Source organism: Afifella pfennigii DSM 17143 (assembly GCF_000688515.1).
GTDB lineage: Bacteria > Pseudomonadota > Alphaproteobacteria > Rhizobiales > Afifellaceae > Afifella > Afifella pfennigii.
The window spans coordinates 1-53479 of the sequence record NZ_JHZK01000017.1 but is presented as its reverse complement, the minus strand read 5'-3'; the positions used below and the strand labels follow the sequence as shown (position 1 = coordinate 53479).

Annotated in this window: 61 protein-coding genes (1 of these 61 cut by a window edge); 37 read left to right on the top strand and 24 right to left on the bottom strand. The window is 66.8% G+C overall.

Features of this window, described 5'->3' with window-relative positions; translation table 11 throughout:
• The 4 genes from uvrC to Q331_RS0112570 form a co-directional block, all read left to right on the top strand.
• Positions 1-928 carry the 3' portion of an excinuclease ABC subunit UvrC gene (gene uvrC / locus Q331_RS21450; protein ID WP_034492029.1) on the top strand. It extends 1073 nt beyond the left edge of the window, so only the last 928 of its 2001 coding nucleotides appear in the window; its start codon lies beyond the left edge, outside the window; the stop codon is at positions 926-928.
• A 117-nt stretch (positions 929-1045) separates the two neighbouring features.
• Entirely contained in the window at positions 1046-1651 is a 606-nt protein-coding gene (pgsA, locus tag Q331_RS0112580; protein ID WP_245615640.1) for a CDP-diacylglycerol--glycerol-3-phosphate 3-phosphatidyltransferase, read from the top strand.
• A gap of 10 nt (positions 1652-1661) precedes the next feature.
• Complete coding sequence (moaD, locus tag Q331_RS0112575) at positions 1662-1919, top strand: molybdopterin converting factor subunit 1 (RefSeq protein WP_026380973.1); 258 nt, start codon at positions 1662-1664, stop codon at positions 1917-1919.
• Between the two features lie 146 nt (positions 1920-2065).
• On the top strand, positions 2066-2542 hold the full coding sequence (locus tag Q331_RS0112570; RefSeq protein ID WP_026380972.1) for a molybdenum cofactor biosynthesis protein MoaE: 477 nt from the start codon (positions 2066-2068) through the stop codon (positions 2540-2542).
• 48 nt (positions 2543-2590) lie between these two features.
• On the opposite strand, the gene Q331_RS0112565 is transcribed toward Q331_RS0112570, so the two are convergent.
• A complete protein-coding gene (locus Q331_RS0112565; RefSeq protein ID WP_026380971.1) occupies positions 2591-3499 on the bottom strand; it encodes a branched-chain amino acid aminotransferase in 909 nt (302 codons plus the stop codon).
• 156 nt (positions 3500-3655) lie between these two features.
• Here Q331_RS0112565 and Q331_RS0112560 point away from each other — a divergent pair, with 156 nt between their 5' ends.
• The 3 genes from Q331_RS0112560 to Q331_RS0112550 all read left to right on the top strand — a co-directional run bounded on the left by Q331_RS0112560 (position 3656) and on the right by Q331_RS0112550 (position 6382).
• A complete protein-coding gene (locus Q331_RS0112560) occupies positions 3656-4198 on the top strand; it encodes a MarR family winged helix-turn-helix transcriptional regulator (RefSeq protein WP_026380970.1) in 543 nt (180 codons plus the stop codon).
• The gene (locus Q331_RS0112555) at positions 4195-4911 is read left to right on the top strand and encodes a response regulator (protein ID WP_051631118.1); all 717 of its coding nucleotides are present in this window, start codon (positions 4195-4197) and stop codon (positions 4909-4911) included. The genes Q331_RS0112560 and Q331_RS0112555 overlap by 4 nt, the downstream gene beginning before the upstream one ends.
• Before the next feature lie 169 nt (positions 4912-5080).
• Positions 5081-6382 (top strand): ATP-binding protein, encoded by a 1302-nt coding sequence (locus tag Q331_RS0112550; RefSeq protein WP_051631124.1) that lies wholly within the window; start codon positions 5081-5083, stop codon positions 6380-6382.
• A 14-nt stretch (positions 6383-6396) separates the two neighbouring features.
• On the opposite strand, the gene Q331_RS0112545 is transcribed toward Q331_RS0112550, so the two are convergent.
• From Q331_RS0112545 to Q331_RS0112525, 5 genes are all read right to left on the bottom strand, one after another.
• On the bottom strand, positions 6397-6750 hold the full coding sequence (locus Q331_RS0112545; protein ID WP_026380967.1) for a tRNA-binding protein: 354 nt from the start codon (positions 6748-6750) through the stop codon (positions 6397-6399).
• On the bottom strand, positions 6743-7435 hold the full coding sequence (locus Q331_RS21445) for a TetR family transcriptional regulator (protein ID WP_051631117.1): 693 nt from the start codon (positions 7433-7435) through the stop codon (positions 6743-6745). The genes Q331_RS0112545 and Q331_RS21445 overlap by 8 nt, the downstream gene beginning before the upstream one ends.
• An 84-nt stretch (positions 7436-7519) precedes the next feature.
• Entirely contained in the window at positions 7520-8338 is an 819-nt protein-coding gene (proC, locus tag Q331_RS0112535; protein ID WP_026380966.1) for a pyrroline-5-carboxylate reductase, read from the bottom strand.
• 1 nt (position 8339) lies between these two features.
• Positions 8340-8840, bottom strand: a complete 501-nt coding sequence (locus Q331_RS0112530) for a type III secretion system chaperone family protein (RefSeq protein ID WP_026380965.1) — start codon at positions 8838-8840, stop codon at positions 8340-8342.
• Positions 8841-9159: 319 nt separating this feature from the next.
• Positions 9160-9438, bottom strand: coding sequence for an accessory factor UbiK family protein (locus Q331_RS0112525; RefSeq protein WP_026380964.1), 279 nt, complete (start codon positions 9436-9438; stop codon positions 9160-9162).
• A 235-nt stretch (positions 9439-9673) separates the two neighbouring features.
• Here Q331_RS0112525 and lgt point away from each other — a divergent pair, with 235 nt between their 5' ends.
• From lgt to Q331_RS0112500, 5 genes are all read left to right on the top strand, one after another.
• Positions 9674-10513 (top strand): prolipoprotein diacylglyceryl transferase, encoded by an 840-nt coding sequence (lgt, locus tag Q331_RS0112520; protein ID WP_026380963.1) that lies wholly within the window; start codon positions 9674-9676, stop codon positions 10511-10513.
• A complete protein-coding gene (locus Q331_RS0112515) occupies positions 10510-11595 on the top strand; it encodes a class I SAM-dependent methyltransferase (protein WP_026380962.1) in 1086 nt (361 codons plus the stop codon). The genes lgt and Q331_RS0112515 overlap by 4 nt, the downstream gene beginning before the upstream one ends.
• Before the next feature lie 60 nt (positions 11596-11655).
• Positions 11656-12429, top strand: a complete 774-nt coding sequence (pgeF, locus tag Q331_RS0112510; RefSeq protein WP_026380961.1) for a peptidoglycan editing factor PgeF — start codon at positions 11656-11658, stop codon at positions 12427-12429.
• 167 nt (positions 12430-12596) lie between these two features.
• On the top strand, positions 12597-13019 hold the full coding sequence (locus Q331_RS0112505) for a hypothetical protein (RefSeq protein WP_026380960.1): 423 nt from the start codon (positions 12597-12599) through the stop codon (positions 13017-13019).
• 114 nt (positions 13020-13133) lie between these two features.
• Positions 13134-14066: a ribose-phosphate pyrophosphokinase gene (locus tag Q331_RS0112500; protein WP_026380959.1), complete on the top strand. Its 933-nt coding sequence runs from the start codon at positions 13134-13136 to the stop codon at positions 14064-14066.
• A gap of 22 nt (positions 14067-14088) precedes the next feature.
• On the opposite strand, the gene Q331_RS0112495 is transcribed toward Q331_RS0112500, so the two are convergent.
• Positions 14089-14592 carry a cupredoxin domain-containing protein gene (locus Q331_RS0112495; protein ID WP_026380958.1) on the bottom strand — a complete coding sequence of 168 codons (504 nt, stop codon included), beginning with the start codon at positions 14590-14592 and terminating at the stop codon, positions 14089-14091.
• 250 nt (positions 14593-14842) lie between these two features.
• Here Q331_RS0112495 and chrA point away from each other — a divergent pair, with 250 nt between their 5' ends.
• The 7 genes from chrA (at position 14843) to Q331_RS0112460 (ending at position 20571) form a co-directional block, all read left to right on the top strand.
• The gene (gene chrA / locus Q331_RS0112490) at positions 14843-16045 is read left to right on the top strand and encodes a chromate efflux transporter (protein WP_026380957.1); all 1203 of its coding nucleotides are present in this window, start codon (positions 14843-14845) and stop codon (positions 16043-16045) included.
• Positions 16046-16174: 129 nt separating this feature from the next.
• Positions 16175-16837 (top strand): 50S ribosomal protein L25/general stress protein Ctc, encoded by a 663-nt coding sequence (locus Q331_RS0112485; protein ID WP_026380956.1) that lies wholly within the window; start codon positions 16175-16177, stop codon positions 16835-16837.
• A 41-nt stretch (positions 16838-16878) separates the two neighbouring features.
• Positions 16879-17559: an aminoacyl-tRNA hydrolase gene (gene pth, locus Q331_RS0112480; protein ID WP_026380955.1), complete on the top strand. Its 681-nt coding sequence runs from the start codon at positions 16879-16881 to the stop codon at positions 17557-17559.
• A 44-nt stretch (positions 17560-17603) separates the two neighbouring features.
• Positions 17604-18707 (top strand): redox-regulated ATPase YchF, encoded by a 1104-nt coding sequence (gene ychF, locus Q331_RS0112475; RefSeq protein WP_026380954.1) that lies wholly within the window; start codon positions 17604-17606, stop codon positions 18705-18707.
• A 42-nt stretch (positions 18708-18749) separates the two neighbouring features.
• Positions 18750-19199, top strand: a complete 450-nt coding sequence (locus Q331_RS0112470; RefSeq protein WP_026380953.1) for a MaoC family dehydratase — start codon at positions 18750-18752, stop codon at positions 19197-19199.
• Positions 19196-19672: a MaoC family dehydratase gene (locus Q331_RS0112465; RefSeq protein WP_026380952.1), complete on the top strand. Its 477-nt coding sequence runs from the start codon at positions 19196-19198 to the stop codon at positions 19670-19672. The genes Q331_RS0112470 and Q331_RS0112465 overlap by 4 nt, the downstream gene beginning before the upstream one ends.
• Positions 19673-19680: 8 nt before the next feature.
• Positions 19681-20571: a sulfotransferase family protein gene (locus Q331_RS0112460; protein WP_026380951.1), complete on the top strand. Its 891-nt coding sequence runs from the start codon at positions 19681-19683 to the stop codon at positions 20569-20571.
• 33 nt (positions 20572-20604) lie between these two features.
• Here Q331_RS0112460 and Q331_RS0112455 read toward each other — a convergent pair whose 3' ends face one another.
• The 5 genes from Q331_RS0112455 to Q331_RS0112435 all read right to left on the bottom strand — a co-directional run bounded on the left by Q331_RS0112455 (position 20605) and on the right by Q331_RS0112435 (position 26368).
• Positions 20605-21147 (bottom strand): adenine phosphoribosyltransferase, encoded by a 543-nt coding sequence (locus tag Q331_RS0112455; RefSeq protein WP_026380950.1) that lies wholly within the window; start codon positions 21145-21147, stop codon positions 20605-20607.
• Positions 21148-21481: 334 nt separating this feature from the next.
• Positions 21482-22360: a cytochrome c1 gene (locus tag Q331_RS0112450; protein ID WP_026380949.1), complete on the bottom strand. Its 879-nt coding sequence runs from the start codon at positions 22358-22360 to the stop codon at positions 21482-21484.
• A gap of 32 nt (positions 22361-22392) precedes the next feature.
• The gene (locus tag Q331_RS0112445; protein WP_026380948.1) at positions 22393-23673 is read right to left on the bottom strand and encodes a cytochrome b; all 1281 of its coding nucleotides are present in this window, start codon (positions 23671-23673) and stop codon (positions 22393-22395) included.
• A gap of 16 nt (positions 23674-23689) precedes the next feature.
• The gene (gene petA / locus Q331_RS21440; RefSeq protein WP_084175030.1) at positions 23690-24298 is read right to left on the bottom strand and encodes a ubiquinol-cytochrome c reductase iron-sulfur subunit; all 609 of its coding nucleotides are present in this window, start codon (positions 24296-24298) and stop codon (positions 23690-23692) included.
• 213 nt (positions 24299-24511) lie between these two features.
• On the bottom strand, positions 24512-26368 hold the full coding sequence (locus tag Q331_RS0112435) for an ABC transporter ATP-binding protein (protein WP_026380947.1): 1857 nt from the start codon (positions 26366-26368) through the stop codon (positions 24512-24514).
• Positions 26369-26436: 68 nt separating this feature from the next.
• Between Q331_RS0112435 and Q331_RS0112430 the strand changes: the two genes are divergently transcribed.
• Positions 26437-26916, top strand: coding sequence for a tRNA (cytidine(34)-2'-O)-methyltransferase (locus Q331_RS0112430; protein ID WP_026380946.1), 480 nt, complete (start codon positions 26437-26439; stop codon positions 26914-26916).
• A gap of 9 nt (positions 26917-26925) precedes the next feature.
• Here Q331_RS0112430 and Q331_RS0112425 read toward each other — a convergent pair whose 3' ends face one another.
• Both Q331_RS0112425 and Q331_RS0112420 read right to left on the bottom strand, forming a co-directional pair.
• The gene (locus Q331_RS0112425; RefSeq protein ID WP_026380945.1) at positions 26926-27150 is read right to left on the bottom strand and encodes a hypothetical protein; all 225 of its coding nucleotides are present in this window, start codon (positions 27148-27150) and stop codon (positions 26926-26928) included.
• Positions 27151-27211: 61 nt separating this feature from the next.
• Positions 27212-27832 (bottom strand): HdeD family acid-resistance protein, encoded by a 621-nt coding sequence (locus Q331_RS0112420; protein ID WP_026380944.1) that lies wholly within the window; start codon positions 27830-27832, stop codon positions 27212-27214.
• A 135-nt stretch (positions 27833-27967) separates the two neighbouring features.
• Here Q331_RS0112420 and hemF point away from each other — a divergent pair, with 135 nt between their 5' ends.
• Positions 27968-28918, top strand: a complete 951-nt coding sequence (gene hemF / locus Q331_RS0112415; protein ID WP_245615639.1) for an oxygen-dependent coproporphyrinogen oxidase — start codon at positions 27968-27970, stop codon at positions 28916-28918.
• A 57-nt stretch (positions 28919-28975) separates the two neighbouring features.
• Here the strand turns inward: hemF and Q331_RS0112410 are convergent, their stop codons facing one another.
• On the bottom strand, positions 28976-30094 hold the full coding sequence (locus Q331_RS0112410) for a SufD family Fe-S cluster assembly protein (protein ID WP_026380942.1): 1119 nt from the start codon (positions 30092-30094) through the stop codon (positions 28976-28978).
• A 49-nt stretch (positions 30095-30143) separates the two neighbouring features.
• On the bottom strand, positions 30144-30863 hold the full coding sequence (locus tag Q331_RS0112405) for an ABC transporter ATP-binding protein (RefSeq protein WP_026380941.1): 720 nt from the start codon (positions 30861-30863) through the stop codon (positions 30144-30146).
• A gap of 235 nt (positions 30864-31098) precedes the next feature.
• Between Q331_RS0112405 and Q331_RS0112400 the strand changes: the two genes are divergently transcribed.
• Positions 31099-31293 (top strand): DUF1059 domain-containing protein, encoded by a 195-nt coding sequence (locus tag Q331_RS0112400; RefSeq protein ID WP_026380940.1) that lies wholly within the window; start codon positions 31099-31101, stop codon positions 31291-31293.
• A gap of 18 nt (positions 31294-31311) precedes the next feature.
• Here the strand turns inward: Q331_RS0112400 and Q331_RS0112395 are convergent, their stop codons facing one another.
• Genes Q331_RS0112395 through Q331_RS0112385 form a run of 3 tightly spaced genes read right to left on the bottom strand, consistent with a single transcriptional unit; the run spans position 31312 to position 33802 of the window.
• The gene (locus Q331_RS0112395; RefSeq protein WP_026380939.1) at positions 31312-32562 is read right to left on the bottom strand and encodes a CCA tRNA nucleotidyltransferase; all 1251 of its coding nucleotides are present in this window, start codon (positions 32560-32562) and stop codon (positions 31312-31314) included.
• Complete coding sequence (locus Q331_RS0112390; protein WP_026380938.1) at positions 32559-33194, bottom strand: NUDIX hydrolase; 636 nt, start codon at positions 33192-33194, stop codon at positions 32559-32561. Before Q331_RS0112390 ends, Q331_RS0112395 begins: the two co-directional genes overlap by 4 nt.
• A complete protein-coding gene (locus Q331_RS0112385) occupies positions 33191-33802 on the bottom strand; it encodes a DUF1285 domain-containing protein (protein WP_156953342.1) in 612 nt (203 codons plus the stop codon). Before Q331_RS0112385 ends, Q331_RS0112390 begins: the two co-directional genes overlap by 4 nt.
• A 182-nt stretch (positions 33803-33984) precedes the next feature.
• Here Q331_RS0112385 and Q331_RS0112380 point away from each other — a divergent pair, with 182 nt between their 5' ends.
• From Q331_RS0112380 to Q331_RS0112360, 5 genes are all read left to right on the top strand, one after another.
• Complete coding sequence (locus Q331_RS0112380) at positions 33985-34989, top strand: AAA family ATPase (protein WP_026380936.1); 1005 nt, start codon at positions 33985-33987, stop codon at positions 34987-34989.
• Between the two features lie 5 nt (positions 34990-34994).
• Positions 34995-35894, top strand: a complete 900-nt coding sequence (locus tag Q331_RS0112375; protein ID WP_026380935.1) for a DUF58 domain-containing protein — start codon at positions 34995-34997, stop codon at positions 35892-35894.
• A complete protein-coding gene (locus Q331_RS0112370; RefSeq protein ID WP_026380934.1) occupies positions 35891-38695 on the top strand; it encodes a DUF4159 domain-containing protein in 2805 nt (934 codons plus the stop codon). Before Q331_RS0112375 ends, Q331_RS0112370 begins: the two co-directional genes overlap by 4 nt.
• 18 nt (positions 38696-38713) lie before the next feature.
• Positions 38714-40780, top strand: a complete 2067-nt coding sequence (locus tag Q331_RS0112365) for a membrane protein (protein ID WP_026380933.1) — start codon at positions 38714-38716, stop codon at positions 40778-40780.
• Positions 40781-41141: 361 nt separating this feature from the next.
• On the top strand, positions 41142-41639 hold the full coding sequence (locus Q331_RS0112360) for a bacterioferritin (protein ID WP_026380932.1): 498 nt from the start codon (positions 41142-41144) through the stop codon (positions 41637-41639).
• A 93-nt stretch (positions 41640-41732) separates the two neighbouring features.
• Here Q331_RS0112360 and Q331_RS0112355 read toward each other — a convergent pair whose 3' ends face one another.
• Positions 41733-42236 (bottom strand): GNAT family N-acetyltransferase, encoded by a 504-nt coding sequence (locus Q331_RS0112355; RefSeq protein ID WP_026380931.1) that lies wholly within the window; start codon positions 42234-42236, stop codon positions 41733-41735.
• 280 nt (positions 42237-42516) lie between these two features.
• Between Q331_RS0112355 and Q331_RS0112350 the strand changes: the two genes are divergently transcribed.
• Together Q331_RS0112350 and Q331_RS0112345 are read left to right on the top strand one after the other, a co-directional pair.
• Positions 42517-43230 carry a pirin family protein gene (locus tag Q331_RS0112350; protein ID WP_026380930.1) on the top strand — a complete coding sequence of 238 codons (714 nt, stop codon included), beginning with the start codon at positions 42517-42519 and terminating at the stop codon, positions 43228-43230.
• A gap of 44 nt (positions 43231-43274) precedes the next feature.
• Positions 43275-44270, top strand: coding sequence for a glutathione S-transferase family protein (locus tag Q331_RS0112345; RefSeq protein WP_026380929.1), 996 nt, complete (start codon positions 43275-43277; stop codon positions 44268-44270).
• Positions 44271-44277: 7 nt separating this feature from the next.
• On the opposite strand, the gene Q331_RS0112340 is transcribed toward Q331_RS0112345, so the two are convergent.
• On the bottom strand, positions 44278-44760 hold the full coding sequence (locus tag Q331_RS0112340; RefSeq protein ID WP_026380928.1) for an NUDIX domain-containing protein: 483 nt from the start codon (positions 44758-44760) through the stop codon (positions 44278-44280).
• Between the two features lie 101 nt (positions 44761-44861).
• Here Q331_RS0112340 and Q331_RS21435 point away from each other — a divergent pair, with 101 nt between their 5' ends.
• The gene (locus tag Q331_RS21435; protein WP_051631116.1) at positions 44862-45788 is read left to right on the top strand and encodes a metallophosphoesterase family protein; all 927 of its coding nucleotides are present in this window, start codon (positions 44862-44864) and stop codon (positions 45786-45788) included.
• On the opposite strand, the gene Q331_RS0112330 is transcribed toward Q331_RS21435, so the two are convergent.
• Positions 45760-46335: a hypothetical protein gene (locus Q331_RS0112330; protein WP_026380927.1), complete on the bottom strand. Its 576-nt coding sequence runs from the start codon at positions 46333-46335 to the stop codon at positions 45760-45762. The genes Q331_RS21435 and Q331_RS0112330 overlap by 29 nt on opposite strands.
• 118 nt (positions 46336-46453) lie before the next feature.
• Between Q331_RS0112330 and Q331_RS0112325 the strand changes: the two genes are divergently transcribed.
• Together Q331_RS0112325 and Q331_RS0112320 are read left to right on the top strand one after the other, a co-directional pair.
• Entirely contained in the window at positions 46454-46930 is a 477-nt protein-coding gene (locus Q331_RS0112325; protein ID WP_084175033.1) for a YbaK/EbsC family protein, read from the top strand.
• A gap of 270 nt (positions 46931-47200) precedes the next feature.
• The gene (locus tag Q331_RS0112320; protein ID WP_026380925.1) at positions 47201-47407 is read left to right on the top strand and encodes a hypothetical protein; all 207 of its coding nucleotides are present in this window, start codon (positions 47201-47203) and stop codon (positions 47405-47407) included.
• 34 nt (positions 47408-47441) lie between these two features.
• On the opposite strand, the gene Q331_RS0112315 is transcribed toward Q331_RS0112320, so the two are convergent.
• The gene (locus tag Q331_RS0112315) at positions 47442-48209 is read right to left on the bottom strand and encodes an alpha/beta fold hydrolase (protein WP_026380924.1); all 768 of its coding nucleotides are present in this window, start codon (positions 48207-48209) and stop codon (positions 47442-47444) included.
• A 63-nt stretch (positions 48210-48272) separates the two neighbouring features.
• A complete protein-coding gene (locus Q331_RS0112310; protein ID WP_245615637.1) occupies positions 48273-48698 on the bottom strand; it encodes a L,D-transpeptidase in 426 nt (141 codons plus the stop codon).
• A gap of 255 nt (positions 48699-48953) precedes the next feature.
• Between Q331_RS0112310 and Q331_RS0112305 the strand changes: the two genes are divergently transcribed.
• From Q331_RS0112305 to Q331_RS23455, 5 genes are all read left to right on the top strand, one after another.
• Entirely contained in the window at positions 48954-50414 is a 1461-nt protein-coding gene (locus Q331_RS0112305) for a circularly permuted type 2 ATP-grasp protein (protein WP_407637780.1), read from the top strand.
• Between the two features lie 4 nt (positions 50415-50418).
• The gene (locus tag Q331_RS0112300) at positions 50419-51372 is read left to right on the top strand and encodes an alpha-E domain-containing protein (protein ID WP_026380921.1); all 954 of its coding nucleotides are present in this window, start codon (positions 50419-50421) and stop codon (positions 51370-51372) included.
• 12 nt (positions 51373-51384) lie between these two features.
• Positions 51385-52188: a transglutaminase family protein gene (locus tag Q331_RS0112295; protein ID WP_026380920.1), complete on the top strand. Its 804-nt coding sequence runs from the start codon at positions 51385-51387 to the stop codon at positions 52186-52188.
• 36 nt (positions 52189-52224) lie between these two features.
• Entirely contained in the window at positions 52225-53022 is a 798-nt protein-coding gene (locus Q331_RS21430) for a proteasome-type protease (RefSeq protein ID WP_245615635.1), read from the top strand.
• Positions 53023-53268: 246 nt separating this feature from the next.
• Positions 53269-53479, top strand: a 211-nt coding sequence (locus Q331_RS23455; RefSeq protein WP_156953337.1) for a DUF4372 domain-containing protein, incomplete at its 3' end; no start/stop codon positions are given.

The window sequence follows — 53479 nt, the reverse complement described above, 5'->3', positions numbered from 1 at the left end:
CTCGCACGAGTTGGAGGAGCGCGAGCTTCTCGCCGAGGCGCTGTCGGAGCGGGCCGGAAGGCGGGTCGCCGTCAACCTGCCGCGGCGGGGCGAGAAGCGCGAGCTTGTGGAGCACGCCCTCACCAATGCCCGCGAGGCGCTGGGGCGCAAGCTGGCGGAAACCTCCAGCCAGGCGCGGCTCCTGAAGGCGCTCGGCGAAACCTTCGGGCTGGAGCGAACGCCGGAGCGCATCGAGGTTTACGACAACAGCCACATCATGGGCGCCAACGCCGTCGGCGGGATGATCGTGGCGGGCCCCGAAGGCTTCTCCAAGCCGCATTACCGCAAGTTCAACATCCGCTCGGAGGAGCTGACGCCCGGCGACGATTTCGGCATGATGCGCGAGGTCTTGAGGCGTCGTTTCTCGCGCCTTCTGAAGGAAGCGGGACCGCGCCCTCAGGAAGGCCTTGAGGGCAACGGAGACGCCCTGCCCGCCTGGCCGGACCTCGTCCTCATCGACGGCGGCAAGGGCCAGCTCTCCGCCGCCAAGGCGGTTCTGGAAGAGCTCGGCATTAAGGGCCTGCCGCTCGTCTCCATCGCCAAGGGCCGCGACCGCGACGCCGGTCGCGAGACCTTCCACATTCACGGCCGACAGCCCTTCATGCTGCCGCGCCGCGATCCGGTGCTGTATTTCGTGGAGCGGCTGCGCGACGAGGCGCATCGTTTCGCCATCGGCTCGCATCGGGCGCGGCGCAAGAAGGCGATGGCCGCCAATCCGCTCGACGAGATCGCCGGCATCGGCCCGACGCGCAAGCGTGCCCTCCTACGCCATTTCGGCACGGCAAAAGCCGTCAGCCGTGCCGGCATGGAGGATCTGATGGAGGTCGACGGCATCTCCGAGCAGATGGCGGAGGCGATCTACGACCATTTCCACGAGCAATCCGGATGAGACGATACGTCGCTCGTCGCCAAGGCGCGGCGCCGCACCGCCAACCACCGAAGCGTCACAGGGCTTTGATAGCGACGCAGTTGACTTATCTTGCCCAGGAGAGAACAAGCTGAGGCCATGAGCATGGAAGCGCACGAGGCGGCGCGGAGCCCTCAGATTCAGGCGCTGACGATACCGAATATCCTGACCTACGGGCGGATCGCGGCGGCGCCGCTCGTCGGCGCGACCTTCTTCATCCCAGGCGATGCGGGCCCGTGGATCGCCTTCGTCATCTTCGTCGTCGCTTCCGTGACCGATTATTTCGACGGCTATCTCGCCCGCATCTGGGAGCAGCAATCGGCACTCGGGCGCATGCTCGATCCCATCGCCGACAAGCTCCTGGTGGCCGTTTCCATCCTCGTCCTCGTCGCCGACGGCATGCTCGCCGGATGGTCTATCTGGGCCGGCATCATCATCCTGATGCGCGAGATCCTGGTCTCCGGCCTGCGCGAGTTTCTGGCGGAGCTGCGCGTCAGCGTGCCGGTCACCAAGCTCGCCAAGTGGAAGACGACGCTGCAGCTCGTCGCCATCGCCGCGCTGCTCATCGCGCCCGCGCTGCAGGGCGCCAAGAGCGGCTTCATCATCAATACCGGGCTTGCCTTCTTCTGGGTCGCCGCGCTCGTCACCCTCTATACCGGCTACGATTATTTCCGCGCCGGGCTGAAGCATCTCGTCAAGGAATGAGCCAACGCGAATGAGCCTCGACCTTCGTTATTTCGCCTGGGTGCGCGAGCGCATCGGCCATGCCGAGGAGACCGTCGAGCCGCCGGCCGAGATCGCCACGGTCGGCGAGCTGATCGCCTGGCTGTCGGCCCGCGACGAAGGCTATGCCGCAGCCTTCGCCGTGCCGGAAGTCATCCGCGCCGCGCGCGATCAGGAGCATGTGGAACACGACGCGCCGATCGAAGGGGCGCGGGAAATCGCGTTCTTTCCCCCTATGACCGGCGGCTGAGCCGCTTGCGGCCCCCATGACCGGCGGCTGAGCCGCCTGCGGCCCCCCATGACCGGCGGCTGAGCCGCCGACTTCTCGAATAGGAGTCGGCCGGGTGTTTGCGCTACCATGGCGTCAGCTGCGTCGGAGCGCTAAGAAACCGATTCATGTCGTGCACAATCCGAATCCGCATCCAGCGCGAAGCCTTTGATACCGAATCGGAAACCGCCTTTCTGACCGGGGGGCGCAAGGATGTCGGCGCCACCGTCGCCTTTACCGGCCTGTGCCGCGACGAAGGCGGCACGCTGAAGGCGCTTCACCTGGAACATTATCCCGGCATGGCGGAGGCGGAGATCGGCCGCATCGCCGAGCAAGCGGCCGAGCGCTGGCAGCTCGCCGGCCTAACGGCCGTGCATCGCTACGGCCGGCTTGCGCCGGGCGAGCCCATCGTCCTCGTCGTCGCCGCCGCCACCCACCGAAAGGCCGCCTTTGAGGCCGCGTCCTTCCTCATGGACTACCTGAAGACCCGCGCGCCCTTCTGGAAGAAGGAAGAGCGCAGCGACGGATCTAAAGGCGAATGGGTGGAGGCAAAGGAAGCGGACGACGAGGCGGCGGCGAGGTGGAGGTCGACAAACGGCAAATGAAAAGGGCGCCGCGGCGCCCTTCCCTGTTGTCTCATCGAAAGCCGCGCCTCAGCCGGCGGCGACCAGCTTTTCAGGCACCTCGCTCGCCGGCATGACGGCAACGAGGTAATCCTTTAACATCGTCTCGCAGATCTCGCCCGGCGTGAAACGATAGGGGCCAATCTCGGAGACAGGCGTCACCTCGGCCGCCGTGCCGGTGATGAAGCATTCCGAAAAGCCTTCCAGCTCGTCCGGCATGATGCGCCGCTCCACCACTTCCCAGCCGCGGGCACGGGCCAATTCGATCGCCGTGCGCCGGGTGATGCCGTCCAGGAAACAATCGGCGATCGGCGTGTGGATGACGCCGTCCTTGACGAAGAAGATATTGGCGCCCGTGCATTCGGCCACCCGGCCCTGCCAGTCCAGCATCATCGCATCGGCATAGCCCTTGGCCTCGGCGGCGTGCTTGGAGATGGTGCAGATCATGTAAAGGCCGGCCGCCTTGGACTTCACCGGCGCCGTCGCCGGGTCCGGCCGGCGGTAGGCGGCGATGTCGAGGCGAATGCCCTTCAGCCGCTCCTCAGGATCGAAATAGGAGGGCCATTGCCAGGCGGCGACGGCGACGTTGATCTTGTTCTTCTGCGCCGAGACGCCCATCATCTCGCTGCCGCGCCAGGCGACCGGGCGGAGATAGGCGTCGGTGAAGCCGTTGATCTGAAGCACCTGGCGCTTGGCCTCCTCGATCTCGTCGACCGAATAGGGCAGCTTGAAATCCAGCACCCTGGCGGATTCGTGCAGGCGCTCGGTATGTTCGCGGCTTTTGAAGATGACGCCGCCATAGGCGCGCTCGCCCTCGAAGACCGAGCTGCCATAATGCAGGCCATGGGTCAGTACGTGCACCTTCGCATCGGCCCAGTCGACGAACTCGCCGTTGAACCAGATCTTGCCGGTCATCTGATCGAAGGGAACGCCTGCCATCTTATTCTCCTGCCCGTCGCGCTCCGATTGCTTTCGGCAGCGCATATTGTAAGGTCTGGCGGCAACGGAAAGCTCGTCGGAAGAGCTCTTGGCCGTGTGCATCGACCATACCCGAACTGAGCATCCTGCGTAACTACCGGCGAAAAATATGTCAATATGGCTGACATAATCTCCCATCCGCGCAGCCGCATTGCCGCAGGGCGAGAGCCCGCCGACGGGCCCGACCTGTCCCATGGCGCGGGGGACGATATCATCGAGCTTCTCTTCTTCGCCTATCGCGACTTCATCTCCGACCCGGATCAGATTCTGGCCGATTTCGGCTTCGGGCGCGCCCATCACCGCGTCTTGCATTTCGTCGACCGCCATCCGGGCATGCGCGTCGCCGATCTCCTCGACATCCTGAAGATCACCAAGCAAAGCCTTGGGCGCGTCTTGAAGCAGCTCATCGATGGCGGCTTCATCGTCCAGAAGCCCGGCGCCATGGATCGGCGCGAGCGGCTGCTGTTCGCCACCTGCAAAGGCGCCGAGCTGGCGGCGCGCCTGCGCGAGCCACAATCTCGCCGAATCCGCGCAGCATTGGCCGGTCTCAGCCCCGAGGCGCACCGGCAGGTGGCCGATTTCCTGCTCGCCATGGTCAACGAGAGCGAGCGCCAGGACGTCGCCGATCGGGTCTACGAGAATGAAAGGCCGAGGCCATGAACCTTGCCGCTGAGGTGGAGCCGACGGAATTGCCCGACGATGCCGCCCACCTCCTGGTCATCGACGACGACAGCCGCATCCGCTCGCTGCTTTCGCGCTTTCTGCAGAACGGCGGCTACCGGGTCACCGTCGCCGCCTCCGCGGAGGAAGCGCGCCGGCATCTGGCGGGCATGTCCTTCGACCTTCTCATCGTCGATGTGATGATGCCGGGCGAGAACGGCATGGATCTCGTCGCCAGCCTGCGCAAGAGCGACGACGTGCCCATCCTGATGCTGACGGCGCGTTCGGAAGCGGAAAGCCGCGTGCGCGGCCTGGAGCTCGGCGCCGACGATTATCTCGCCAAGCCGTTCGAGCCGCGCGAGCTCCTGCTTCGCATCAGCAACATCCTGAAGCGCGGCGTCTCTGCCACGGTGCGCGAGGTGGAATTCGTCCGCTTCGGCCCGTTCACCTTCCACTTTCACCGCAAGGAGCTGCGGCGCGGCAACGAGCCGGTACGCCTGACCGACCGCGAGCGCGAGATGCTCCTTGCCTTCGCCCAACGCCCCGGCGAGACGGTGCCGCGACACGAGCTTCTTTCGACTTCCGATGCCAGTGGCGAGCGCACCGTCGATGTGCAGGTCAACCGGCTGAGACGCAAGATCGAAGCCGACCCTTCCAATCCGATCCATCTGCAGACGGTGAGAGGCATCGGCTATCGACTTCTGGTCGACTGACCGCAACGCCATGGCGGAGCCGAAGCGTCATCACCGGCTGGCCGCCGTTTTCGCGCCCGTGCGGGACTGGGCCGCCAGACTTGGCGCCTATGCCTCGCATCCGGCGGTGCGGCGGGCGCGCCGCCGCTTGAAGCGCATCCGCCCGTTTTTCGGGCTCAGCGAGCGGCTGATGCGCAGCCTGCCCAAGGGGCTTTACGCCCGCTCCATCCTCATTGTCGTCACCCCCATCGTCATCCTGCAGGCGATCGTCGCCTATGTCTTCATGGAACGGCACTGGGCGCTGGTGACGGAGCGGCTCTCGGCGGCGCTGGCGGCTGATATCGCCGCGCTCGTCGCCATTATCGAGCGCTACCCGCACGAGGAGAATTACGCCGACGTCACGCGGCTCGCCGCCGACACCTTCGGTCTCACGGTCTCCATCCTGCCGGCCGGGCCCCTGCCCCCGCCAGCGCCCAAGCCGTTCTTCTCGCTGCTCGACCGCACCCTGTCGGAGAAGATCACCGGCTATATCCGCCGCCCGTTCTGGATCGATACGGTGGGCAATTCCGATCTCGTGGAAATCCGCATCAAACTGGACGAGGTCACCTTGCGCGCCTTCGCCCCGCGCCGGCGCGCCTACGCTTCCAATTCGCACATCTTCCTCGTCTGGATGGTGGGCAGCGCCCTCATCCTTCTGGCGATCGCGCTGCTCTTCCTGCGCAACCAGATCCGCCCCATCGTGGCCCTCGCTCATGCCGCCGACAGTCTAGGCAAGGGACGGCCGGTGGAGGACTTCAAGCCGCGCGGGGCCCGAGAGGTGCGCCAGGCGAGCCAGGCCTTCCTGGACATGCGCGAGCGCATCGAGCGGCAGATCCAGCAGCGCACGACCATGCTGTCGGGCGTCAGCCACGACCTTCGGACCATTCTCACCCGCTTCCGTCTGGAACTGGCGCTGCTGCCGGAAAGCGACGAGACGCGCGCCATGCAGGCCGATATCGCCGAAATGAGCTCCATGCTGGAGGATTATCTCGCCTTCGCCCGCGGCGACAGCAGTGAGGAGACGGAGGCCGTGGAACTGCCGGAGCTGCTGGATTCGCTCGCCGACAAGACGCGCCGCAACGGCGACAAGGTGGCCGTGCGCTTTCTCGGCGAGCCGGAAATCCACGTGCGCCCGATGGCGTTTGCCCGCTGCCTGTCCAACCTTCTCACCAACGCCGCCAAATACGCCGACTATGTGGAGCTTTCCGCCCGCCACTATGACGGCATCCTGGAGGTGACCATCGACGACGACGGGCCGGGCATCCGCGACGAGGACAAGGAGGCCGTGTTTCGGCCCTTCTTCCGCCTGGACCATGCGCGCAACGTCGATGTCGCCGGCACGGGGCTCGGTCTGGCGATCGCCCGCGACATCGCCCGCGGCCATGGCGGCGATATCGAGCTGGCCGACAGCCCGCTCGGCGGCCTCAGGGCCATCGTGACGATCCCGGCGTAAGCCGCATCAGGGCCTCAGAAGAGCCGGCCTCCCAGCGGCACATCGAGATCGGGCTTCAGCATGACGACCTCGTTTTCGCCGTCGGGCACGCCGAGGGTCAGGACCTCCGACATCATCGGGCCGATCTGGCGGGGCGGGAAATTCACGACGGCAAGGACCTGCCGGCCGATCAGCGCCTGCGGCTCGTAATGCTTGGTAATCTGCGCCGACGACTTCTTGCGGCCGATCTCCTCGCCGAAATCGATGACCAGCCGCAGGGCCGGCTTGCGCGCCTCGGGAAAGGGCGCAGCCTCGACGATGCGGCCGACGCGGATATCGACCTTCAGGAAATCGTCAAAGGAGATGATCGGTGCCGGCCCCTCAGTCATTGGGGCCATAAACCCCGGCCGGGCGCGGCCCGCCTTCGGGCCGAGGCGGAGAGTTCGCCCCGCGCCCGCCGCGGCCGCTATGGCGGCTCGGTCCCCAGCCCGGCAGAAGGCTCGCCAGCCGGTCGATGCGCATCACCGTCCTCTCGCCGGCGCGCAGCTCCTTGTCGAGCGCGGCCATAGTGCGGGCATGGCCCGGATCGTCGTCCTTCAGCCAGGTACGCAGCACCCGCGCGAAGATGAAGGCAAGGCCCTGCGCCCGCACCAAACCGGCCGGACCGGAGGCGTTGATGCCGGCGGCGTTGAGCATCCAGGCCATGGAGGTGACGAGAAGGCGATTGAGCTCGGCGGCAAAGAGCGGATCGCGGCGCGCCGCGCGGCCGAGACCGGCGATCGCGCCCTTGTGCGGCTCAAGTGCCTCCAGGCGCGCGAAGAGGATATCGAAAAGGCGCTCGCGCAGGCTTTCCTCCGCCATCTCCGGATCGATACCGGACAGCACGGTGCGATCGGTGCGGCGCATGAAATCGGCAAGAATGTCGATGCGGCCGTCATAGGCCTCGCGCAGCTGGGTCAGCGTGACGCCAGCCTGCTCGGCGATGTCGGAGAGGGAGACGCGCTCCCAGTCGCGCTCGGCGGCAAGCGTCAGAGCGGCGTTGACAATCTTTTCGCGGGTCTTGGCTGTGGCCATGTCGAAGCTCCTTCCCGCAACTTAGATAGGAAGCGCCAGCCGGCGACAAGACGTGCGAAAATGCCGCATTGCGCGGTCTTGCGCTCAGCCGAGCTCCTCGGAGCGGCGCTTTGCGGCGGCAACCGCCCGGCGCATGAGATCGCCAAGGCCGTCCTCGGCCATCAAGACCTTGAGAGCCGCCTCGGTCGTGCCACCCGGCGAGGTGACGTTCTCGCGCAGCTTGCCGGCGGCGAGCGACGAGCCGGCGAGCAGCGCCCCGCCGCCAATCACCGTCTGGCGGGCGAGGCGCATCGCCATTTCGGCCGGCAGCCCGGCGGCCTCGCCGGCATCGGCCATCGCCTCGACGAGGTGAAACACATAGGCCGGGCCGGAGCCAGAAACCGCGGTGACGGCATCCATCAGCCCCTCATCCTCCGCCCAGGCGATCTCGCCAGTGGGTAACAGCAATTGATCGACGAGATCGCGATCCTCCGCCGTGGCGCGCCGATTGGGCACCGCCACGGCCATGCCGGCACCCACCTGGCTCGGCGTGTTGGGCATGACGCGCACGATGCGGGACGCCTCGCCGAGGCCATTTTCAAGTCGGTCCAGCCGGATGCCGGCGGCCACCGAGACGAAGAGACAGGCCGGCGCAAAGGCGGCCAGCTCCGGCAGGACGATATCCATCTGCTGCGGCTTGACGGCGAGGACCGCAACGCGCGGCACCCCGTGAGAATCGGATGCCTTGTCGATGAAGCGCGCGCCCTGCGCGGCCAGCTCGGCGCGGCGCGCCTCCGGCAAACCGGGATCGAGAATGACGGCGCTCTCGCCCGCAAGACCGGCGGCGAGCCAGGCATCCAGCATGGCGCCGCCCATCCGCCCCGCCCCGACCAGGAGAAGAGGGCCGAGACCGCCCAGGCTCACGTCACGCCTCGCCGAGCGTCTCAAACAGGACCTGGCCGAGCGCTTCCTCCGGCGACTTGCCGGCCCAGATGACGAATTGGAAGGCTTGGTAGTAACGCTCGCAGGCCTCCAGAGCGGCCACGAGCAGGCCTTCGAGCTGCGCCGTGTTGACCTCCGCTCCCTCCGAGAGGAGCAGGGCGCTGCGATACATGATCACCCCTTCGGCCTGCCAAAGGTCGAAATGGCCGATCCAGAGCTGCTCGTTGACGAGAGCCAGGAGACGCATGATCTCCGGCTTGCGCCGCTCCGTGACGCGGAAATCGAAGGCCGCCGCCAGATGCAAGGCTTCCAGCTCCTCCATCCAGGAAATGGAGATATTGTAGTCGCAGAAGCTACCGACGATGGAGACGGTGATCTCGTCCTCACCGGAGCGATCGAAGCTCCAGTCATGGCTGCTGGCAATCTGTTCTACCAGATCGACGAGATCTGCCGCCGCTGCGGTCTGAAAGTCGAGTAGGCTCATGAAGGGCCCTCGCGTCTTGTGGGGTGGCAAGGCGGTTGCGGCGATAAAGAACTTACAAGAATCGGCAGCTCCTTTACGAGGTTAGCCTTGAGAACACGCGTGTCGATTTAATGACGAAGCGAATCTCTTTCGATTCCAAATATATAATAGGAGCGTCGCGGCAAAAGGCCGAGAAAGGGCCGAGCCGGGTTTTCCACGGCTCTCGCCCGGCGGCGCGGGACGCTCGGCACGCCGCCAGCATGCGCGGCCGACAATAACCTAAGGCGCAGGCTGCCGCGGGATGCGCCTTTTCGCGCCAGTTCAGCGATGGCGGCCGGCTTCAGTCGGCAACGACGGGCCGATCCTCGTCCGCCGACACGCGCGCTTCCAGAGCCGCAACGCGCCGCTCCAGAGCCTCGTTCTCGGCGCGCGCCTTCAGCGCCATGTCGCGGACGATCTCGAACTCTTCGCGCTGCACCATGTCGAGCTCCGACATGAAGCGCTCAAGCTGCGAGCGCATCGCCGTCTCCACCTCGCGGCGCATGCCCTGCGCGACGCCCGCAGCATCCGTCATCAGCTTGGCAAACTCGTCCATCAGGCGATTGTTGGTCTGCGTCATGGTGGTTCCTTCCGGTAGGACCGGCAGCATCGGCGAGGCCGTCCGGCTTGGCGTTCCAGGCCGTGGGGCAAACTCGCTCCGCATCCACGTCCTCGCCCAACTGATATATGCGTCGACCGCCGGCTCGCAAGCGCAGCCTCCGTCGCGGCCTTAAAGGCGACACGGTTGACCCACCTTCTCTTTCAGAGCAAGGCTCCGCGCGCCCCACTTGCCCAACGATCGGCCGGTATCCTGCATGAATCTACTCGTCCTGCCCTTCCCGCAGATCGATCCGGTCGCCCTCGCCGTCGGACCGGTGGAGATTCGCTGGTATGGGCTCGCCTATTTCGTCGGCATCCTGATCGGCTGGTGGTATGCGCGCCGCCTGCTCGACAATCGGCGCCTGTGGGCGGGCGAAAAGCCGGCGCTGACGCGAAACGACCTCGACGATTTCATCCTTTGGGGCACGCTCGGCATCATCCTCGGCGGGCGACTCGGCTATGCCATCTTCTACGAGCCGGACCATTATCTCAGCGACCCGATGGCGTTCCTGCGGCTGTGGGAAGGCGGCATGGCCTTCCATGGCGGCCTTCTCGGCATCGTCGTGGCGATGATCCTCTTCGCCTGGCGGCGCGGCTTCAGCGTCCTGTCGCTCTTCGACGTCATCGCCGCGGCCGTGCCTTTCGGCCTTTTCTTCGGCCGTCTCGCCAACTTCATCAACGGCGAGCTTTATGGGCGCGTCTCCGACGTGCCCTGGGCGATGGTGTTCCCGCATGGCGGCGAGCTACCGCGCCATCCGAGCCAGCTCTACGAGGCGGCGCTGGAGGGGCTTTTCATGTTTCTCATCCTAAGGCTGATGACGCATGCCTTGCGCAGCCTGCGCTTTCCCGGGCTCACCGGCGGCACTTTTCTGGCGCTCTACGGAGCCTTCCGCATATTCGTCGAATTCTTCCGCCAGCCAGACCCGCAGCTCGGCTTCATCGCCTCCTTCCTGACGATGGGTATGATTCTGTCCATTCCTATGATTCTCATCGGCCTTGGCGCCGTCTTCTACGCTCTCTCCCGCCGGTCCCAACAAGCGGAGCCGCGGACGTGACGGTGGCAGAGACGAGCCGCCTGGAGGCCAGGCTGAAACAACTCATCGGCGCCAACGGCCCGATGAGCATCGCCGCCTGGATGGCGCATTGCCTGGCCGACGAGGCGGCGGGCTATTATCGCAGCGGCGCACCGATCGGCGCCGGCGGAGACTTCATCACCGCCCCGGAGGTGAGCCAGATGTTCGGCGAGATCATCGGCGCCTGGCTGATCGAACGGTGGCGCGCGGAAGGCGCGGCGGAGGCCGTCAACCTGGTGGAGCTCGGCCCGGGCCGCGGCACGCTGATGGCCGACATTCTGCGCGTGGCGAGGCTCGATCCGCACTTCGCCGCCGCCATCTCGGTGCATCTGGTGGAAAGCAGCCAGACGCTGCGCAAGGCACAGAGGGCGGCGCTCGCCGATTTCGCCGGACCGAAGGACTGGCACGAGAACATTGACACCGTTCCCGGCGGGCCGACCTTCCTGGTGGCGAACGAGTTTTTCGACGCCCTGCCAATGCGCCAGTTCGTCTTCTGCGACGGCGACTGGGCGGAACGGGTGATCGGCATCAACGCAAAGGGCGAATTCGCCTTCGGCCTCGGCCCCGGCCGGCCGGAGCGCGCGCCGCAGGGCGCCGCGCATGGCGACGTCTTCGAGGAGCGACCGGCGGCGGCCGCGATCGCCGGCGAGATCGCAGCGCGCATCGCCGAAGCCGGCGGGGCGGCACTTTTCGTCGATTACGGCCATGCCGAGCCCGGCTTCGGCGACACGCTGCAGGCCGTCCGTCGGCATCAATTCGCCGACCCGCTGCAAGCGCCGGGCGAGATGGATCTGACCGCGCATGTCGATTTCGCCGCCCTCGCCGAGGCCGCCGAGGCCGCCGGGGCCGCCGCGCACGGGCCGATGTTCCAGGGTGAGTTCCTGCTTCGCCTCGGCCTTGCCGAGCGCGCCGGACAGCTCGGCGCCGGGCGCAACCAAGCCGATCAGGAGAGCCTGCGCGCCGACGTGGTTCGCCTCGCCGCGCCGGAGGAGATGGGCACGCTCTTCAAGGTGCTGGCTTTGACGCGCCCCGGCGCGGCGCCACCGCCCTTCGATGACGTCTGAGCCGGCAGGCCGCGCCAGGAGGACTTGACGCCATGCATCTTGCGCCCTCTACAAGCTCTCATGGCCGTTGATCCGCTCCAGGCCGAGGCGCTTCATCTCGGCCCCGTTCGCCACGCCTTCTTCACCCGCGAAGGCGGCGTCTCGGGCGGCATCTACGGCAGCCTCAACACCGGGCTCGGCTCAGCCGATGCGCGCGATGCGGTGCTGGAGAACCGCGCCCGCGCCTGCCGGCATCTGGGCGCCGCCGCCGAGGCCCTCGCCACGCCGCATCAGGTGCACAGCGCCGACGCCTTTGCCGTCCGCGACGTGTGGGCGCCAGGCAAAGGCCCGCGCGGCGACGCCCTCGTCACCGACCGGCCGGGCATCGTCATCGGTGTCGGCACGGCCGATTGCGGGCCGGTGCTTTTCGCCGATCCGCAAGCCGGAGTGATCGGCGCCGCCCATGCCGGCTGGAAGGGTGCGCTCACCGGCGTTCTGGAGGCAACGCTTTCGGCCATGGAGGCTTTGGGGGCACGGCGCGAGCGGATCATCGCCGTCCTCGGCCCGACGATTTCGGCGGCAAGCTACGAGGTCGGCGCGGAATTCGCGGCGCGGTTTTGCGATCAGGCGCCGGAGAATCAACGCTTCTTCCAGCCTGCGACGCGCCAGGGCCATGCGATGTTCGACCTTCCCGCTTACATCCGCCAGCGCCTTGTGGCGGCCGGCACGGGCACGGTCGCCGATCTTGGCATCTGCACCTATCGCGAGGAGGCGAAGTTCTTCTCCTACCGCCGCGCCACGCATCGCGGCGAGACCGATTACGGCAGGCTGCTTTCCGCCATCACGCTGGTCTGAGCCGAGCGGGCAGCAGGGGCCGTCTCAGCGCATGGATGGCACGGTGGATTTCGTCGGCCCCTACCGGTAAGAGGCGTTTCTCCACAAAGCCCCAGCCCGCCATGCGTTTCCCTCCCTCCAAAGCCGCCGCGTTCCTAGCCCTGGCGCTCGCAGCCTGCGCGCCCACCATGCAATCCGGCACCGGCGGCAGCTCTGGCGGGCCTGGCGAGCCGGCCAGCGTCGTCCCGGGCGATACGCGCATCGCCTTCGCCCCGCTCAGCGGCCCGCCCCAGAAGGTGGCCGACGAATTGGCGCTCGTCGTCGCCAGCGACGCCACTTCCCGCAATATCCGCCTGACGCCCTTCAAGGAGGGTGGCGCGAGCTACACGCTGAAAGGCTATCTCTCCGCCGTGGAGGACGGGGACGGCACGCTTCTGGTCTATGTCTGGGACGTCCTGTCGCCGGATCTGCAACGCGTGCATCGCATTTCCGGCAAGGTGGAGATCGACCGCCGCGCGGAGGATTCCTGGCAGGTGGTGGACAGGGCGGCGCTCGCCGGGCTTTCCGCCCATACGCTCGACAAGCTCACCGCATGGCTTTCTTCAGGTTGATCGGCGCACAGAGTTCGCTATACGCCAAGCCTGTCCACGGCCGCCCGTAGGCGCGGCGCCGCAACCTGGCTTGCCCAGGTCAAGTCAGCCTGATCGTGAAGGGGCTTCGAGCCGATGAAAATCGTCGCCGGCAATTCCAACCGAAGCCTCGCGCAGCAGATCGGTTCCTATCTCGATATCGAGCTGGCCAAATGCGCCGTGCGGCGCTTCGCCGACCAGGAGATCTTCGTCGAGATCCAGGAGAACGTCCGCGGCGAGGACGTCTTCGCCGTCCAGTCGACGAGCTTTCCGGCGAACGACAATCTGATGGAGCTGTTGATCATCATCGACGCGCTGCGACGCGCCTCGGCGCGGCGCATCACGGCGGTGCTCCCCTATTTCGGCTATGCGCGGCAGGACCGCAAACCGGCCGCGCGCACGCCGATCTCCGCCAAGCTCGTCGCCAATCTCATCACCGAGGCCGGCGCCGACCGCGTTCTGACGCTCGACCTGCATGCCGGGCAGATCCAGGGCTTCTTCGATATCCCGACCGACAATCTCTACTCCGCGCCGGTCTTCACCCGTGACATCAAGGAGCATTACGAGCTCGACAATGTCATGGTCGTCTCGCCCGATGTTGGCGGCGTGGTGCGGGCGCGCGCCATCGCCAAGCGCATCGACGCGCCGCTGGCCATCGTCGACAAGCGCCGCGAGCGGCCGGGCGAATCGGAGGTGATGAACATCATCGGCGACGTCAAAGGCCGCGACTGCCTGCTCGTCGACGATATCGTCGATTCCGGCGGCACGCTCTGCAACGCCGCCGACGCGCTCTTGGCCAAGGGCGCCACCTCAGCGACGGCCTACATCACCCACGGCGTCCTCTCCGGCGGGGCGGTGGCGCGCATCACCGCCTCGCAGCTGAAGGAGCTCGTCATCACCGATTCCATCGAGCCGACCTCGGCGGTCACCAACGCCCACAACATCCGGGTCGTCTCCATCGCCTCGCTGCTCGGCGAGGCGATCAATCGCACGGCCTTGGAAAAATCCGTCTCCAGCCTGTTCGACTGACGGATTGGCCCCGCTGCCCAGCCTATTTGACGAGAATCGTTCCGACCATGCCGGCCTCGCGGTGGCCGGGGATGCTGCAGCTGTATTCGTAGGTACCCGCCTCGGTGAACTGCCATTGCAGGGAAGCGGAGGCGCCCGTCGGCACGCGCTTGGCGTTCGCGCTCTCGTGCACCATGTCAGGATCGTCCATCATCTCCATGGCATGGGCGGTGTTGGATTCGGCGGTGCCGATGACGAATTCGTGGTCGAGCACACCCTCGTTGCGCAGGACGAAGCGTATCGCCTCGCCCGCCTCCACGTCCACTTGCCCCGGCTTGAAGATCATGCCCTGATCGCTCTCGGTCAAAATGACGTCGATCTGCCGATCCGGCGCGGAACTCCACGGCTGGCCGATCGACGACTTGATGGCGTGCTCGTCCGCCTCCATGCCATGCTCGTCGCCTGCTTCCATCGTCTTCATCGGACTGGCGAGGGCAGGCAGCGAAAGCAGCGTCGCTGCGGTAAGGGTCGCGATCATGGACTTCATAGGGTCGTTCCTCTCTGTTCTGTCTTGGCGAAGAATGACGCCGGCGTCCCGACAGAAACACCAGCCTTCCATCCCATCATTCTTCGCCCGCCCACTATTCACCACGTTCCCGCGACCGAAAGTTCAAGTCCTTACGTGGACTTCAACTGACATCATAAGACTTTGAAAATTCTGTCATATCTCCGAGATAGGCCTATAGGCTCGTGAAAAGTTTTCCCGGAAAACCATGGTAAGCGACGCGAGGCCGAAGATGCCGGATGCCGACGAAACGCAACGCGGAAGCGCTTTCGAGGTATTTAGAATTTTTCTAATACGCGGCCTCATTTCCTTCGGTGGGCCGGTCGCGCATCTGGGATATTTTCGCGAGACCTTCGTGGAGCGGCGGCGTTGGCTGAGCGATGCTGCCTATGCCGATCTCATCGCGCTCTGCCAGTTCCTGCCCGGCCCCGCCTCCAGCCAGGTCGGCCTGGCGATCGGCCTGATGCGCGCCGGCTATCTCGGCATGCTCGCGGCCTTCCTCGCCTTCACCCTGCCTTCGGCGGTCCTTCTCTTCGCCTTCGCCGGCGCCTACGAGTTTCTCTCTCCGGCGATCGGCTCAGGCTGGATCGCCGGCCTCAAGGCGGCGGCCGTCGCCGTCGTTGCCAACGCGCTTCTGGGCATGGCCAAGAGCCTGACGCCGGACCGCAACCGCGCCAGCATCGCGGCAGCGGCAATGATTGTCGCCCTCGCCCTGCCGACCGCCTTCACCCAGATCGGCATCATCCTGTTGGGCGCCCTGGCCGGCCTTTTCTTGGTGCCGCCCGAGGCGGTCCGGCCAGCGCAGAAAGAGGCGCGCCTTACCATGCCGCTCGGCAAGCGCGGCGCGCTCGTCTTTCTCGCCCTCTTCGCCCTTCTCCTGGTAGCAGCGATATTCCTGCGCCAGGGCGAGGACGCTGTCTCGCTCGCCGCCCGCTTCTATCAGGCCGGCGCGCTCGTCTTCGGCGGCGGCCATGTCGTCTTGCCGCTCCTGGAGGCGGAGACGGTGGCGACGGGCCTTGTGGAGCGCGATGCCTTTCTCGCCGGCTACGGCGCCGCCCAGGCAGTTCCAGGCCCCCTGTTCAGCTTTGCCGCCTATCTCGGGGCGCTGGCGGCGACGCCGGTCGCCGGCCTTGCCGGCGCCGTCATCGCGCTCGTCGCGATCTTTCTGCCCGGCGCGCTCCTGGTGCTCGCCGCCCTGCCCTTCTGGCACGATTTGCAGCACCTTGCGTCAGCCCGAAAGGCGCTCGCCGGCGTCAATGCCGCGGTGGTCGGCATCCTTGCCGCGGCACTCTACGATCCGGTCTTCACCGCCGGCATCACCTCGCGCGAGGCGCTGATCGTCGCGGTGGCCGCCTTCATCGCGCTGTTCTCCTGGCGCGTCCCGGCCTGGGCCGTGGTCGTGGCCGCAGCGCTGGCCGGCCTTGGCATTCTGTAGCGGCGGCGCCGATTGCCTTTTCTTTGCGCCTCGCCTATAAGGCGCGGCACGCGCTGACACCCTTGGAGGCGGCGCGATTTTGGGCCGCAGCTTGCGGCTCTTTCTCTTTGGACAAACAGGAGTGCACCGATGAGCGAGACCTACGAGCTCAAGGCCGAGGTGCGCGAGCGGAGCGGCAAGGGGGCCGCACGCGCCGTGCGCCGCGAGGGCAAAGTCCCGGCCGTTATCTATGGCGATAAGAAGCCGGCGATGCCGATCGCGCTGAACTACAAGGACGTCAATCTGAAGCTGCATGCCGGCGGCTTCCTGACCACCGTCGCGACCATCGACGTGGCCGGCAAGAAGGTCCGGGTGATCCCCAAGGACTTTCAGCTCGACCCGGTGCGCGACTTCCTCCTTCACGTCGACTTCCTGCGCATCTCCAAGGGCGCCACGCTGACCCTGGAACTGCCGGTGCACTTCACCAACGAAGAGGAATCGGCGGGCCTGACGCGCGGCGGTGTCCTCAACATCGTGCGCCATACGGTGGAAGTGCAGGTGCCCGCGGACGCCATCCCCGAATCGCTGGTGGCCAATCTCGCCGGCCTCGACATCGGCGACAGCATCCACATCTCCAATATCGACCTGCCGGAAGGCGTGACGCCCACGATCACCGATCGCGACTTCACCATCGCCACCATCGCCGCTCCGGCGGCCCTCGTCAGCGAAGAGGAAGAGGCCGAGGAGGCCGAAGCTGAAGAAGAGGAAGCTGAGGAGACGGAAGGCGAAGAGGGCGAGGAGAGCAAGGAGTAAGCTCCGCGCTCGGGCTGCGGGCGTAGCAAGGGAGTGGCCCAATGCTACTCATCGTCGGTCTCGGCAATCCCGGCCGTCGCTACGCTCAGCATCGGCACAATATCGGCTTCATGGCGGCGGATGCGATCCACCGCCGCCATCGCTTCTCCAATTGGCGCGCCCGCTTCCAGGGCGAGACAGCCGAAGGCCAAATCGACGGCGAGAAAGCCATTATCCTGAAGCCCGCCACCTTCATGAACCGGTCGGGCCAGTCCGTCGGCGAGGCGATGCGCTTCTACAAGCTGAAGCCGGCGGAGGTGATGGTCATCCATGACGACCTCGATCTGGCACCCGGCAAGCTGCGCCTGAAGACGGGCGGCGGCCATGGCGGTCACAACGGCCTGAAATCGCTGGATGCCCATATCGGCAAGACCTACCGGCGCCTGCGCCTCGGCATCGGCCATCCCGGCAGCCGCGAATTGGTCAATTCCTGGGTGCTGCACGATTTCTCGCAGGAGGAACGGGCATGGCGCGACCCGCTGATCGACGCCGTCGCGGAGAATTTCGGGCTTCTTGCCAGCGGCGACGAGGCCAATTTCATGAACCGGGTACACCTTGCCTGTAGCCGCTCAGAAGCGCCGCCGGCACCGATGAAGGCGCCCGCCGCCAAGCCGCCGGAGGGCGAGCGCCATCGCGGCGCGCTCGCCGACGGCCTCAAGCGGCTCTTCGGCCGCGGCTCCTAACCCTTTCAACCGCGATTCATTTTCCTTCCTGAACGAGCATATCCATGGGCTTCAAATGCGGCATCGTCGGCCTGCCCAATGTCGGCAAATCGACGCTTTTCAACGCTCTCACCAAGACCGCCGCGGCGCAGGCGGCGAACTATCCCTTCTGCACCATCGAGCCCAATACCGGCGAGGTCGCCGTGCCCGATCCGCGCCTGCAACGGATCGCGGAGATCGCCAAATCGGCGCAGATCGTGCCGACCCGCCTTTCCTTCGTCGACATCGCCGGCCTGGTGCGCGGCGCCTCCAAGGGCGAGGGCCTGGGCAACCAGTTCCTCGGCAATATCCGCGAGGTCGATGCCATCGTGCATGTGCTGCGCTGCTTCGAAGAGGAGGACGTCACGCATGTGGAAGGGCGCATCGACCCCCTCGCCGACGCCGAGACGGTGGAGACGGAGCTGATGCTCGCCGACCTCGATAGCCTGGAGCGCCGCGTCGTCGCCATGCGCAAGAAGGCCACTGTGAAGGACAAGGAGGCACTTGCCGTCCTGCCGGTGATGGAAAAGGCCCTCACCGTCCTCCAAGAGGGACGCCCGGTGCGCGTCCTCCGCGCCGAGCTGTCGGCGGAAGAGCGGGCCGTCCTGGGCGCGCTCGGCCTTCTCACCTCCAAGCCCGTCCTCTACGTCTGCAACGTGGCGGAGGATGAGGCGGCCACGGGCAACGCGCATTCCGCAAGGATCGAGGAAAAGGCAAAGGCCGAGGGCGCCGCCTGCGTCGTCATCTCGGCCGCCATCGAGGCGGAGGTGGCGCAGCTCGACGCGGAGGAGCAGCGGGAGTATCTCGCCGCGCTCGGGCTGAAGGAGCCTGGCCTCGACCGGCTGATCCGCGCCGGCTACGAGCTTCTCGACCTCATCACCTTCTTCACCGTCGGCCCGAAGGAGGCGCGCGCCTGGACGGTGCGCCGCGGCGCCCGCGCGCCGGAAGCGGCCGGCACCATCCATTCCGACTTCGAGCGCGGCTTCATTCGCGCCCAGACCATCAAGTACGACGATTTCGTCGCTCTCGGCGGCGAGACGGCCGCCAAGGAGGCCGGCAAGGCCCGCGACGAGGGCAAGGAATATGTGGTGGAGGACGGCGACATCCTGCTCTTCAAGTTCAACGCCTGAGCTTTCTCGACATGGCGCGTGGCGCGCCGTAAGAATCGCGGCATGAGGCATTTCGAGGACTTCGAGCCCGGTCAGACCTTGCCGCTGGCGCGCCACGAGGTGACGCGCGAAGCCATCCTCGCCTTCGCCGCGGAGTTCGATCCCCAGCCCTTCCATCTCGACGAGGTGGCCGCCTCGCGCTCCCTGCTCGGCGGGCTCGCCGCATCCGGCTGGCACACCACCTCCATCTTCATGCGCATGATGTATGATGGCTGGCTCAGCGAGGCGGCCTCGATGGGCTCGTCCGGCATCGAGGAGACCCGTTGGCTGAAACCGGTCCGGCCAGGGGACATTCTCAGCGGCCAGTCGATCGTGATCGAGACGCGGGCCTCGCGGCGGCGCCCGCAGATCGGCGTCGTGCGCTTCCGCCACGAGGTCGCCAACCAGCGCGGGCAGACCGTCCTGTCGATGGTGAACCCGATCGCCTTCCGGCGCCGCGAGGCGGCCGCGTGAGAGCCTTCGAGGATATCCAGATCGGGAATCGGACCATCCTGGGCGCGCATCATTTCAGCGCCGAGGAAATCATCCGCTTCGCCAGGGCCTTCGATCCGCAACCCTTCCATGTCAGCGAGGAAGGCGCCGCCGCCGGACCCTTCGGCAGGCTGGCCGCTTCCGGCTGGCACACGGCGGCGATTTTCATGAAGCTCCTCGTCGCTCACGACAAGGAGGAGCGCCGCCGGGCCGAAACGGAAGGCCTTGAGGCCGATTTCGGCGGTCCCTCCCCCGGCTTTGAGCAGCTTCGGTGGATCAAGCCGGTCTTCGCCGGCGACACCATCACCTATGCCAGCGAAGTGACGGAGAAGAAGGAGCTTTCCTCGCGGCCGCAATGGGGTCTCGTGGTCATCCACAACGAGGGCCACAACCAGCACGACGAGCTGGTCTACAGCTTCCTGGGCAAGGTGCTCGTGCGGCGCCGCGGCGCCTGAGAGAACCGATGGCGAGCCGCGCAGAAGACCCGACACGCCCCCTTTATCTCTTCTGCCACGTGCCGAAATGCGCCGGCAGCACCGTGGAAGGACATTTCGACAGGCACCTGCCCGGCCGCCTCCTCTTCCCGCCCCGGCGCCGCGGCTTCCTGCGCGATCTCGGCGGCGGCTATACCGATACGCGGCGCCTACCGGAGGGGCTCGACACACTCGATTTCGTCGGCGGCCATTCCCTGTCGCGCCGCATCGCCTCGCATTTTCCCGGCCGCGAGCTGCGCGAATGCGTGCTCATCCGCGAGCCGGTCTCGCTCACCGTCTCCTACTACAATTTCCGCAACAAGCTCGCCGCGCAACGCGGTAAGGGGCCGGCGCCGTTCGAGCCGTTCTGCCGCTCGCTGCCGCGCGACGTCGTCTGCCGCTTCATCCTGACCCGCTATCTCGGCATCGGCTATCCGCAGCTGATGCGCTGGGATACGGCCAGGCGCTTCGCGGAGACGGAGAAGGCGCTCAGCCGCTTCTGGTTCGTCGGCGACGTGCGCCACACCGAGGCGATGGTGCAGGAGATCTCGCGCGAGCTCGGCATCGGCGAGCCTCCCATCATCCGCGAAAACGTCTCCAACCGGGACGGGGACCTCAAGGTCGCGGACCTGGCGGAGGAGGCCCGCCAGGAGATCCTCGCCCGCAACCCGCTCGACGTTCTGCTGCATGGGCGCTGGGCCGAGGTCAAATGGGGACCGCCGCCGGAGCCTCTCGCCAAGACGCCGCCGCGTGGCGACCAATTCGCGCATCTCGCCTTCGAAATCCGCCGCCTGATCGCCGGCAAGGAGGTCGAGCGCATCCGTCGAGCCGCGGCGTCCGGCAGCGCGGACCGAGCGACGACGGGGGTGGAAAGAGGCTGAGCCGGCGGGCGAGAGCCTCCCACGCGGGGAAGCTCAGTCGCCGGCGAAGCTGACGAGCGTGCGCACCGGAACGCCGAGCGCCTCCAGCTTGGGCGCCCCGCCGAGGTCGGGAAGGTCGATGACAAAGACGGCCGCGACAACCTCCGCCCCGATCTGCTGGATGAGCTTGACCGCAGCCTCGGCCGTGCCGCCGGTGGCGATGAGATCGTCGACGAGGATGACCCGCTCGTCGGCGTGGATGGCATCGCGGTGCATCTCGATCTCGTCGAGGCCGTACTCCAGACTGTAGGCGATGCGCACCGTCTCGTGCGGCAGCTTGCCTTTCTTGCGGATCGGCACGAAGCCCGCCGAAAGCTGATGCGCCACGGCCCCGCCGAGGATGAAGCCACGCGCCTCAATCCCTGCCACCTTGTCGATCTTGGACCCCGCCCAGGGCTGCACGAGTTCGTCCACCGCCCGGCGGAAGGCCCGCGCATTGCCAAGGAGCGTGGTGATGTCGCGGAACTCGATGCCGGGCTTGGGATAATCCGGGATGGTGCGAATGACGCTTTCCAGCTTTTCGGTCAGGCTTGCCATCGTCTTCTGCCCTGCTGTGCTCCGATGCCCGGCCATGGCGCCCTGCGCGCCCTCAGGCGCGATCAAGCCATCCGTATCAGCTGCGATGCCAGACATGCCCCACCCCCTTTAGAGCGACAAACTCGCCTCAATCCCGCGCGCCGCGCAACGTTATAGCGGGAGCGGGCGGCAGCGGCGAGAGCGACATGATAGCACCAACAGCGAACAGAGCCGATTTAGCCGCCGTTCCCCCCCAGGCCGGCCCGTGCGCGAAGGGGACGCCCCTCCCCCCGAAGACGAAAAGGCCGCGGACACGCCGCGGCCTTCTTGAAGCTCTCTTGCGAGCGCCGTCGGCTCAGTGCTCGACGTTCGCCCAGACCTTGCGCTTGGTGTAGTAGGTCAGCCCCGTCAGGATGATCAGGAAGGCCAACACGGAAAAGCCCATCGATTTGCGCGTCTCCATATGCGGCTCGGCGGCCCACATCAGGAATGCCGACACGTCGCGCGAATACTGATCGACGGTCTGCGGCACGTCGTTGTCCGGATTGTCGTCCTCGTTCTGCGCGTAGGTGATCATGTCGTCGAACAAGGGCGGCGGCATCGCCAGGGTCGCGGCGTACAGATAGTACGGGTTGTAGTACTGGCCGGGCCGCACCTCCATGTCCTCGGGCGGGTCCTCGTAGCCGGTCAGAAGGGCGTGGACATAGTCCGGACCGTTCTCCTGATAGGCGGTGAAGAGGTCGAAGACGAAGGTCGGAAAGCCGCGCGTGACACCGCGCGCCTTGGCCATGACCGAAAGATCCGGAGGCGCGACACCGTTATTGGCGAAAGCGGCCGCCTTATCGTTCGGAAAGGGCGAGGGGAAATAGTCGTAAGGCTGACCGGCGCGCTCGAACATGTCGCCGAATTCGTCCGGCCCGTCGGTGATCATGTATTCGGAGGCGAGCTGCTTGACCGCTTCCTCGGAGAAGTTCGGGCCGCCTTCCCAGCCGAGAGCGCGGAACGGCACCAGATCGAGCGAGTGGCAGGCGGCGCAGACTTCCCGATAGATCTGGAAGCCACGCTGCAGTTGCTGCTGATCATACGTGCCGAAAGGTCCGGCGAAGCTCCATTCGACCTCCTCCGGCTTCTTGATCGGGAAGCCCTCGGCGGCCCGCGCGGAGACGGTCGTCATGCCCAGTCCGGCGATAACGAAGGCGGCGGCGGCCGAAAGCCGCGTGATGAGCTTGAACATAGTCATGGTCTCGTTCGCATTCCGGTCCAGCATTAGCCGCGTCTCTCAGGCATGGCCGCCGCAGCCGCGGGCGTTCCCGAATCGCCCGGCTCGTCGGAACCCAACACCGCCTCGGTGATGGAGGCCGGTCGCGGCTTGGGTTTCTCGATGAAGCCGAGCAGCGGCAGGATCACCAGGAAGTGGATGAAGTAGTAGGCCGTCAGGAGCTGACCGGCGATGACGTAGCCACCCTCCGGCGGCATGGCGCCGATATAGCCAAGCCCGATGCACACCGCCACGAAGACCCAGAAGAAGATGCGGTAGAGCGGCCGGTAGGCTGCTGACAGCACCTTGGAAGTGTCGAGCCACGGCACCAGGAAGAGCACGAAGATGGAGCCGGCAAGCGCGATGACACCGCCAAGCTTCGAGGGGATGGCCCGCAGGATCGCGTAGAAGGGCAGGAAGTACCATTCCGGCACGATATGCGGCGGCGTCACCAGCGGGTTCGCCTCAACGTAGTTGTCCGGGTGGCCGAGATAGTTCGGCATATAGAAGACGAACCAGGCGAAGAGAATGAAGAAGACGACCAGAGCCAGCGCGTCCTTCACCGTCGCATGCGGCGTGAAGGGAACCACGTCGCGGCGCGACTTCGGCTCCACGCCGGTCGGGTTGGTCTGTCCCGTCACATGGAAGGCCCAGACATGCAGGATGACCACGCCGACGATCATGAATGGCAGAAGATAGTGCAGCGAATAGAAGCGGTTCAGCGTCGGATCGCCGACCGCAAAGCCGCCCCACAGCCAAAGGGTGATCTCGTCACCGACCCACGGCAGAGCCGAGAACAGGTTGGTGATGACGGTGGCCGCCCAGAAGCTCATCTGCCCCCAGGGAAGCACGTAGCCCATGAAGGCCGCGGCGATCATCAGCACGAGCAGGATGACGCCCAGAAGCCACGACACCTCGCGCGGCGCCTTGTAGGAGCCGTAATAGAGGCCTCGGAACATGTGCACGTAGACGGCAAGGAAGAACAAGGAGGCGCCGTTGAAGTGCAGGTAGCGCAGCAGCCAGCCGTAATTCACATCGCGCATGATGTGCTCGATGGAACCGAAGGCCAGATCCGCATCCGCGGTGTAGTGCATGGCCAGCACGACCCCGGTCAGGATCTGCAGCACCAGCATGACGCTCAGGATGCCGCCAAAGGCGTAGGCATAGTTGAGGTTGCGCGGGATCGGATAGGCGACGAAGGAATCGTACATCAGCCGCGGCAGCGGCATCCGCTTGTCGATCCAGCGCTCGATGCCGGTCCGCGGCGTGTATTCGGAAGTGCCTTGCATTCTCTCGCTCCGGCCGTCAGCCGATCGTGATGGTGGTGTCGTCGACAAAAGTCAGCGGTGGGATGGGCAGGTTTTCCGGCGCCGGCCCCGAGCGGATACGTCCCGCCGTGTCGTAGACGGAGCCGTGGCAGGGGCAGAACCAGCCATTGTACTCGCCCGCCTCGCCGAGCGGCACGCAACCCAGATGCGTGCAGATGCCGATCATGGCGATGAGCGATTCTTGACCGGCCAGGGCGCGGTTCTCGTCGGTCGCCGGCGCAGCGCCTTCCAGGTTCTCGTTGCGCGCAACCGGGTCCTTGAGATCAGAAAGCGGCGTCTCGCGGGCCGCGGCCACCTCCTCTTCCGTGCGATAGCGGATGAAGACCGGCTTGCCGCGCCACATCACGGTGATCGACTGGCCCGGCTCCAAGGCCGAGATATCGACGTCGATGGAGGCAAGCGCCAGCGCCGAGGCGTCTGGGTTCATCTGATCGATGAACGGCCAGACCGCAAGCACGCCGCCGATGGCGGCGAAAGCGCCGGTGGCGATGATGAAGAAATCGCGCCGCGACGGCTCGCCATGCGGATCGGTCGGCTGCGGATTGCTGGCGGAATCGGGAGCAGTGGTCGGATATGTGTAAGACACAGAATCTATCCTCAACGATCGGACGGCCAAAGGCGGCAGGAAGGAGGCACGGTGGAAATCGGGGCCACCGGCCCCGCTTGATTCCACACCGTCCGGCGCGTGCAAGCGTGGCCTTCTATCGCCCCCGCGCGCCTTTTGTCATCCTCGTTAAACGCTGTCTAGTGGAGCATCGTCCGCAACGGCAGAATGTCGCGCGCCAAGATGGCGATTCGCTCAGGCGAGCGCGGCCGGTTCCTGCGATAGGACCGAATCCGGCAAGAAGCCGCCTGATTGCCTCCGCCACAGCCTCGCATAGACGCCCCCACGGGCCACCAGGCTGTCATGCGTCCCTATCTCCACGATGCGACCACGGTCCAGAACGATGAGCCGATCCATCGCCGCGATGGTGGACAGGCGATGGGCGATGGCGATCACCGTCTTGCCTTCCATCAGCTGCTCCAGATTTTCCTGGATGGCCGCCTCCACCTCCGAATCGAGCGAGGAGGTCGCCTCGTCGAGCACCAGAATCGGCGCGTCCTTCAACAGCACGCGGGCGATGGCGATGCGCTGTCGCTGCCCCCCGGAGAGCTTCACGCCGCGCTCGCCGACATGCGCGGCGTAGCCGAGCCGGCCCCGGCTATCGGCCAGGTCGGCGATGAAGCGCTCCGCCTCGGCGGCACGGGCAGCGGCCCGGTATTCCTCCTCGTCCGCCTGTGGGCGTCCATAGACGATGTTGTCGCGTACCGAGCGGTGCAGCAGGGAGGTGTCCTGGGTGACGACGCCGATGGCGTTCCTGAGGGAGGACTGCGTCACCTCCGAGATGTCCTGCCCGTCGATGAGGATGCGCCCGCCTTCCACGTCGTAGAAGCGCAGGAGGAGGCTGACCAGCGTCGACTTGCCGGCGCCGGAGACGCCGACAAGGCCGATGCGCTCGCCCGGCCGCACCGTCAGCGACAGATCCTCGATGACGCCGGAAGGCCGGCCGTAATGGAAGCGCACATTCTCAAAGCGAATCTCCCCACCCCGCACCATGAGATCGGGCGCCCCGGGCATGTCGGTCACGTCGTAGGAGCGGGCGATAGTCTCCATGCCGTCCTGGACGATGCCAATATTGCGAAACAGCGAGGAGAGCTGGAACATCACCCAGCCGGACATGGTCGACAGGCGCATGGCCAGCGCCAGGCCGGTAGCGATGGCGCCGACCGTGATGGCCCCGTCCTGCCACAGCAGCAGCGCCACGCCGGTGATGGCGACGACCAGCCCCGCATTGAGCAGCGACAGCACCATGCGAATGGTGGTGATACGCCGCGTCAGGAGGGAGAGCCGCTCCACAAAGGAGGCCACGGCCGAGCCGACGAAGCGCTCCTCTCCCTCGTCTTCGGCGAAAAGCTTCACCGTCTGAATGTTGGTGTAGCTGTCGACGATACGGCCATTGACGATCGAGCGCTGGTCGGAGACGCGCTTGGAGGCCGCGCGGATGCGCGGCACCATCCACACGGCGAGGAGAACATAGCCGGCAAGCCATAGAGCAGCCGGCAGCATCAGGCGCACATCCGCCTCGCCCAGCAAGATAAGGGCCGAGACGGCGAAGACGGCGACGAACCAGAAGGTCTCCACCAGACCGGTGACGAAATCCGCCAGCGAGACCCCGGTCTGCATCACCTTGTTGGCAATTCTTCCGGCGAAGTCATTGGAAAAGAAAGAAAAGCTTTGCCGCAGCACATAACGGTAGCTCTGCCAGCGAACCAGGTTGGCGAAGTTCGGCGCCACCGTCTGCTCGCTGAGGAGACTGTTGAGGATCATGAAGGCGGGGCGCAGCACGAGAACGACGAAACCCATCGCCGCGACGCTCATGCCGTGATCGCTCCAGAAGGTCGCCGGATCGGCACTGGAGAGGATGTCGACCAGCCTGCCGATAAAGGCGAAGACCAGCGCATCGGTGACGGCGACGCCGAGACCGGTGACGAGCAGCGCGGCGAGCGGCCAGCCGAGCTGACGCACATAGTGCCAGATGAAGGCGAAGGTGCTCTGCGGCGGGGCGCCCGGATCGTCCCGGAAGGTGTCTACAAGTTTCTCAAAGAAAGCGAACATGGCGCCCTATATGGCGCTGCGAGAAGGCGCGGAGAAGACACGCCTCGAGATCGCGGAATGGAAGCCTCATGATCGACCTTGCCCTTTACCAGCCGGACATCGCGCAGAACGCCGGGGCCATCCTGAGGCTCGGCGCCTGCTTTGGCACGCCGGTGCATGTCATCCATCCGGCCGGCTTTGCCCTTTCGGACCGACATCTGAAGCGGGCGGGCATGGATTACCTGCAAATCGCCGCGCTCACCGAGCACGACGATTTCTCCGCCTTCGAGGCCTGGCGGGTCTCCTCGGGAAAGCGGCTGGTGGCGCTTTCCTCCAAGGGCATCGCCACCCTGCCCGGCTTCGCCTTTCGGCCAGGAGACGTGCTTCTGTTCGGGCGCGAATCCTCCGGCCTGCCGGATTGGGTGCGCGAGGGGGCGGACGCGCTCCTGCGCCTGCCAATGCGGCGCGAGACGCGTTCGCTCAACGTCGCCAGCGCCGCCTCCATCGCGGCTTTCGAGGCGCTGCGGCAGGTGGGCGCCCTGCCCGGTCAGGCCGCCCCCGGCAATTGACTGCATGCCCTAATCGGCGCTCGGCAGGCGGCGCATGGTGAATTCGATGTCGCCGTTGTCGAGCTCGCGCCAGCTCTCCACCTCGCTCTGATAGGCGGCTTTGGGGAAGCGCTTCAGGAATTCGCGCGCCCGCTCGCGCGCCTTCGGCCGCGGCAGCACTAAGGTCTCGCGCCGCCACAGATCGAGATCGGCCGGCTCGCGCCTGCCACCTTTGCTGCGAAACTCTCCAGCCATGGCCTGCACCCTCGCGCCAAGCCTCGCCGGCATTATAGCGCGGAGCGGCGAGGCCGGGGAGTCAGGCGGGTTCAGCCTCCGATGCCCCGCCGCGGCGCAACGCCAAGCCCATGGCGATCCACGCCGTACCGATGACAACAAGGTCGACGGCCAGGAAGACGCCGAGGGCCCACAAGCTGGAAGCGGGCCAGCCAACCAGAATGATGACGCCGATGAGCAGCGTCAGCAGCGCGGAAACAAGTACCCAGCCCCACTGCGACTGCGAGCGCATGGAGAAAGCAAGGATGATGCGCGCAATGCCCGCCACGACCAGGATGACGCCCAGAACCCAGGTCAGCACCACCGCGGCAAAGAGCGGCGTGATGAAGATGGCAGCTGCGGCGACGATGTAGAGGACGCCGAGCAGCACCCACAGGAAGAAGCGCGACCAGCGACGCGAGCGAAAGCCATTAACGATCTCCGCTATACCGGAGATGAACATCATCACGCCGACCAGATAGACGCTGGCGACCGTCGCGCTGACGATGGCGATGAGGGCGAGAAAGCCGCCGAGGAGCGCCACGGCACCGAAGGCCACCAGCCAGCCCCAGTTCTCGGCGAGCGTCGCTCGCAGCTCGGGATCTTCCGGATTGCCCGGAAGGGGCGCGCCGCCCGCGGCGGCATTGGGTTCGGTATTGCTCATCGGTTGGCTCCTCGGGTGCCAGGATTGTCGCCAAGCGCAGGCGCAGCGGCGCCTTACTTGCCAGGAAACTCGTACCCTGCGCTTTCGGTTGCCGATCATGTTGCCGGAAAGCTGCCCATCCGTTAAGCGCGGGCCATGAGCCGCAACATGCATCTTTATCGGCCCGCGCTCGAGGCCATGTCCGTGCCCGCCGATGTGGAGGGTAAGAAAGCCAGGGCGCAGGCCTGGTTCGAGGCCCTGCAGGGCGAGATCTGCGCCGCTTTCGAGGTGCTGGAGGACCTTCTGCCCGACGATGCGGCGCATGGCGGCGAGGTGCCCGGCCGGTTCCAGCGCACACCTTGGGAGCGTATCGACCATTCCGGCGCGCCGGGCGGCGGCGGCGTCATGGCGATGATCGAGGGACGCGTCTTCGAAAAAGCCGGGGTGCATACCTCCACGGTCTTCGGCGAATTCGCGCCGGAGTTCCGCCAGCAGATACCGGGCGCGGCCGAGGATCCGCGCTTCTGGGCTTCCGGCATCTCGCTGATTGCCCATCCGAGGAACCCGAACGTGCCGGCCGTGCACATGAACACCCGCATGGTGGTGACGAGCCGGCAATGGTTCGGGGGCGGCGCCGACCTTACGCCCGTGCTCGACCGCCGGCGCGTGCAGGAGGATGCCGACAGCCAGGAATTCCACGCCGCCATGCGCACCGCATGCGAGACGCACAAGGCCGTCGATTACGGGCGGTTGAAGGCCTGGTGCGACGACTATTTCTTCCTGCCGCATCGCGACGAGCCGCGCGGTATCGGTGGCATCTTCTTCGACTATCTCAATTCCGGCGACGGCGGCGAGGAAGGCTTCGCCGCCGATTTCGCCTTCGTGCAGGAGGTCGGAAAGCACTTCCTCGATGTCTATCCGAAGCTGGTCGCCCGCAATTTCGCCGCCCCCTATGGCGAAGAGGAGCGCGAGGCGCAGCTTATTCGCCGCGGCCGCTATGTGGAGTTCAACCTCCTTTACGACCGCGGCACCATCTTCGGGCTGAAGACGGGCGGCAACGTCGCCTCCATCCTTTCCTCCATGCCGCCGGTGGTGAGGTGGCCGTAGAGCGCAAGGATCGACTGAGGCGCGGGCGGGGGGGGACCGCCCGCGCCTGGACCCGGCTCACATGGAGCCGGATCTGGCCGCCGCGATCATCTTCTCCAAGGCCATACGGACCGTCGGCGGCAGTTCCTGTTCCTTAAGATTGAGGAAGCCCTGCACGATGAGATCGCGCGCCGCATCCTCGTCCATGCCCGTCGACATGAGATAGGCCATCTTCTCCTCGCTGATCATGCCGACCGACGCCTCATGGGACAGCTGCGCATCGGCCGTCTTGGCGAGTACGCCGGGCATGGAGAGAATCTCCCCCTCATCGGTGAGCTTGAGCCCGTCGCATCCCAGATATCCCTTCGTGCCGGGGGCCTCGCCCACGATGAGGGCGCGGTTCACCACATTGCCGCCGGCCGTCACCATGCGCGTGAGGCTTTCAGAGCGCGCGCCCTTGCCCTTAAGGAGGGTCTCGCTCTCCATGGTCCGATTGGAGCCGGCCGGCGCGAAGATGACGGTGCGGTCGTTGCACACGGCGTCCTCGGCAAGCGTGGCTCGGCTCTGGGAAAAGTGATGCTTCAGCGGTGTCATCAGGATCTGGTTGGAGATGGAGTGGGCGCCGCGGGCCAGATCCGTCCGGGCGTAGCTGTGAACCTGCATGTCGGCACCCCATTCCTCGATGGAGACGGAGCGACAGACGGCCCCCTCGCGCAGATAGCATTCCTCGATCGAGATATGGTGGCCGGAGTGGACGCCGGACGGCACGGCCGCGCCTGAGATCAGGTCCACCTCGGCATCTTCCTCAATGACCGTGATGTTGTGCAGAAACTGCCGGCCCTGCGGCGTCTCGATAAGGGAGAAGGTCTGAACCGGCAGTCGTACCTTCGCACCGGCCTTGACGCGCACGAAATGCCCGACCGGGTCGTGGACGTCCTCGGCGGCCTGCTTGATGTGGTCGCTCTCGCCCGGATCGACGAGGCCGAACATCAGGTCTTGCACCCAGTCGTACTGAATCAGCGCCTCGCGCAGGGGCATGATCTCCACCCCTGGATCGCCGACGCTGGCGCAGCGCACGCTCTGGTCCACGAGCACGCAGGTGCCGGCACGCGATTCCTCGCCCTGGTAGCCCACTCGGGCAAGCAGGCTCTTTTCTTCCTCGCTCAGCTCGGCCGTGTTCTTCAGCTGTTTCAACATGCATCGACCCCCTTGCTTGGGCAGCACCGGCCGCCCTTCCAGATCGCTCTCATCCCACGGGCAGTTTGTATCCCCGCCGCTGAACATGGGCGAAGAGCTCACCGGCCTTGCCGGAATGGACAACGCGGCCGTCGATCATCATGTGACCCGCATCGGCGTCGACGTAATCGAGGATGAGACCGGTATGCGTGATGATGAGCGCCGAACGCCGCGCCCCCTCGCTGTCGAGCGAATGCGCCATGCGGTTGATGGCACCGCCGATACCCGCGATGTGCTCCAGATCGACGCCGCTTTCCGGTTCGTCAAACAGGAGGAATCGCGGCGTCTGCAGGAAAAGCTTGAAGACCTCCCAGCGCTTGATCTCCCCGCCTGAGAAGCCGACATTGACTTCGCGGTCATCGAAGGAGTTGAGGTCAAGCGCCTCCGCCTCGGCCATATGCGAGGAACTCGCACCGAGCACCTCGCGAAACCGGCGCACCGTCACACCCTCCAGGCTGGGCGGGCGCTGAAAAGCCATGCCAATTCCGAGGCGCGCGCGGGCGTCCGTCGGCAAGCCGTCGATGCGCTCGCCGCGGAAGAGTATCTCGCCGCAGGTCACACGAAAGGGCGGCAAGCCCATTATTCCCGCCAGCAGCGACGACTTGCCGGAACCGTTCGGGCCAAGAAGGAGATGCAACTCCCCCTCGCCCACTTCGAGATTGATGGCATTCAGCACCGGCTGCGTGCCGGCCGAGATACTTACATCGCGCAGTTGCAGTGTGCCCTGCATGGCAATCTGGCCTCTCCCCTACGGCCACGGCGCACCGCAGCCCCCTTTCGAGCCACATTACTTAATATGAATTTGACTTTCAACATTTAAGTCTGCGTCAGCGCGCCACGGAGGCGAAATCCGACCACAGCCGGCCTCACGCGCCTTCGGGCAATTGAGAGCGCGGCGCGATGGCGCAGATTGGGAAACCGGACGGCGTCAGGCGCGTTTCCCGAAATGACGGAAGGAGGAAGCCATGAAGACGATTACCTGCGGCGAGCTGGTGCCGGGCTGCGATTACAAGGCCCGCGCCGACACGGAGGCCGACGTTCTCTCCAAGGTCTCCGAGCATGTGCGCACGGCGCATCCGGAGATCGAGATGACGCCGAAGATGGTGGAGAAGGTCAAATCCAAGATCCACGAAGAGCCGCATTCATCCGCCGGTCAGTGAAGCCGGCGGGCGGCCGGCTCAGCCCTTGGCCGGGGCGGCGAGCTCCAGAAGCTCCTCGCGCCTGAGGGTGAAGCCGGATTCCAGCCAGCGCGCCTCAAGCTCGGCAAGAAGCTTGCCGAGCGCCGGGCCCTGGCTGTGCCCGGCCGCGATGAGGTCGCTGCCGGTCAAGGGAAAGGCCGGGCGCTCAAAGCTTCGCGCAAAGCTGAGCTGGCCTGAAAGCGTGGCCGCGGCTTGCTCGTTGCCCGCCTCGCGCTCGCGCGCCAGAGCCAGAACCAGCCGATCGCGGACCGGGCCGGCACCGTGCCGGTAAAGCCGGCGGGCAAGTTCATCCTCGCCCATCGCCGGATCGGCCTCCGGCGCCTTCGCCCACACCTCCAGGCGTTCCGCCTCCTTGCGCGACAAGCGCAGGCGGGTCGCCAGCTGGTCGATGCGGGCGTGATGGGGCGGAATGATCGCCATCAGTCGCAAGAGGGGATCGGGCGGAAGGCCTTCCGCCTTCTCCGTCTCCACCAGCCGATGGATGGCGTCGATACCCCAGCATTCCGGCAGCGCCTTGGCGAGAATGCCGGTGGTGCGCATCCAAAGCAGCGCCCGCGAGGGGTCGGGTGCGGCAAGCAATCGCTTCAATTCGGACCAGAGGCGCTCGGCGGAAAGCGTGGCAATGCCCGCCTTCAGCCGCGCGGAGGCTTTAAGACCCTCCGCATCCGGCCTGCCGGCTCCGTACCAGGCGAAGAAACGGAAGAAGCGCAGGATGCGCAGGTAATCCTCGCGGATGCGCTCCTCGGCATCGCCGACGAAGCGGATGCGCCGCTCGGCGAAGTCCGCATAGCCGCCGAGCGGATCGAAGACATGGCCCGCCGCGTCGCAATACAGCGCGTTGATGGTGAAGTCGCGCCGGCCCGCATCCTCCGCCCAATCCTGCGTGTAGCGCACCACGGCATGGCGCCCGTCGGTCTCCACATCGGCGCGCAGGGTGGTGACCTCGAAGGGCCGGCCGTCGGCGACGAGGGTGACGGTGCCGTGCTCGATGCCCGTCGGCACGGCCTTCAGCCCCGCCGTCCCGGCCGCCGCCATCACCGCCTCGGGCCGGTGCACGGTGGCAAGGTCGATATCGCTCACCGGATCGCCGAGAAGGGCGTTGCGCACCGCCCCGCCGACGATGCGCGTCTCGGCCCCGCCGGACGGGCCGGCGCCGCCGAGCGCCGCCAGCACCGATTGCAGCGCGGGATCGGCCAGGAAGGGATGGCCGGCAAGGCTCGGCAGGCTCACTTCGCGTCTCCATAAAGCTCGTCGGCGAGCATCTTCACGATGCCGGCCGTCACGCCCCAGATGTAACGATCCTGCCAGGGCATTTCGAAGAAGTAGCGTCGCCGGCCTTCCCAGACGCGGCTGTTCTGGCGGTGGTTGGCCCGGTCCATCAGGAAACCGAGCGGCGTCTCGAACGCATCGGCCACCTCGTGCGGGTTGAGCCGCAAAGTGAAGCCCGGCTCCACCACCGCCAGGATCGGGGCGATGCGGAAGCCGGAGCCGGTGAGATAGTCCGGGGCGCGCAGCACCACCTCCACGGCGGCGCGCGGCAGGCCGATCTCCTCCTCCGCCTCGCGCAACGCCGCCTCCTCGGCGCTCTCGCCAGGATCGACCTTGCCGCCGGGAAAGGCCACCTGGCCGGCATGGCTGGAAAGGCGCTCGGTGCGCTGGGTGAGGATGACGGTGGCGCCGCCACGATGGTCGACGACGGGCACCAGCACGGCCGCGTCGCGGCGCTTGATGCGAGCAAAGCGCTCCGCCAGTTCCGGGTTGAAGCTGTGGTCGCCAAAATCGCGCGGCGCATGCGCCTCGGCCTCGAACGCCCTCTCGGCCCGGCGGCGGAAATCGGCGGCCGTATAGCGGTCGGCCCTCATGCGCCGGGAAACTCCTCCTGTGGCAGCGGCAGCGGAAAGAAGGCGCCGCCGGAGAAGACGCCGAGCCGGCCGTCCCGCTCCTCGGCCAATTCCAGCAGCTCGTGCGCCAGGGCCCGGGTCAAAAGCGCCTCAAGACGGCCGCGCACGCCCAGATACGGCTTCACGCCGAGCGTCTCGGCCTCCACGGCAAAGCGCAACGGATGTGCCTCGTCGGCGGTGACGAGATCGTCGACATTGGTGCGGAAGGTGATTCGGCGCGCCTCGCCCCTTCCCTCAGCGGCCATCTCGACGGCGAGGAAGGGCGCGTCGTCCACGCTGATCCCGATCTTTTCCACCGGCGTGACGAGGACGTATTCGCCGTCCGCCTCGCGCCGCAGCACCGAGGCGAACAGCTTGACGAGAGCCGGCCTGCCGATCGGGCTGCCCATATAGAACCAGGTGCCGTCAGCGGCGATGCGCATGTCGATCCGCCCGCAATGCGGCGGATCCCATTTGTCCACCGGACGCGCCGGCGCGCCCTCCCCGGCCCGGCGCATCAGCGCCGCCAGGCTCGCCGGCAGCTTCCGATTCGTGCCTTCCTCCCTTTCCATCGCCGCTCCGAGGACCATCTCTTTCATAAGAAAGTGAACGCTTTCGCGCCCCCGGCATGACACAATCGGCAGTGAAAACGAAGCCGGCAGTGAAAACGTAGCCGGCAGTGAAAACGAAGCGGGCGGCAGTGAAAACGTAGCGTGGGCGCCGCAGGTATCGAAGACAGGTCGCATATGGCCACGTGCAAGGGCAAAGCGGAATGAGCGCAATCGTGCAGCCGGAGACCAATCCGGAGGAGATCGTCCACGAGGCGGAAGAGACGGTAGAACTTCTGGGGCGGGTGCGCGAAGCGGTCGGCCGGGTGATCTACGGCCAGGACGTGGTGGTGGAGCGAGCGCTGACGACGCTCCTGTCCGGCGGACACGGCCTCGTCGTCGGCGTGCCCGGCCTGGCCAAGACCAAGCTGGTGGACACGCTCGGCACCGTGCTCGGCCTGGAGGCGCGGCGCATCCAGTTCACGCCGGACCTCATGCCCTCCGACATTCTCGGCGCGGAGGTGCTGGAGGAAAGCGGCGAAGGCAAGCGCGCCTTCCGCTTCATCCAAGGGCCGATCTTCGCCCAGCTTCTCATGGCCGACGAGATCAACCGCGCCAGCCCGCGCACCCAATCGGCGCTCCTGCAGGCGATGCAGGAGCAGCACGTGACCATCGCCGGCCAGCGCCACGACCTGCCGCAGCCCTTCCATGTCCTCGCCACGCAAAACCCGCTTGAGCAGGAAGGCACCTATCCCCTGCCGGAAGCGCAGCTGGACCGGTTTTTGATGCAGATCGACATCGCCTATCCGGGGCTGGAGGCGGAACGGCGCATGCTGATGGAAACGACGGGGGCGCGCGAGGCGAAGACCGAGGCGGTGGTGAATGCCGAGCAGTTGATCAAGATTCAGGCGCTGGTGCGCCGCATGCCCGTCGGCGAGGGCGTCGTAGAGGCAATCCTGAAGCTGGTGCGCTCGGTCCGCCCCGGCGAGAGCGCCAGCGCGCTCGCCGACCGCCTTTCCTGGGGACCGGGGCCGCGCGCCAGCCAGGCGCTGATGCTGACGGTGCGCGCCAGGGCGCTGCTCGACGGGCGGCTCGCCCCCTCTCTGGACGATGTGGAGGCGCTGGCGATGCCGATCCTGCAACACCGCATGGCGGTGACCTTCGCCGCCAGAGCCGAAGGCATCACCGTTCAGGACGTCATCCGAGGCGCCATGGGCGAGGCGCTCTGAGGCAGATGGCTGCCGGCGCTTTTCCGATCCGACACGATGAAATCGCCGAGGCGCGGCGGCTCGCCTCGCGTCTGCCCGACCTGCTCGTGGCCGCGCACCGTGTCGCCGCCAACGCCATGTTCGGCTTCCACGGCCGGCGGCGCCCCGGCGCAGGCGAGACCTTCTGGCAGTTCCGCTCCTACCAGATGGGCGAGCCGGCCAAGCGCATCGACTGGCGCCGCTCGGCCCGCGACCACCATCTTTTCGTGCGCGAGCGCGAATGGGAGGCGCTGCAAACGGTCTGGCTGTGGCCGGACCTGTCGCCCTCCATGCACTTTCGCTCGCGGCTGGCCGAGCATGAGAAGAGCGAGCGGGCGCTCGTCCTCGTCCTGGCGCTGGCGGAGCTTCTCGGACGCGGCGGCGAGAGGGTCGGCGTGCCCGGCCTGATGCCGGCGCGCACCGGACGCGACCTGCCGGAGCGCCTCGCCGCGGCCCTGATGCACGCCGCCGAGGCGCGCGAATGGCCGGACCTCACCGGGATCAAGCGCTTTTCGGAGATCGTCATCGTCAGCGACTTCCTCTCCGAGACGGACACCATCCACGATCGGCTGGCAAGAGCGGCGGAGCGCTCGCTGCGCCTGCATCTTCTCCAGGTGCTCGATCCGGCGGAGGAGAGCTTCCCCTATGGCGGAAGGCTGGAGTTCCAGGACCCGGAGACCGGCGTCACCTGGCTGGCGGAACGCGCCGACCTTCTGAAAGAGCGCTATCACGAGCGGCTTCTGGCCCACCGCCAGGCGATCACGCAGATGACGCAGCGCGCCGGCTACTCCTTCGCCGTCCATCACACCGATCGGCCGGCCTCGGAGGGGCTGTTGGTGCTGCAATCGAGCCTGACGGCGCCCGTGGAGCCCAGGCTGACGGGATGATTTCCAACCTCGCCTTCCTCTCGCCCTGGATGCTGGCCGGCCTCGCCGTCCTGCCGCTGCTATGGCTGATCCTGAGGCTGACGCCGCCGCGGCCGGCGCGCGAGGTGTTTCCGCCAACGCGCATCCTGATGGGACTGCAGGCGGAGAACACCACCCCACGGCGCACGCCCTGGTGGCTGACGGCGCTGCGGCTCCTGCTGGCCAGCCTCATCATCCTCGCCCTCGCCGAGCCCGTTCTGCGGCCGCAGGCCAAGCTCGCCGCCGAGCGACAGGGGCCGCTGCTCATCGTCCTGGACAATGGCTGGGACGCCGCGCCCGGCTTTCAGACCCGCCGCGACGTCGCCGCGCGGCTGATCGAGGAGGCCGGCCGGAGCGAGCGACCGGTGGCGCTGGCGGCGACGGCGGGCGAGACGAATGCCGATATCGCCGCCGGCACGGCGACGGATGCGGCGCGCCGGCTCGCCGCGATCGAGCCGCAGCCCTACCGCGCCGAGCGCGGGGCTCTCAGAGCGCGCCTCGCCGAGCTCTTCCCGCCCGGCTCGGCGGAGGTTGCGTGGATCGGCGGGCAGCTCGACGGCGGCGATGCCGCCGCCTTCGCCGAGGCGCTCGCCGCCATCGACGACGACCCGCTTCTCATCACCGCTCCCCCTGCCCTTTCGGCGCTGCGCCCGCCACGCAACGCCGCCGACAATGCCGAGATCACCGTCAGCCGCATCGGCCCGGCCGAGGCGGTGAGCCTTGCCGGCTTCGATGCGGAGGGACGGCGCATGGTGGAGACCAGCGCGCGGCTGGCGGCCAACGGGGACACCACGCTGACCATCGGCCTGCCGACGGAGATGCGCAACGAGATCGCCCGCTTCAGCATCGAGGGCGAGCGCAGCGCCGGCGCCGTGCAGCTCCTGGACGGGCGTTGGCAACGCAAATCCGTCGGCCTCATCGCCGGCGAGGGCGGCGGGGCGGCGCAGCCGCTCTTGGCTCCGCTCACCTATGTGGAGCGGGCGCTCTCTCCCTATACCGACATTCGACAAGTGAGCCGCGATACCGTGCCGGAGGCGATCGAGGAGCTCGTGACCGCCGGCGTCTCCGTCCTCGTTCTGACGCAGACCGGCAACCTGCCGCCGGAGACGGTGGAGCGGCTCAGCCAGTGGGTCGCCTCGGGCGGCACGCTGTTGCGCTTTGCCAGCTCCAACATCGCGGCGAGCGATACAGAGCTGTTGCCGGTGGCGCTGCGCCAGGGCGAGCGCGCCCTCGGCGGCTCACTCTCCTGGGAGGAGCCGCAGCCGATCGGCCGGTTCTCCGCGCAAAGCCCCTTCCGTAACGTCGCCATTCCGCAGGATGTGCGCATCCAGAGGCAGATCCTGGCCGAGCCGGGATCGCTCGCCGAAGCTGAGACATGGGCGGAGCTGCGCGACGGTACGCCCTTGATCACCGCCGCCGGCCAGGGCGCGGGCCGCATCATTCTCTTCCACATCACCGCCGATCCGCGCTGGTCGAACCTGCCGATCACCGGCGCCTTCGTCGACATGCTGCGCGCGGTGATCGACACGGCGCAGGGGGCGGTGCGGCTGGAAGCAGAAGGCGGCGGCGTGACAAGCGGTGCAACGGCGCGCCGCAGCGCAAACAACGCGCCATGGCGGCCCGCTTCCGTTCTCGACGGCTATGGAAGCCTGCGCCCACCCGGGCCGGAAGCCGCGCTCGTCGCCGACATCGAGACCGCCGCACCCGGCGCGGAGACGCCGCCCGGCCTTTACGAGCGTAACGGCGACACGCGGGCGCTCAACGCCGTCGACGCGCAGACCGACCTGTCGCCCCTAAGACCTCAATCGCTGGGCTGGCCGGGCCGCGTCGCCTCGCTTGAGCCGCAGCGCGCCGAGCCGCTCTGGCCCTGGCTTCTGGCCGCCGCGGCCGTGCTTGCCGCGCTCGACGCCATCGCCGCGCTCGCCCTTTCCGGCCGCCTCGTGCCGCGCCGGGCGGTCGCCACGGGGCTCGGCCTTGCCGCCATTCTCCTCGCGGCCCAGCCGCAGGGCGCGCAGGCCCAGGAGGTCGCCGCCGAGGAGGCGCTGCAAGGCACGCTGTCGACCCGGCTCGCCTATGTCGTCACCGGCGATGCCGTCATCGACGAGACCAGCCGGGCGGGCCTGCGCGGGCTGTCGGAATATCTTTCCACGCGCACGGCGCTGGAGCCGGGCGCGCCGGTCGGGCTCGATCTTGAAAGCGACGAGCTCGCCTTCTACGCCCTCATCTACTGGCCGGTCAGCTCCGACCAGCAGCCACCCCAGCCGCAGGTGATGGCCAAGGTCGACGCGTTCATGAAGAACGGCGGCACCATCCTCTTCGACACCCGCGATGCCGGCAATCCGATGCCGCGCTCGGCGGTGACGGCGACGCCGGAAACGCAGAGCTTGCGCGAGATTCTCGGCCAAGTCGACGTGCCGCCGCTGGAGCCGGTGCCGCCGGACCACGTCTTGACCAAGGCCTTTTATCTGCTCAGCGAGTTTCCCGGACGCTGGAACGATTCGGAGCTCTGGGTGGAGGCGCTCGCCGAGCAGCCCACAGAGACCGGGCGCCCGGCGCGCGGCGGCGACGGCGTCTCGCCGATCATGATCACCGGCAACGATCTGGCCGCCGCCTGGGCCGTCTCGCCCGACAACCAGTTCCTCTATCCGACCGTGCCGTCCGATCCGCGCCAGCGCGAGATGGCCTTCCGCGCCGGGGTGAACATCGTCATGTACACCTTGACCGGCAACTACAAGGCCGACCAGGTGCATATTCCCGCGCTCCTGGAGCGGCTCGGCCAGTGACCCGCCCATGACCCGCCCATGACACGCTTCGTCGTCGATTTCGAGCCGCTCCTGTCCTGGTCGATCATCGCCGGGCTCGGCGGGCTTCTGGCGCTTCTCGGCCTCTACGCGCTGATCCGCCGCCTGCCGGGCGCCTGGCTGAGGCTTCTGGCCGCCGCTCTTCTCGTCGCCGCGCTCGTCAATCCGGTGCTGCAGCGCGAGGAGCGCGAACCCCTGCCGGCGGTCGTCGCCCTTATCGTCGACGAGAGCGGCAGCCAGGGGATCGGCGAGCGCAGCCAGCAGACGGAGGCGGCGGTCGCCGCCCTCAAGGATCGCATCGCCGCTTTGTCGGGCTTTGAGACGCGCGAGGTGCGCGTCGGCGATGCCGCCAATGACGGCGGCACGGCGCTTTTCGGCGCGCTCGCGGAGGCGCTCGACGACGTGCCGCCGGACCGGCTCGGCGGGGCCGTGATGGTGACCGACGGCATCGTCCACGATACGCCGGCGGAACCGGAGAGCCTGCAGCTCGGCGCCCCGCTGCACGCCCTCATCACCGGCGAGGAAGAGGAATACGACCGCCGCATCGTCCTGGAAAAAGCGCCGCGCTTCGCCATTCTGGGCGAGGAACAGGGCGTTACCTACCGGGTCGTCGACGACAGGCTGGGGCCGGGACGCAGCCTCGCCGTGACGCTGCGCATCGACGGCAAGGAGGTCGCCACCGACATCGCCATCGTCGGCGAGGCGGAGACGATCGAGCTGCCCATCGACCATGCCGGGCGCGCCATCGTGGAATTGGAGGTGGAGGCGGCGGAAGGCGAGATCACCACCGACAACAACGTCGCCGTCGCCGAGATCGACGTGGTGCGCGAGCATCTGCGCGTGCTGCTCGTCTCCGGCGAGCCGCATGCCGGCGAGCGCACCTGGCGCAACGTGCTGAAATCGGACGCGGCGGTCGATCTGGTGCATTTCACCATCCTGCGTCCGCCGGAGAAGCAGGACGGCACGCCGATCCACGAGCTCTCGCTCATCGCCTTTCCGACGCGCGAATTGTTCTCCGAGAAGATCGACGAATTCGATCTCATCATCTTCGACCGCTATCAGCGGCGCGGGGTGTTGCCGATCCTCTACTTCGACAACATCGCCCGCTATGTGCGCGACGGCGGGGCGGTGCTGATCGCCGCCGGACCCGACTACGCCTCGCCCGCCAGCCTCTACCGCACGCCGCTCGGCACCGTGTTGCCGGCCGAGCCCTCCGGCGAGGTGCGCGAAGAACCTTACCGGCCGGCGGTCACCGAGCTCGGCGCCAAGCATCCGGTCACCCGCGACCTGCCTGGCGCGCAAAGCCAGCCGCCGGACTGGAGCCGCTGGTTCCGCCTCGTCGACGCCGATGCGCTGCGCGGCGACGTGCCGCTGGAAGGTCCCGGCGGGCGGCCGCTGCTGGTGCTGTCGCACGAGGACCGGGGGCGCATCGCCATGCTGCTTTCCGACCATGCCTGGCTGTGGGCACGCGGCTTTGAGGGCGGCGGCCCGCATGGCGCGCTTCTGCGCCGCATCGTCCACTGGCTGATGGGCGAGCCGGAGCTGGAGGAGGAGGCGCTGACCGTCGAGGCGGAGGGCAACAGCCTTGCCGTGGAGCGCCAGACGCTCGGCGAGAGCGCGCCGACGATTACCGCCACCGGCCCGAACGGCGAGGCGCAAGAGGTGCCGATGCGCGAGGCCCGGCCGGGCCTGTGGCGCGGACGCCTGGAGAATGCCGATCTCGGTCTTTACAAGGTCAGCGACGGGCGGATGACGACGCTCGCCCATATCGGCACCGCCGACCCGCTGGAGTTTCGCGAGGTGACGAGCACGCGCGACCGGCTCGCGCCCGTGGCGGAGGCGAGCGGCGGCGCCGCCATCCGCCTTGCATCCGATGGCGCCGCCATCCCGCGCGTGGCGGCGGTATCGCGCCGGGCCGCGGCCGCCGGCTCCGGCTGGATCGGCCTGAAGCGCAGCGAGGCGACGATCCTCAAAGGCGTCGACCGTCTGCCGCTCTTCGGCGGACTTCTCGGCCTTGCCCTCCTGGTGGGCGCTTTCGCAGCCTTGTGGTGGCGCGAGGGACGCTAGCGCGTTTCGCACGCCGCCTTTTATCAAGGCGCCGGCAGGTAAGACCGAGGAAAGCAAGCATCGGGTGATATCGTCATGGCCGGCCCTGACCCGGCCATGCATTTCTCAGGCTCTGCCGTTGGCGAAGCGGCGGCGGCATGGATGCCCGGATCACGTGCGGGCATGGCGACAAGCGAACGATGCCCGTCAAGCGCACCGCCAAAGCCAGCGCCCGAGACGAAGGAGATCGCCGCGCGGAACCTGCCTCACTCCGTCGCGGTTCTTGCCGCAAGCGTTGGAACGCCCCCGCGACGATCTACATGCATGCTGTCATTCGCCGCATCAGCGGCCCCCACCCGACGATTGAGGAAAGGATATTGCCATGAAAGGCCCCGATATTTCGCTGAAGCACCTGCAACGCGCGCTCACCATGGAGCTGAGCACGGTCAACACCTACCTTTTGCAGGAGCGCAAGCTCGACGATTGGGGAATCGACCGGCTTGCCAAGCGCATGCGCGAGGAGATCGACGAGGAGCGCGAGCACGCCAACCTCTTCCTCACCCGCCTCCTCTTCCTGGAAGGCGAGCCGGACGTGCACACGCTCGACAAGATCGAGCAGCCGAAATCCATCAGGCACATCTTCGAAACGCAGCACGAGATGGAGAAAGAGGCGCTGGAATATTACACCAAGGCGGCGCGCGAGTGCCAGGAAGCCGGCGATATCGGCACCTTCCGGCTGTTCATGACCATCCTCGCCGACGAGGAGGGACATATCGACTTCGTGGAGGAGCAGTTCGATCTGATGGAGATGATGGGCGAGCAGCTCTACATCGCCCGACAGGTCTCCTCCGCCGCCGACAAGGAGGAAGAGGAAGAATAAGCCTCAAGGCTTCAGAAGAACCTAGAGCACGTCACCTTCAGGTTTTGTTTCGGCGGGCGCCTTCGGGCGCCCGTTTGCTTTCCCGCCTCGTCGTCAGGCGGCCGCCTTGCCGGCAATGATGCCCGCGAGCCGGTCGCCGACGCCCGCCTCCAGCTCCGCCACCAAGAGCCGGCGCGGATCGCAGGGGCCGGGCATGGCGACCCGCCCGGGCGGCAGCCGGACGAAGCCGAGCGGCCCATAATATGGCTCGTCGCCGACCAGGATGACGAAGCGCACGCCCCTCTCGCTCGCCGCCGCCAACGCATGACGCACCAGCGCCTTGCCGTAGCCGCGGCTTTTCAAGGGCGGGTCGACGACGAGCGGTCCGAGCAGAAAGCCCATATCCTCTCCGCCGACGGTGATCGGCGTCAGGCGCACCGAGGCGGCGATCCGTTCCTCAAGCACCGCCACGAAGGAAAACTCCGGGGCATGCGGCGCCTGTTCGCGCACGCGGAAGGCCGCGCGCGCATAGGCGCCCGGACCGAAGGCCGTGGCGATCAGGCCGGAGATGGCGGGATCGTCGTCCGGCGCCTCTGGCCGGATGAGGATGTGGGGCATGGGAAGAACACTCGGCTGAGAAAGAAAGGGCCCCGCCGGATGCGGGACAGCGCGACGCGCCGCTTCAAGAAGCGGCGGCTAGCCTCGTCGCAGGCGAAGATTGTCAGCCGAAAAATCCATGGGTCGCGCCTCTATCACAGCCCTTGGGGGGCCGCAACGCTCTTGGCAAGGCGCGTCTGACGCAAACAGTGCTTTCACCGCCCGCGCCGCAAGCGCATGCTTGTGCAGCCGTGCCCGCAACCTACCTCACGCCGGAAACTTCCCCCGTGGAGGGTTTGACATGATCGATATCCGTTCCTTCGACAGCCTCGGCGGCGCCGACCACGGCTGGCTGCGGACCAAACACCACTTCTCCTTCGCCGATTATCACGATCCTGAGCGGGTGCATTGGGGCGCGCTCAGGGTGTGGAACGACGACACGATCGCCCCCCAGGAAGGCTTTCCCCGCCATCCCCATCGCGACATGGAGATCGTCACCTATGTGCGCCAAGGCGCCATCACCCATCGCGACCATCTCGGCAATGAGGGCCGCACCGTCGCCGGCGACGTGCAGGTGATGAGCGCCGGCTCCGGCATCGCCCACGAGGAATGGAACCTTGAGGACGGCGAAACGCAGATCTTCCAGATCTGGATCCTGCCGGCAGAAAAGGGCGGCGAGCCACGCTGGGCGAGCGCCAGCTTTCCGAAGGCGGAACGCGCCGGCCAGCTGGTGCCGCTCGCGTCCGGCAAGGGCGAGAACGACACGCTTCTCATCCGCCAGGACGCCACGCTCTACGGGGCGACGCTGACCCCGGGCCAGGAACTGCGCCACGGCCTCGTGCCCGGACGCTACGTCTATCTGGTGCCCGCCAGCGGCAGCGTGACGGTCAACGGCAAGAGGCTTGAAACAGGCGACGGCGCGGCCATCCGCGACGAGGCGGAGATCGTCATCGCCCATGCCGGCGGCAAAGAAAGTGCGGAGATCGTTCTGGCAGACGTGCCCCGGCTTCGTTAAGACGCAGGAGGGCCCCCGCGGCGGGGGGCGGGGGAGAGAAGCTGATGGGTTTGTTGGTCGACGGCGTCTGGCAGGACAAGTGGTACGACACCGAGAAGACCGGCGGGAGATTTGAGCGGGAGGAATCCACCTTCCGCAACTGGGTGACGGCGGACGGCGCGCCCGGCCCTTCCGGCGAGGAGGGCTTCAAGGCCGAACCGGGGCGTTATCATCTTTACGTCTCGCTCGCCTGTCCCTGGGCGCACCGCACGCTCGTCTTTCGCAAGCTGAAGGGCCTTTCGGAGATGATCGGCGTTTCCGTCGTCAGCCCGCTGATGCTGTCGGAAGGCTGGATCTTCGACGACGAGCACCCCGACCATCTCTACGGCCTGCGGCGGCTCTACGAGCTCTATCTGAAGGCCCGCCCCGGCCATACCGGCCGGGTCACCGTGCCGGTTCTGTGGGACAAGCAGCGCGAGACCATCGTCTCCAACGAATCGGCCGAGATCATCCGCATGTTCAACACCGCCTTCGACGGCATCGGCGGGCGCTCGGAGCTCGACTTCTATCCGCGCGGCGAGCGCGAGGCGATCGACGATGTCAACGCCCTCATCTACGAGAACGTCAACAACGGCGTCTACAAAGCCGGCTTCGCCACCAAGCAGGCCGTCTACGAGGAGAACTACAAGACGCTGTTCAACACGCTGGACGATATCGACCAGCGGCTCGACGACCAGCGCTTCCTCGTCGGAGACCGGCTGACGGAGGCCGATTGGCGGCTGTTCACCACGCTGGTGCGCTTCGACGCCGTCTATTACGGCCATTTCAAGTGCAACAAGCGCCGTATCTCAGACTACACGAACCTGTCGGGCTATCTGCGCGATCTCTACCAGATCCACGGCGTCAAGGAGACGGTCAACTTCCCGCACATCAAGCGGCACTATTACTACAGCCACGCCCAGATCAATCCGACGCGGATCGTGCCGCTCGGCCCTCTTCTGGTGCTGGATGCCCCGCATAACCGCGACCGTCTGCCGGGCGAAGGCATTCCGCGGGACTGAGTGCAAGCTACCAGTTCTCCGTCTTCGCCTGCCGGCCCTCTATCTCGGCAAGACGCGCAAGGGTGGAGGGCGTCGCGTCCCGGGGCAAGGCGGAAAGCGGAAAGCGCCCGACCTCGGCGATCTCCAGGCCGGTCGGATCGACACCCAGAAGGTCGAAAGCGCGACAGACGAACAAGACGACATGATCGTTCGGGTGGGCCCTGGGGTTGCGGTAAATGCCGAAGAGCTCCGGCTCGCCGGCAAGCGCCGCGGCGGTCTCCTCGCGCACCTCGCGGCGGATCGCCTCCAGCGCCGATTCGCCTGCCTCCACGCCGCCGCCGGGAAGATACCATCCCGGCAGATAGGTATGACGCACCAGGAGGATGTGGCCGTCGGCGATCAAGGCCGCGCGCACGCCGAGCGTGATGCCCCGGGTGAGACGGCCGGCCGCGAGCAGCGCCTGCTGCATGAGACGTTGCAGCGGGTTGAGGCCAGTCAAAGCGGCTGCCATGACAAACTCCTGTCGTCGCCCCACCTTAGGGCCTGTCGATGGTCTCCGACAGGCCCTGTGCGGAGGGCGTTGTTGCAGCGAAGAAAGGATCGGCGCGGCTGATGTTTCGTCTTGCACATATCTCCGACGTGCATCTGCCGGCGGTGCCGCAGCCGCGCCTGCGCGAGCTCGCCTCCAAGCGCATCATCGGCTACGCCAACTGGCATCAGAACCGGCGCGGGCGGATGACGGTCGACACGCTGGAGCTGTTGACGGCGGATCTGAAGGAGAGCGCGCCGGACCATATCGCCGTGACCGGCGATCTCACCAATCTGGCCCTGCGGGAGGAATTCGAGAATGCCCGGCTGTGGCTGGAGGCGCTCGGGCCGCCGACGATGGTGACGGCGATTCCGGGCAACCACGACGCCTATGTGCCGCGCGCGCATCACCGCTATCGGCGGCTGTGGGCGCCATGGATGTCGGCGGAGGGCGACGCGGAATTCGTCGGGCCGGCGATCTTTCCCTTCATGCGCCGCAAGGACGGCATCGCCATTATCGGCCTTTCCTCCGCCGTCGCCTCGGGCCCCTTCATGGCGACCGGCCGCCTCGGCCGCCGACAGACGGCGCGGCTGGAGACGCTTTTGGCCGAAGCCGAGGAGGAAGGGCTGTTTCGGGTCATTCTCGTGCACCACCCTCCCAAGCTCATCGACCCCTCGCGGACGCTGAGGCGGCTCACCGACGCGCATCGCCTGCGCCGCGCCGTGCGGCGCCAGGGCGCCGAGCTCATCCTGCACGGCCACGACCATATCCGCTCCGTCACGGCGATCCGCGGCCCGGTCGGGGCCGTTCCGGTGATCGGCGTTCCGGCCGGATCGGGCGGGGCCTCCGACGGACCGAAGGCCGCCGGCTACGCGCTACACGATATCAGCGAGGGCAACGGCTCCTGGCGGCTGACGGTCCGCCATCGCTGTCTCGACGCCAAAGAGGGCGTGCACGAGGCGCTCAGCCTCAACTTCGATGTCAAGCGACCGCAAACCAGGCATAAGTGAGGAGCGCGGCGGCGCCGCAGATGAGGCCGAAAATGAAGGCCATCAGCACCCAGAAGCCTGAAAGGCTGGAACGGGCATGCTCCTGTGTGGCGCGGGCATCGGCGAGACGGTTCTGGCGCGCGGTCTCCATGGCGTCGGCGGCGAGCGCGCGCTCGCGCTCCACGATCCGATCGGCGATCAAGCTCGTCACCCGGTCGGCGATGGTGGAAGCGTCTGTGGCCTCGGCGAGAACGATGCGCCCGTCCAGCGTGTCCTGCAGAAAACGATAGGTGCGCTTGTCGCGCGCCATCATCACGAAGCTCGTCGCATCGACCCAGTAGCGCGGCGGATCGCCGGGCAGGATGGCGAGAAGGAAGCGATCGCGGTCGCGCTGCGGCAGTTCCTCAGCCACGCCCCGCATTTCCTCCACCAGGAGTTCCAGGCGGGTGCGCTCGGTTTCGCGCAGCTCCACGATGCCGTCCATGCGGTCCGATTCGCGAATGCGCGCTTCGCGGACACGTTCCTGAAGGTTGCGCACGGTCGCCCCGGCTCCCGCCACGGTGTTCATGCTCTATCCCCTTTCGCCCGCTGCCCTCGGAAGCTACCAGAAAAAGCCGGCAGCGACAGGCGCGCGGTCTGCGGCGTCCACGGCTATCTATGGTTAATCAAATAGAAAGGAAATGGAAATGCCGCCACGCCCCAGAAGCACCGAGCGCGTCGAAGAAGCCGCCAGAAAGGCCGGCATCGACATTGAGATCCGCCGCATGCCGGATACGACGCGAACCGCCGAGGACGCGGCCAGGGCCTGCGGCACTTCCGTGGCGCAAATCGTCAAATCGCTGGTCTTCAAGAAGGCACAAAGCGGCGAGCCGGTGCTGCTGCTCGTCTCCGGCAAGAACCGCGTCGACGAGAAGAAGATCGCCGCCCATCTCGGCGAGGCGCTGAAGCGCGTCGACGCCAGCGAGGTGCGCGAGCTCACCGGCTTTGCCATCGGCGGCGTCGCCCCGCTCGGCGCCACGCGCCCGCTCGCCACCTATATCGACGAAGACCTGCTCGCCTTCGCCGAGGTCTGGGCCGCCGCCGGGGCTCCGGACGCGGTGTTCCGGGTCGAGCCGCACAAGCTGATGCAGGCGGCGGAGGCGAAGCCGGTCGCCGTTACCTAAGGCCGGGCCGGAGCAGATGGCGGCCAGCCCCGGCAGGCGGAGATGGCAAGCTGGCGGGGTCGCGCACCCGTCCTGCCAAAAACACAACTCACGTTCTCGCGAGCTTTCAAAAGCTTCGGAACACGCCGATGCGCCTCGCGTTGCCCGTCCAGACAGACGATTCGATTGCCACGGCCGAAAGAAAACCATGTATTTGTGGCCTTAACGCCACACAATTTCTTTCGCCGCGGATATCGACGTCAATCACGGAGCAAACAAGAGAGGAACTTCATGAGCGATTTTGCGATTATCTGGGCGCTTTCCCTGGTCACCCTGCTTCTCGTCCTCGGCTATGCCATCTGGCAGCGCATCAGCGCCGCCAAAGCGAGCCGGCACCGGGAGAGTTCGGCGTTGTCGGAGCGAAGCGAAGAGATTGCCGAAAAGCGCGCGAAGAAGGGGATCGAGCGACCGGAGGACCTGCAGGAGGCGCGCTCCTGAGCGACTGCCGGCTCTGCGAAGGGCGCGCGGCTTTTCAGCCGCGCGCATTCTCCACGATGAGGGCCGCCGCCTCCGCCGGGATTTCGTGCGGCAGCATGTGGCCGACATCCTCGAAGACATGCACGGCGATGCGGCCGGGCAGCTTGTGAGCCTGGCGTGTCGGCAGGACGCGGTCCTGCGTGCCCCAGACGACCTTGATCGGACAGGCAAGGCCGGCGATGGCGTCGATGGGCAGCATCTTCTGGCGCCCGTCTTCCGACAGCGTGGCACCGATCTCCTTCAGCGCCCGGCTTGCGCCCGGCGCCTTCCTTTCCGCCACAAGCTCTTCGATGACGGCCTCCGGCACCGGATTGCGCCAGCCGTAAAACTGCTCCAGGAGCAGGCGCAGCTCGTCCGCCTCGGTGGCGGCGGCGTAGCGGGTCAGAAGGCGGTGATTGATCTCCGGGCCGAAGCCGCCCGGCGACAAGAGGGTCAAGGAGCACGTGGCCTGCGGCGCCTTCAAGGCGATGAGAGCGGCCGCGGCGCCGCCCATGGAATGGCCGACGAGGTGAAAGCCGTCCGGCGCGCGCTCGGCAAGGTCGGCGCCGACGGCCCGCGCCGCGGTGACGGCATGGCCGGTGCCTGGATGGGCGAGCGAGCCGGCATGGCCCGGCAGATCGTACAGAAGCAGCGGCAGGCGCTCGCCAAGCTCTGCCACGACCATGTCCCAGGCGCGGTGCGAGGCGCCGAAACCGTGCAGAAGAACCACGGGCGGGCGGCCTTCATCGAGATTTCCCGCCCGCGTGACGAATAGCGACGACATCGGCTCCGGCGCTCCCCCTTGCGGCCTTGCGCCAAAGCGGCGGAGCCCTCAGCCCCGCTCCCCTCAACGCGTGATGATGATGCGGGTATTGCCCGGACCGGTCTGCTTGACAAGGTTGTAGAGCGTGCGGGCGTTGGAGGGATGCAGGCGCACGCAGCCATGCGAGGCGGGCCTGCCGAGGCTACGCACGGCGTTGGTGCCGTGGATGGCGTAGCCGCCGCGGAAGAAGATGGAATGCGGCATCGGCGACATGTCGTATTTGCGCGAATACCACATCTTGTGCATGCGCTGCGGACGGTAGGTGCCGGTCGGGGTGCGATAGCCGCGCCTGGCCGTGGAGACCTTCCAGGTATAGGCGAGCTTGCCGTTGGCATAGACACGCATCTGCTGCTGGGAGAGGTCGATGCGAGCGGTAACGCCGGCTTCGGCGATGCCGCCGAAGACCAGAGCGGCCAGCGCGGCGAGGAGACAAAGTGCCGAGATACGCATGGTTTTCCTCATTGATCCCCGGTCATCCACAAGCGCGCCGCATTCGCCCTAACTTAGCCACATTTCACCCACGGGCGGAATAGGGAGGATGTTCAACCTTCAGAGAGGGTTAAGCCGCCGAAAGATGGAAGCTTGCCAAGATAGCCGGGATACGGCCGTTTGAGACGATCGCGGTGAAACGGCAGGCCTTGTCCAGGCATCGCCTGCTTTTTGTGCGTGACCTGGCCGCGAGCGCTGGCTAGCCTGCGCCAAGAGATGGAACAACCGCTCCGCGAACGCGCCCTGCCGCGCGACACCGTCTTCAACGAGATGCTGGGGCCAGACGGGACCCCGCGCCCACATTACGCCACGCTGTGCGCCTGGCTGGACGAGCAGCCCGCGCGCATCCTGAAGCGCAAGCGCGCCGAGGCGGAATCGATCTTCCGCCGGCTCGGCATCACCTTCTCCGTCTATACCGGCAGCGAGGCGCGGACCGCCGACACGCTGGAGCGCCTCATCCCCTTCGATCTCATCCCGCGCATCCTCTCGGCGCGCGAATGGCGGCTCTTGGAGCGCGGCATCGAGCAGCGCGTGCGCGCCCTCAACTCCTTCCTCCTCGACATCTACCACCGCCAGGAGATCATCCGCGCCGGGCGCATCCCGGCCGAGGTCATCTTGATGAACGAGGCCTATTGCGTGGAGATGATCGGCCATCGCCCGCCGCTCGGCGTCTTCAGCCACATCATCGGCACCGATATCGTGCGCACCGGCGAGGACGATTTCTTCGTCCTGGAGGACAATATGCGCACGCCCTCGGGCGTCTCCTACATGCTGGAGAACCGCGAGGCGATGCTGCATCTCTTCCCCGAGCTCTTCGCCGCGCATCAGGTGGCGCCGGTGCAGCATTATCCGGAGCTGCTGCGCCAGACGCTGGAGGCGGTCTCGCCGGTGGCGCCGGAGGAGACGACGCTCGCCGTCCTCACCCCCGGCATCCACAACTCGGCTTATTTCGAGCATTCCTTCCTCGCCGACCAGATGGGGGCGGAGCTGGTGGAGGGCCACGACCTCTTCGTCGACGAGGCCGCGCTCTACATGCGCACGACGCGCGGCCCGCAGCGCGTGCATGTGCTTTATCGGCGCATCGACGACGACTTCCTCGACCCCCTCACCTTCCGCCCCGATTCGGCGCTCGGCGTTCCGGGGCTGATGGACCTTTACCGGGCCGGGCGCGTCACCATCGTCAATGCCCCTGGCGCCGGGATCGCCGACGACAAGGCGATCTATTCCTGGGTGCCGGAGATCGTGGAGTTCTACACCGGCGAGAAGCCGATCCTGAAGAACGTGCCCACCTGGCGCTGCGCCGAGCCGGAAGCGCTCGCCTATGTGCTCGACCATCTGCCGGAACTGGTGGTGAAGGAGGTGCACGGCTCCGGCGGCTACGGCATGCTCGTCGGCCCGACCGCCTCCAAGAAGCAGATCGCCCAGTTCCGCAAGGTGCTGAAGGCGCGCCCGAAGAACTACATCGCCCAGCCGACACTGGCGCTTTCGGCCTGCCCGGCCTTCACACAGGCGGGGGTGGCGCCGCGCCATGTGGATCTGCGTCCCTTCAGCCTCGTCTCCGACCGGGTGCGGCTGGTGGCCGGCGGGCTCACCCGCGTGGCGCTGAAGAAGGGCTCGCTCGTCGTCAATTCCTCGCAAGGGGGAGGCACCAAGGATACGTGGGTGCTGAGCGAGTAGGCCAATGCTGGGACGGGTTGCGGCAAGCCTTTTCTGGATGTCCCGCTACATGGAGCGGGCGGAGAACATCGCGCGGCTGTGCGAGGCGGGATTTCGCATCTCGCTGACGCCGAAGGTCGGCGGCGGCTACAAGGAGGAATGGCTTTCCACGCTGAGAAGCGCGGGCGTCTTCGACGCCTATCAGGCCGCCCATGAGGAGGTGAGCGGCGAGAACGCCATCAACTTCCTGCTCTTCGACGAGCGCAACCCTTCCTCGGTGCGCTCCTCGCTGACGGCGGCGCGCACCAATGCGCGCATCGTGCGCACCAAGCTGACGCGCGATATGTGGGAATCGCTCAACGACACCTGGATCGCCCTGCAGGCGGTCTCGCCGCAATCGATGAGCAATGCGCGCCTGCCCGATTTCCTCGACTGGGTGCGCCACCGCACCGCCCAGTTCCGCGGCGCGCTCTTGGGCACCGTCCTGCGCGACGAGGGCTACTATTTCAGCCAGTTCGGCGCCTTCATGGAGCGGGCCGACAACACGGCGCGCATCCTCGACGTGAAATACTATCTGCTCTTGCCCGACCATCAATCGGTCGGCGGCGCCATCGACACTTATCAGTGGGAGACGATCTTAAGAGCCGTCTCCGCCCATCGCTCCTACCGGCATGTCTTCCACGAGGATTACCGGCCCTGGCGGATCGCGGAGTTTCTCATCCTGCGCCCGGAAATGCCGCGCTCGCTGCGCTATTGCTACGACTGGCTCGCCGTCACCGCGGAGGGCCTGTCGGAGCGCTACGGTGAGGAGCGACCGACGGCCGAGCTGGTGCGCTCCACCCACCAGCTTCTCAAGCAAAGCGAGATGGGCGCCATTTTCCAGGACGGCCTGCACGAATTCCTGACCGACTTCATCGACCGCAACAACCGGCTCACGGTGAGCCTCGCCGCCGACTATTATTTCGATCCGACGGCGTGAGGAACCAGAACGATGCGCCTCAAGGTCCGCCATACGACGCATTACCGCTATTCCAGCCCCGGCCGCTACGCCATCCAGCGTCTGCGCCTCACCGCCCGCGACAACGCCGCCCAGAGGGTGCATGGCTGGTCGATCGAGGCGCCGGGCATGGAGGAAGCGGCGAGCTACACCGACGGCTTCGGCAACATCACCCATCTCGTCACCCAGACGCAGCCAAGCGAGACGCTGACGATCGTCGCGGAAGGCCATGTGGAGACAAGCGATACCGGCGGCATCGTCGGCCGGCCGGAAGAGATGGCCAATCCGGCGGTGTTCCTGCGCACAACGCCGGTGACGGAGCCTTCGCCGGGCATCCGCAAGCTCGCCCGCTCCATCGAAGGCGAAGAGCGGCTTGCCGTCCTGCATGAGGTGATGGCGGCGATCCACGAGCACATGAGCTTCGACACCGACGCCACCCATGCCGGCACCAACGCCGCGGAGGCTTTCGCAACCGGCTACGGCGTCTGCCAGGATTACAGCCATATCTTCTGCGCCGCCGCGCGGGTGATCGGCATTCCCGCCCGCTACGTCACCGGCTACCTGCATCTCGACGACGAGGCGCCGGCCGTCGCCCACCACGCCTGGGCGGAGGCCTTCTTGCCCGATCTCGGCTGGGTCGGCTTCGACGTCGCCAACGGCATCTGCCCGACGGAGCGCTATGTGCGCCTCGCCTGCGGCCTCGATGCGGCCGCCGCCGCGCCCATCGTCGGCCTGCATCGGCTCGCCGGCGAGGAAACTTTGTGCGTTGACGTCGTCGTCGAACAGCAGCAGCAATAGGGGCGGCGCGCCCCTCGGCGGCCGGGGAAGATCGTCATGACCTATTGCGTGGGCCTCAGGCTCGACCGCGGCATCGTGTTTGCGTCCGACACCCGCACCAATGCCGGCGTCGACAACGTGTCGCTGTTCAACAAGATGCATGTCTGGGAACGGCGCGGCGACCGGGTGCTGGTGCTCCTGACCGCCGGCAACCTGTCCATCACCCAGGCCGTCGTCTCGCTCCTCAACGAGCGGCTGCACGCCGTCGACGATCCCGACAGGCCGTCGCTGATGAGCGTCGCCACCATGTTCCAGGCCGCGCGCCTCATCGGCGACACGGTGCGCGAAGTGCTGCACGACGAGGAAGAAGCGGTGAAGGCGCATCCGGGCCTCTTCACCGCTTCCTTCATCTTCGGCGGCCAGATCGCCGGCGATGTCCACCGCCTTTTCCTCATCTACCAGGAAGGCAATTTCATCGAGGCGACCAAGGACACGCCATATTTCCAGATCGGCGAGCACAAATACGGCAAGCCGATCCTGGACCGGGTGACGGTGGCGCCGATGCGCATGGGCGAGGCGGCCAAGCTCGTCCTCATCTCCTTCGATTCCACCGTGCGCTCCAACCTCTCCGTCGGCCTGCCCATCGACCTTCTCATCTATCGCAAGGACACGCTGGAAATCGGCGAGCAGCGGCGCATCGAGGCGGACGATCCCTATTTCCGCAAGCTCTCCAACGCCTGGTCGGAGGCGCTGCGCGATGCTTTCGCCAGGCTGGAGGAATACGAGGAGGCGTGCGAGCCGCAGACCGAGTTTCAGCTGGCGACGCCTCGCCCGGCGCGGAAGGAAGAGGTGTAGCCGGAAGAAGCGCGACCGCGAGCGGCCAACAGCGTGCGCGGAGCCTGAAAACTGTCGTCGTGAGCCTTCCATTCCGCCCACGCCGAGCACAGCCTCAGAGGTAGCGCGCAAAGGGCGCAGCCGGGGAATGGATGGCCGGGTCGGGCCCACGGCTGTCCGGTTTAATTTTGTGGACTGAGCGCACGGTGTTGATTCTACTCGTGTTCAGACGTTTGGCGTGTCTTCCGGACACGAGGGAGCAACACCGTGCGGCACCACAATAGCGTTTTCCACGACGTCTTGAAGCATGTTCCCTGGGGCGTGTTCGAACGGCTTGTGGACAAGCACCATGCGGACAAGCATGTGCGTCGGCTGTCGACCAAGAGCCAGTTCGTGGCCTTGCTCTATGGGCAATTGTCGGGGGCTCAGAGCCTGCGCGAGATCGTCGGCGGCCTTGAGAGCCATGCGGCCCGGCTCT

What these genes read in the sequence shown, in the direction of transcription:
- Q331_RS0112500 (WP_026380959.1), top strand. Translation starts at nt 13,134, where the DNA reads ATGAAAATCGTCGCCGGCAATTCCAACCGAAGCCTCGCGCAGCAGATC.
- Q331_RS0112385 (WP_156953342.1), bottom strand. Translation starts at nt 33,802, where the DNA reads ATGGTCCTCGGAGCGGCGATGGAAAGGGAGGAAGGCACGAATCGGAAG.
- Q331_RS0112435 (WP_026380947.1), bottom strand. Translation starts at nt 26,368, where the DNA reads ATGTTCGCTTTCTTTGAGAAACTTGTAGACACCTTCCGGGACGATCCG.
- Q331_RS0112345 (WP_026380929.1), top strand. Translation starts at nt 43,275, where the DNA reads ATGGGTTTGTTGGTCGACGGCGTCTGGCAGGACAAGTGGTACGACACC.
- Q331_RS0112315 (WP_026380924.1), bottom strand. Translation starts at nt 48,209, where the DNA reads ATGTCGTCGCTATTCGTCACGCGGGCGGGAAATCTCGATGAAGGCCGC.
- Q331_RS0112455 (WP_026380950.1), bottom strand. Translation starts at nt 21,147, where the DNA reads ATGGCAAGCCTGACCGAAAAGCTGGAAAGCGTCATTCGCACCATCCCG.
- Q331_RS0112355 (WP_026380931.1), bottom strand. Translation starts at nt 42,236, where the DNA reads ATGCCCCACATCCTCATCCGGCCAGAGGCGCCGGACGACGATCCCGCC.
- hemF (WP_245615639.1), top strand. Translation starts at nt 27,968, where the DNA reads ATGAGCCGCAACATGCATCTTTATCGGCCCGCGCTCGAGGCCATGTCC.
- Q331_RS0112525 (WP_026380964.1), bottom strand. Translation starts at nt 9,438, where the DNA reads ATGACGCAGACCAACAATCGCCTGATGGACGAGTTTGCCAAGCTGATG.
- Q331_RS0112555 (WP_051631118.1), top strand. Translation starts at nt 4,195, where the DNA reads ATGAACCTTGCCGCTGAGGTGGAGCCGACGGAATTGCCCGACGATGCC.
- Q331_RS0112390 (WP_026380938.1), bottom strand. Translation starts at nt 33,194, where the DNA reads ATGAGGGCCGACCGCTATACGGCCGCCGATTTCCGCCGCCGGGCCGAG.
- Q331_RS0112485 (WP_026380956.1), top strand. Translation starts at nt 16,175, where the DNA reads ATGAGCGAGACCTACGAGCTCAAGGCCGAGGTGCGCGAGCGGAGCGGC.
- Q331_RS0112375 (WP_026380935.1), top strand. Translation starts at nt 34,995, where the DNA reads ATGGCTGCCGGCGCTTTTCCGATCCGACACGATGAAATCGCCGAGGCG.
- chrA (WP_026380957.1), top strand. Translation starts at nt 14,843, where the DNA reads ATGCCGGATGCCGACGAAACGCAACGCGGAAGCGCTTTCGAGGTATTT.
- Q331_RS0112365 (WP_026380933.1), top strand. Translation starts at nt 38,714, where the DNA reads ATGACACGCTTCGTCGTCGATTTCGAGCCGCTCCTGTCCTGGTCGATC.
- pgsA (WP_245615640.1), top strand. Translation starts at nt 1,046, where the DNA reads ATGAGCATGGAAGCGCACGAGGCGGCGCGGAGCCCTCAGATTCAGGCG.
- Q331_RS0112545 (WP_026380967.1), bottom strand. Translation starts at nt 6,750, where the DNA reads ATGACTGAGGGGCCGGCACCGATCATCTCCTTTGACGATTTCCTGAAG.
- Q331_RS0112430 (WP_026380946.1), top strand. Translation starts at nt 26,437, where the DNA reads ATGATCGACCTTGCCCTTTACCAGCCGGACATCGCGCAGAACGCCGGG.
- Q331_RS21445 (WP_051631117.1), bottom strand. Translation starts at nt 7,435, where the DNA reads ATGGCCACAGCCAAGACCCGCGAAAAGATTGTCAACGCCGCTCTGACG.
- Q331_RS21435 (WP_051631116.1), top strand. Translation starts at nt 44,862, where the DNA reads ATGTTTCGTCTTGCACATATCTCCGACGTGCATCTGCCGGCGGTGCCG.
- Q331_RS0112445 (WP_026380948.1), bottom strand. Translation starts at nt 23,673, where the DNA reads ATGCAAGGCACTTCCGAATACACGCCGCGGACCGGCATCGAGCGCTGG.
- Q331_RS0112550 (WP_051631124.1), top strand. Translation starts at nt 5,081, where the DNA reads ATGCGCAGCCTGCCCAAGGGGCTTTACGCCCGCTCCATCCTCATTGTC.
- Q331_RS0112370 (WP_026380934.1), top strand. Translation starts at nt 35,891, where the DNA reads ATGATTTCCAACCTCGCCTTCCTCTCGCCCTGGATGCTGGCCGGCCTC.
- Q331_RS0112505 (WP_026380960.1), top strand. Translation starts at nt 12,597, where the DNA reads ATGCAATCCGGCACCGGCGGCAGCTCTGGCGGGCCTGGCGAGCCGGCC.
- Q331_RS0112325 (WP_084175033.1), top strand. Translation starts at nt 46,454, where the DNA reads ATGCCGCCACGCCCCAGAAGCACCGAGCGCGTCGAAGAAGCCGCCAGA.
- Q331_RS0112570 (WP_026380972.1), top strand. Translation starts at nt 2,066, where the DNA reads ATGTCGTGCACAATCCGAATCCGCATCCAGCGCGAAGCCTTTGATACC.
- Q331_RS0112530 (WP_026380965.1), bottom strand. Translation starts at nt 8,840, where the DNA reads ATGAGCCTACTCGACTTTCAGACCGCAGCGGCGGCAGATCTCGTCGAT.
- Q331_RS0112460 (WP_026380951.1), top strand. Translation starts at nt 19,681, where the DNA reads ATGGCGAGCCGCGCAGAAGACCCGACACGCCCCCTTTATCTCTTCTGC.
- pth (WP_026380955.1), top strand. Translation starts at nt 16,879, where the DNA reads ATGCTACTCATCGTCGGTCTCGGCAATCCCGGCCGTCGCTACGCTCAG.
- Q331_RS0112310 (WP_245615637.1), bottom strand. Translation starts at nt 48,698, where the DNA reads ATGCGTATCTCGGCACTTTGTCTCCTCGCCGCGCTGGCCGCTCTGGTC.
- Q331_RS0112470 (WP_026380953.1), top strand. Translation starts at nt 18,750, where the DNA reads ATGAGGCATTTCGAGGACTTCGAGCCCGGTCAGACCTTGCCGCTGGCG.
- Q331_RS0112350 (WP_026380930.1), top strand. Translation starts at nt 42,517, where the DNA reads ATGATCGATATCCGTTCCTTCGACAGCCTCGGCGGCGCCGACCACGGC.
- Q331_RS0112320 (WP_026380925.1), top strand. Translation starts at nt 47,201, where the DNA reads ATGAGCGATTTTGCGATTATCTGGGCGCTTTCCCTGGTCACCCTGCTT.
- Q331_RS0112305 (WP_407637780.1), top strand. Translation starts at nt 48,954, where the DNA reads ATGGAACAACCGCTCCGCGAACGCGCCCTGCCGCGCGACACCGTCTTC.
- Q331_RS0112360 (WP_026380932.1), top strand. Translation starts at nt 41,142, where the DNA reads ATGAAAGGCCCCGATATTTCGCTGAAGCACCTGCAACGCGCGCTCACC.
- pgeF (WP_026380961.1), top strand. Translation starts at nt 11,656, where the DNA reads ATGGCCGTTGATCCGCTCCAGGCCGAGGCGCTTCATCTCGGCCCCGTT.
- Q331_RS0112495 (WP_026380958.1), bottom strand. Translation starts at nt 14,592, where the DNA reads ATGAAGTCCATGATCGCGACCCTTACCGCAGCGACGCTGCTTTCGCTG.
- Q331_RS0112330 (WP_026380927.1), bottom strand. Translation starts at nt 46,335, where the DNA reads ATGAACACCGTGGCGGGAGCCGGGGCGACCGTGCGCAACCTTCAGGAA.
- Q331_RS0112420 (WP_026380944.1), bottom strand. Translation starts at nt 27,832, where the DNA reads ATGAGCAATACCGAACCCAATGCCGCCGCGGGCGGCGCGCCCCTTCCG.
- ychF (WP_026380954.1), top strand. Translation starts at nt 17,604, where the DNA reads ATGGGCTTCAAATGCGGCATCGTCGGCCTGCCCAATGTCGGCAAATCG.
- Q331_RS0112425 (WP_026380945.1), bottom strand. Translation starts at nt 27,150, where the DNA reads ATGGCTGGAGAGTTTCGCAGCAAAGGTGGCAGGCGCGAGCCGGCCGAT.
- Q331_RS0112410 (WP_026380942.1), bottom strand. Translation starts at nt 30,094, where the DNA reads ATGTTGAAACAGCTGAAGAACACGGCCGAGCTGAGCGAGGAAGAAAAG.
- Q331_RS0112340 (WP_026380928.1), bottom strand. Translation starts at nt 44,760, where the DNA reads ATGGCAGCCGCTTTGACTGGCCTCAACCCGCTGCAACGTCTCATGCAG.
- Q331_RS0112380 (WP_026380936.1), top strand. Translation starts at nt 33,985, where the DNA reads ATGAGCGCAATCGTGCAGCCGGAGACCAATCCGGAGGAGATCGTCCAC.
- lgt (WP_026380963.1), top strand. Translation starts at nt 9,674, where the DNA reads ATGAATCTACTCGTCCTGCCCTTCCCGCAGATCGATCCGGTCGCCCTC.
- Q331_RS0112400 (WP_026380940.1), top strand. Translation starts at nt 31,099, where the DNA reads ATGAAGACGATTACCTGCGGCGAGCTGGTGCCGGGCTGCGATTACAAG.
- Q331_RS0112560 (WP_026380970.1), top strand. Translation starts at nt 3,656, where the DNA reads ATGGCTGACATAATCTCCCATCCGCGCAGCCGCATTGCCGCAGGGCGA.
- Q331_RS0112565 (WP_026380971.1), bottom strand. Translation starts at nt 3,499, where the DNA reads ATGGCAGGCGTTCCCTTCGATCAGATGACCGGCAAGATCTGGTTCAAC.
- Q331_RS0112295 (WP_026380920.1), top strand. Translation starts at nt 51,385, where the DNA reads ATGCGCCTCAAGGTCCGCCATACGACGCATTACCGCTATTCCAGCCCC.
- Q331_RS0112300 (WP_026380921.1), top strand. Translation starts at nt 50,419, where the DNA reads ATGCTGGGACGGGTTGCGGCAAGCCTTTTCTGGATGTCCCGCTACATG.
- Q331_RS0112405 (WP_026380941.1), bottom strand. Translation starts at nt 30,863, where the DNA reads ATGCAGGGCACACTGCAACTGCGCGATGTAAGTATCTCGGCCGGCACG.
- Q331_RS21430 (WP_245615635.1), top strand. Translation starts at nt 52,225, where the DNA reads ATGACCTATTGCGTGGGCCTCAGGCTCGACCGCGGCATCGTGTTTGCG.
- moaD (WP_026380973.1), top strand. Translation starts at nt 1,662, where the DNA reads ATGAGCCTCGACCTTCGTTATTTCGCCTGGGTGCGCGAGCGCATCGGC.
- Q331_RS0112450 (WP_026380949.1), bottom strand. Translation starts at nt 22,360, where the DNA reads ATGTTCAAGCTCATCACGCGGCTTTCGGCCGCCGCCGCCTTCGTTATC.